This is a genomic window from Klebsiella sp. GW_Kp182, assembly GCF_040062275.1.
Lineage (GTDB): Bacteria > Pseudomonadota > Gammaproteobacteria > Enterobacterales > Enterobacteriaceae > Klebsiella > Klebsiella michiganensis.
This window is the reverse complement of the sequence record NZ_JBEAFQ010000047.1, coordinates 1-57,671: the sequence shown is the minus strand read 5'-3', so window position 1 is coordinate 57,671 and position 57,671 is coordinate 1. Positions and strand designations below refer to the sequence as shown.

Annotated in this window: 46 protein-coding genes (1 of these 46 running past the window's edge); 29 read left to right on the top strand and 17 right to left on the bottom strand. The window is 56.1% G+C overall.

Annotated features, from left to right (window positions below; translation table 11 throughout):
• Window positions 1-1,085, bottom strand: the 5' portion of a protein-coding gene (locus ABLU88_RS20465; RefSeq protein WP_009654147.1) for an ABC transporter substrate-binding protein. Its footprint begins 34 nt before the window's first position; the window shows 1,085 of its 1,119 coding nt (coding positions 1-1,085); its start codon is at window positions 1,083-1,085; the stop codon falls past the left edge of the window.
• Window positions 1,086-1,359: 274 nt separating this feature from the next.
• Here ABLU88_RS20465 and ABLU88_RS20460 point away from each other — a divergent pair, with 274 nt between their 5' ends.
• The 10 genes from ABLU88_RS20460 (at window position 1,360) to ABLU88_RS20415 (ending at window position 13,688) form a co-directional block, all read left to right on the top strand.
• Window positions 1,360-1,752, top strand: a complete 393-nt coding sequence (locus ABLU88_RS20460; RefSeq protein WP_004130158.1) for a hypothetical protein — start codon at window positions 1,360-1,362, stop codon at window positions 1,750-1,752.
• Between the two features lie 307 nt (window positions 1,753-2,059).
• On the top strand, window positions 2,060-2,542 hold the full coding sequence (locus ABLU88_RS20455) for an RcnB family protein (RefSeq protein WP_025107092.1): 483 nt from the start codon (window positions 2,060-2,062) through the stop codon (window positions 2,540-2,542).
• Between the two features lie 439 nt (window positions 2,543-2,981).
• The gene (locus tag ABLU88_RS20450; protein ID WP_004848538.1) at window positions 2,982-4,160 is read left to right on the top strand and encodes a M20 aminoacylase family protein; all 1,179 of its coding nucleotides are present in this window, start codon (window positions 2,982-2,984) and stop codon (window positions 4,158-4,160) included.
• A 19-nt stretch (window positions 4,161-4,179) separates the two neighbouring features.
• A complete protein-coding gene (locus tag ABLU88_RS20445) occupies window positions 4,180-4,956 on the top strand; it encodes an ABC transporter substrate-binding protein (protein WP_004848539.1) in 777 nt (258 codons plus the stop codon).
• Window positions 4,957-5,087: 131 nt separating this feature from the next.
• Window positions 5,088-6,041 (top strand): aldo/keto reductase, encoded by a 954-nt coding sequence (locus tag ABLU88_RS20440; RefSeq protein WP_014228266.1) that lies wholly within the window; start codon window positions 5,088-5,090, stop codon window positions 6,039-6,041.
• 342 nt (window positions 6,042-6,383) lie between these two features.
• Entirely contained in the window at window positions 6,384-8,621 is a 2,238-nt protein-coding gene (locus ABLU88_RS20435; RefSeq protein ID WP_348837773.1) for a TonB-dependent siderophore receptor, read from the top strand.
• A 105-nt stretch (window positions 8,622-8,726) separates the two neighbouring features.
• Window positions 8,727-10,103 (top strand): phenylalanine transporter, encoded by a 1,377-nt coding sequence (gene pheP / locus ABLU88_RS20430; protein ID WP_048261542.1) that lies wholly within the window; start codon window positions 8,727-8,729, stop codon window positions 10,101-10,103.
• A gap of 150 nt (window positions 10,104-10,253) precedes the next feature.
• On the top strand, window positions 10,254-11,495 hold the full coding sequence (locus ABLU88_RS20425; RefSeq protein WP_014228269.1) for an MFS transporter: 1,242 nt from the start codon (window positions 10,254-10,256) through the stop codon (window positions 11,493-11,495).
• Window positions 11,496-11,511: 16 nt separating this feature from the next.
• Complete coding sequence (locus tag ABLU88_RS20420) at window positions 11,512-12,537, top strand: sugar phosphate isomerase/epimerase (protein WP_348837770.1); 1,026 nt, start codon at window positions 11,512-11,514, stop codon at window positions 12,535-12,537.
• Window positions 12,537-13,688 (top strand): Gfo/Idh/MocA family oxidoreductase, encoded by a 1,152-nt coding sequence (locus ABLU88_RS20415; protein ID WP_064358055.1) that lies wholly within the window; start codon window positions 12,537-12,539, stop codon window positions 13,686-13,688. The genes ABLU88_RS20420 and ABLU88_RS20415 overlap by 1 nt, the downstream gene beginning before the upstream one ends.
• Window positions 13,689-13,725: 37 nt before the next feature.
• Here ABLU88_RS20415 and ABLU88_RS20410 read toward each other — a convergent pair whose 3' ends face one another.
• A complete protein-coding gene (locus ABLU88_RS20410; RefSeq protein WP_032748557.1) occupies window positions 13,726-14,142 on the bottom strand; it encodes an Exc2 family lipoprotein in 417 nt (138 codons plus the stop codon).
• A 601-nt stretch (window positions 14,143-14,743) separates the two neighbouring features.
• On the opposite strand from ABLU88_RS20410, the gene ABLU88_RS20405 reads away from it, so the two are divergent.
• A complete protein-coding gene (locus ABLU88_RS20405) occupies window positions 14,744-15,385 on the top strand; it encodes a LuxR C-terminal-related transcriptional regulator (RefSeq protein WP_348837767.1) in 642 nt (213 codons plus the stop codon).
• Here the strand turns inward: ABLU88_RS20405 and ABLU88_RS20400 are convergent, their stop codons facing one another.
• From ABLU88_RS20400 to ABLU88_RS20370, 7 genes are all read right to left on the bottom strand, one after another.
• Window positions 15,386-16,069 carry a fimbria/pilus periplasmic chaperone gene (locus ABLU88_RS20400; RefSeq protein WP_064358058.1) on the bottom strand — a complete coding sequence of 228 codons (684 nt, stop codon included), beginning with the start codon at window positions 16,067-16,069 and terminating at the stop codon, window positions 15,386-15,388.
• Window positions 16,066-17,700 carry a fimbrial protein gene (locus tag ABLU88_RS20395; protein WP_109241139.1) on the bottom strand — a complete coding sequence of 545 codons (1,635 nt, stop codon included), beginning with the start codon at window positions 17,698-17,700 and terminating at the stop codon, window positions 16,066-16,068. The genes ABLU88_RS20400 and ABLU88_RS20395 overlap by 4 nt, the downstream gene beginning before the upstream one ends.
• Window positions 17,690-20,227 carry a TcfC E-set like domain-containing protein gene (locus ABLU88_RS20390; protein WP_170911960.1) on the bottom strand — a complete coding sequence of 846 codons (2,538 nt, stop codon included), beginning with the start codon at window positions 20,225-20,227 and terminating at the stop codon, window positions 17,690-17,692. The genes ABLU88_RS20395 and ABLU88_RS20390 overlap by 11 nt, the downstream gene beginning before the upstream one ends.
• 8 nt (window positions 20,228-20,235) lie before the next feature.
• Window positions 20,236-20,913 (bottom strand): hypothetical protein, encoded by a 678-nt coding sequence (locus ABLU88_RS20385; protein WP_348837764.1) that lies wholly within the window; start codon window positions 20,911-20,913, stop codon window positions 20,236-20,238.
• Between the two features lie 64 nt (window positions 20,914-20,977).
• On the bottom strand, window positions 20,978-21,556 hold the full coding sequence (locus tag ABLU88_RS20380) for a common pilus major fimbrillin subunit EcpA (protein ID WP_004111140.1): 579 nt from the start codon (window positions 21,554-21,556) through the stop codon (window positions 20,978-20,980).
• 70 nt (window positions 21,557-21,626) lie between these two features.
• The gene (locus ABLU88_RS20375) at window positions 21,627-22,244 is read right to left on the bottom strand and encodes a LuxR C-terminal-related transcriptional regulator (protein ID WP_348837762.1); all 618 of its coding nucleotides are present in this window, start codon (window positions 22,242-22,244) and stop codon (window positions 21,627-21,629) included.
• A 675-nt stretch (window positions 22,245-22,919) separates the two neighbouring features.
• Window positions 22,920-23,318 carry an NUDIX domain-containing protein gene (locus tag ABLU88_RS20370; RefSeq protein ID WP_025107080.1) on the bottom strand — a complete coding sequence of 133 codons (399 nt, stop codon included), beginning with the start codon at window positions 23,316-23,318 and terminating at the stop codon, window positions 22,920-22,922.
• A gap of 211 nt (window positions 23,319-23,529) precedes the next feature.
• Here ABLU88_RS20370 and ABLU88_RS20365 point away from each other — a divergent pair, with 211 nt between their 5' ends.
• Window positions 23,530-24,510, top strand: a complete 981-nt coding sequence (locus ABLU88_RS20365) for a LacI family DNA-binding transcriptional regulator (RefSeq protein WP_014228283.1) — start codon at window positions 23,530-23,532, stop codon at window positions 24,508-24,510.
• A gap of 5 nt (window positions 24,511-24,515) precedes the next feature.
• Here the strand turns inward: ABLU88_RS20365 and ABLU88_RS20360 are convergent, their stop codons facing one another.
• Window positions 24,516-25,760 carry a mechanosensitive ion channel family protein gene (locus tag ABLU88_RS20360; protein ID WP_014837733.1) on the bottom strand — a complete coding sequence of 415 codons (1,245 nt, stop codon included), beginning with the start codon at window positions 25,758-25,760 and terminating at the stop codon, window positions 24,516-24,518.
• Between the two features lie 77 nt (window positions 25,761-25,837).
• Complete coding sequence (locus ABLU88_RS20355) at window positions 25,838-27,265, bottom strand: MFS transporter (protein ID WP_014228284.1); 1,428 nt, start codon at window positions 27,263-27,265, stop codon at window positions 25,838-25,840.
• A gap of 109 nt (window positions 27,266-27,374) precedes the next feature.
• Between ABLU88_RS20355 and ABLU88_RS20350 the strand changes: the two genes are divergently transcribed.
• Window positions 27,375-28,241 (top strand): helix-turn-helix transcriptional regulator, encoded by an 867-nt coding sequence (locus ABLU88_RS20350; RefSeq protein WP_109241138.1) that lies wholly within the window; start codon window positions 27,375-27,377, stop codon window positions 28,239-28,241.
• Window positions 28,242-28,501: 260 nt separating this feature from the next.
• On the opposite strand, the gene nfsB is transcribed toward ABLU88_RS20350, so the two are convergent.
• The 3 genes from nfsB to ABLU88_RS20335 all read right to left on the bottom strand — a co-directional run bounded on the left by nfsB (window position 28,502) and on the right by ABLU88_RS20335 (window position 30,223).
• On the bottom strand, window positions 28,502-29,155 hold the full coding sequence (gene nfsB / locus ABLU88_RS20345; RefSeq protein WP_014228307.1) for an oxygen-insensitive NAD(P)H nitroreductase: 654 nt from the start codon (window positions 29,153-29,155) through the stop codon (window positions 28,502-28,504).
• A gap of 118 nt (window positions 29,156-29,273) precedes the next feature.
• The gene (locus ABLU88_RS20340; protein WP_014228308.1) at window positions 29,274-29,642 is read right to left on the bottom strand and encodes an MmcQ/YjbR family DNA-binding protein; all 369 of its coding nucleotides are present in this window, start codon (window positions 29,640-29,642) and stop codon (window positions 29,274-29,276) included.
• Window positions 29,642-30,223, bottom strand: coding sequence for a TetR/AcrR family transcriptional regulator (locus ABLU88_RS20335; RefSeq protein ID WP_004848568.1), 582 nt, complete (start codon window positions 30,221-30,223; stop codon window positions 29,642-29,644). The genes ABLU88_RS20340 and ABLU88_RS20335 overlap by 1 nt, the downstream gene beginning before the upstream one ends.
• Before the next feature lie 190 nt (window positions 30,224-30,413).
• Here ABLU88_RS20335 and ABLU88_RS20330 point away from each other — a divergent pair, with 190 nt between their 5' ends.
• The 6 genes from ABLU88_RS20330 to ABLU88_RS20305 all read left to right on the top strand — a co-directional run bounded on the left by ABLU88_RS20330 (window position 30,414) and on the right by ABLU88_RS20305 (window position 38,127).
• Complete coding sequence (locus tag ABLU88_RS20330) at window positions 30,414-31,514, top strand: MBL fold metallo-hydrolase (protein ID WP_348837757.1); 1,101 nt, start codon at window positions 30,414-30,416, stop codon at window positions 31,512-31,514.
• A gap of 32 nt (window positions 31,515-31,546) precedes the next feature.
• Complete coding sequence (locus tag ABLU88_RS20325) at window positions 31,547-31,888, top strand: RamA family antibiotic efflux transcriptional regulator (RefSeq protein WP_004848570.1); 342 nt, start codon at window positions 31,547-31,549, stop codon at window positions 31,886-31,888.
• Between the two features lie 426 nt (window positions 31,889-32,314).
• Window positions 32,315-33,664, top strand: coding sequence for a glycoside hydrolase family 172 protein (locus ABLU88_RS20320; RefSeq protein WP_032694572.1), 1,350 nt, complete (start codon window positions 32,315-32,317; stop codon window positions 33,662-33,664).
• Between the two features lie 59 nt (window positions 33,665-33,723).
• Window positions 33,724-35,424, top strand: coding sequence for a glycoside hydrolase family 32 protein (locus tag ABLU88_RS20315; protein ID WP_348837754.1), 1,701 nt, complete (start codon window positions 33,724-33,726; stop codon window positions 35,422-35,424).
• An 18-nt stretch (window positions 35,425-35,442) separates the two neighbouring features.
• A complete protein-coding gene (locus ABLU88_RS20310) occupies window positions 35,443-36,837 on the top strand; it encodes a glycoside-pentoside-hexuronide (GPH):cation symporter (RefSeq protein ID WP_116281068.1) in 1,395 nt (464 codons plus the stop codon).
• A gap of 291 nt (window positions 36,838-37,128) precedes the next feature.
• The gene (locus ABLU88_RS20305; protein ID WP_025107072.1) at window positions 37,129-38,127 is read left to right on the top strand and encodes a LacI family DNA-binding transcriptional regulator; all 999 of its coding nucleotides are present in this window, start codon (window positions 37,129-37,131) and stop codon (window positions 38,125-38,127) included.
• 361 nt (window positions 38,128-38,488) lie between these two features.
• On the opposite strand, the gene ABLU88_RS20300 is transcribed toward ABLU88_RS20305, so the two are convergent.
• Window positions 38,489-38,737 carry a DUF1158 domain-containing protein gene (locus ABLU88_RS20300; protein ID WP_025107071.1) on the bottom strand — a complete coding sequence of 83 codons (249 nt, stop codon included), beginning with the start codon at window positions 38,735-38,737 and terminating at the stop codon, window positions 38,489-38,491.
• Between the two features lie 493 nt (window positions 38,738-39,230).
• Here ABLU88_RS20300 and ABLU88_RS20295 point away from each other — a divergent pair, with 493 nt between their 5' ends.
• The 3 genes from ABLU88_RS20295 to ABLU88_RS20285 all read left to right on the top strand — a co-directional run bounded on the left by ABLU88_RS20295 (window position 39,231) and on the right by ABLU88_RS20285 (window position 46,210).
• Window positions 39,231-41,954 carry a cation-transporting P-type ATPase gene (locus ABLU88_RS20295; protein WP_064405513.1) on the top strand — a complete coding sequence of 908 codons (2,724 nt, stop codon included), beginning with the start codon at window positions 39,231-39,233 and terminating at the stop codon, window positions 41,952-41,954.
• 70 nt (window positions 41,955-42,024) lie between these two features.
• Window positions 42,025-43,107 carry an efflux RND transporter periplasmic adaptor subunit gene (locus ABLU88_RS20290; RefSeq protein WP_064405515.1) on the top strand — a complete coding sequence of 361 codons (1,083 nt, stop codon included), beginning with the start codon at window positions 42,025-42,027 and terminating at the stop codon, window positions 43,105-43,107.
• Window positions 43,108-43,117: 10 nt separating this feature from the next.
• Entirely contained in the window at window positions 43,118-46,210 is a 3,093-nt protein-coding gene (locus ABLU88_RS20285; RefSeq protein WP_348837750.1) for an efflux RND transporter permease subunit, read from the top strand.
• A 735-nt stretch (window positions 46,211-46,945) separates the two neighbouring features.
• Here the strand turns inward: ABLU88_RS20285 and ABLU88_RS20280 are convergent.
• Window positions 46,946-47,665, bottom strand: a complete 720-nt coding sequence (locus tag ABLU88_RS20280) for a phosphodiester glycosidase family protein (RefSeq protein WP_014228316.1) — start codon at window positions 47,663-47,665, stop codon at window positions 46,946-46,948.
• A gap of 51 nt (window positions 47,666-47,716) precedes the next feature.
• A complete protein-coding gene (locus ABLU88_RS20275; protein WP_025107066.1) occupies window positions 47,717-48,832 on the bottom strand; it encodes a YbdK family carboxylate-amine ligase in 1,116 nt (371 codons plus the stop codon).
• A 514-nt stretch (window positions 48,833-49,346) separates the two neighbouring features.
• Here ABLU88_RS20275 and ABLU88_RS20270 point away from each other — a divergent pair.
• Genes ABLU88_RS20270 through ABLU88_RS20240 form a run of 7 tightly spaced genes read left to right on the top strand, consistent with a single transcriptional unit; the run spans window position 49,347 to window position 57,387 of the window.
• The gene (locus tag ABLU88_RS20270) at window positions 49,347-51,011 is read left to right on the top strand and encodes an ABC transporter substrate-binding protein (protein ID WP_014228317.1); all 1,665 of its coding nucleotides are present in this window, start codon (window positions 49,347-49,349) and stop codon (window positions 51,009-51,011) included.
• An 18-nt stretch (window positions 51,012-51,029) separates the two neighbouring features.
• The gene (locus ABLU88_RS20265; RefSeq protein WP_154904431.1) at window positions 51,030-51,983 is read left to right on the top strand and encodes an ABC transporter permease; all 954 of its coding nucleotides are present in this window, start codon (window positions 51,030-51,032) and stop codon (window positions 51,981-51,983) included.
• Between the two features lie 2 nt (window positions 51,984-51,985).
• A complete protein-coding gene (locus ABLU88_RS20260) occupies window positions 51,986-52,879 on the top strand; it encodes an ABC transporter permease (protein WP_014228319.1) in 894 nt (297 codons plus the stop codon).
• Window positions 52,880-52,882: 3 nt separating this feature from the next.
• Window positions 52,883-53,926 carry an ABC transporter ATP-binding protein gene (locus ABLU88_RS20255; protein WP_004848592.1) on the top strand — a complete coding sequence of 348 codons (1,044 nt, stop codon included), beginning with the start codon at window positions 52,883-52,885 and terminating at the stop codon, window positions 53,924-53,926.
• Complete coding sequence (locus ABLU88_RS20250; protein WP_025107064.1) at window positions 53,916-54,926, top strand: ABC transporter ATP-binding protein; 1,011 nt, start codon at window positions 53,916-53,918, stop codon at window positions 54,924-54,926. Before ABLU88_RS20255 ends, ABLU88_RS20250 begins: the two co-directional genes overlap by 11 nt.
• 18 nt (window positions 54,927-54,944) lie before the next feature.
• A complete protein-coding gene (locus tag ABLU88_RS20245; RefSeq protein ID WP_154919348.1) occupies window positions 54,945-56,129 on the top strand; it encodes an amidase in 1,185 nt (394 codons plus the stop codon).
• On the top strand, window positions 56,119-57,387 hold the full coding sequence (locus tag ABLU88_RS20240) for a Zn-dependent hydrolase (RefSeq protein WP_049083487.1): 1,269 nt from the start codon (window positions 56,119-56,121) through the stop codon (window positions 57,385-57,387). Before ABLU88_RS20245 ends, ABLU88_RS20240 begins: the two co-directional genes overlap by 11 nt.
• Window positions 57,388-57,671: the final 284 nt, after the last annotated feature.

Genomic DNA, 57,671 nt, shown 5'->3' with positions numbered 1-57,671 from the left:
AGATCGGGAAGGGTGGTGAAATGACGGACAATGTAGTGCCAGCTATCGTCAGGGTTGAGGTCGCTGAAGGTCTGGGGATAGATATCCTTCGCCAGATACGCCATACCGACGATATTCCACGGATGGTTGTAGAAGTGGTGGTAAATGCCGTAAGCGCGTTTTGCTTCAATCGTCGGGATGTTGCTCACGCCGGTGCGCGACAGCAGCCGCTCCGCCTGACGATTGACCTCCTGGGGATCGGCCTGTAAACCGAGCGGCAGCACCTGGCTATTCCCGCGTTTTGAACCGGTCATAATATAGGCATCCGGCTTCATGCTAATCACTTTTTCCAGCGACACAAAGCCGGAAGCGCCCGGCAGCAGCTGCGAGCCGATATTGTTCGCGCCGACGGCTTCGACCAGACCACCCCAGCCGTTGTGGCCGTGGGTAAAGCAGCAGGCATCGCTATTACCCGCCAGCGCCTCGACAAAAACGTTAGCCTTCGGCGTGATGTTCGCGGTTTTCTGGCGGATGGCGTCCAGCTGCTGACGGTAATAGTCGGTATAGGCTTTGGCGTTTTCTTCACGGTTAAGAACTTTCCCCAGGAGGTCGATACTCGGGGCGGTGTCTTTGCCGGGGTTGATTTCATAATCGACGAACAGCACGGGAATATTCAGCGCGCTGAGCTTGCTGATGACACCGCTCTCCTCCAGCGCGGGCTTCGCGCGAAGCTGGGCGATCATCAGGTCCGGCTGGCGGGAAATGACGCTCTCAAGGTCAACGTTGCCCTTATCGCTAAAGCCCATATCGAGGATCTGAGCGGATTGCGGCCACTTCTCTTGCAGCATTTTCCAGGTATTGATGTCCTGTTTTCTGGCCAGGTTATTCCATGCCACGACGCGCCTGAAGGGGTTGTCGCGGTCGAGCAGAGCCATGGCCATAATATCGCGACCATCCTGCAGGATAATGCGCTGTGGCTCATGCTGGAGCGTAATCGCGCGGCCGTCGAGATCGGTGACGGTGAGCGGATATTGCGCGGCAAAGCTACAGAGAGGAGTGGAAATCAGGGCAGTAAGGATGAACGAACCTACTGATTTTCTTGCCATAATATGCGTTCCGTTTGCTAATTTATAAATATAATGATTCTGAGAATTATTCTCGTGTAAACATAAACGGCAAGTATATCAACGGCAAATGACTTAAAATGTAACAAATTTGTTGGAATTTATTCGCGCATTCAGAAGTGGGACGCGGCAGACCAAAAGTCGATAGAAAAGTCCGAAATCAGTTTTAAGAACAATCCCTAAAGCCAGACGGTAAAATCTTGTGCCATGCTAAATGCGACTCATAACATTAAGTTCGTTAGCGAGAGAGGACATTATGAAAAAAGCAATGATTGCGTTATCTGCGATTCTGGTAGCAGCTCCTGTTTTTGCTGCAACAACGACACACGCAACCGACGATACCGTCGCGGCGGCCCATGAAGGGGCGAACACCGCGAAAGAAAAACTGCACGAGGCCCAGCACCAGGGTGAAGAGCAGCAGCTGAAAGCCAAACACGCGGCAGAAGGCAAAAGCGACAGCGTAGGCAGCGAAGTCAGCGAAGGCGCGCAGAAAACCTGGAATAAGACCAAAGAAGGTACTGAGAAGGGCTGGAACGCGACTAAAGAAGGCACCGAAAAAGGCTGGAATAAGACCAAAGAGGTCAGCAAAGAAGGCTGGGATAAAACCAAGCAGGGTGCCGAAGAGCTAAAAACCAAAGTCACTGAGTAATCTCTGGCTATTTTCTAAAAAAGGTCGCGAAAGCGGCCTTTTTTGTTATTTGGTGCGCTTTGTTCAGCGTCGGGATAATATTTTAAAAACGTTATCATGCTCTCTCCCTGGATTTTTAGCCGCACTGCGGCGGCGAATTTATAAGTCCCCGGGAGCACCGGTCGCCAGGTGAACGGGGGAATGCATCCAGCCAGGACATGCGCCTTAAAAGATGAAAGGTATAAGCCAGGAATTGTCCTGGTTATATTGTTACTCACTATTCCTCCACATTTTCCCGGTACAAAGGAAATATATCAGGAGGTGTATTATGAAAAAGATTCTTTCACTGGCGATTATTCTATCTTGTGCTTTGACTTCCGTCTCCTGGGCGGATGGCCCTGGCGGCAACAACCGCGGTCAGCAGCAGGTCTGGCAGCAAGACGCCGGCCGCGGCGGCCCGGACGGCAACCGTCAGCAGGGGCCGGGCAAGGGGCCGCAGGCCAACAATCATCAGGGTAACGACGATAACCGTGGCCCGTCGCGCGGTGATAAGGGGCCGCAGGGTAACCCTCATCAGGAGCGCCATGAGCGGGACCATTTCGCGTGGAACGGCCATGATTTTCGCAAAGGTCAGCCGGCTCCGGAACGTTATCGCGGCAATGATTACCGGATAAACGACTGGAACGATCGCGGATTACCGGCACCGCCGCACGGGCAGCACTGGTCCTATATTGACGGTAACTATGTGCTGATTGCCGCCGCGACCGGGATTATTACGTCGATCCTGATTAACGGCGCGCTGAGTCACTAACCTTTTCTGCTTTAACCTCGCAACCGCCTCCCCCGGAGGCGGTGCTGTGCACCTGTCCGCGCTACCGATTTCCGCGTCTGAGGGACGGTCGTCCGGCCAGCCTGGCGCTATCGGGCGATGCCCACCCGCTCCTGTTCTCACATCAAATCCGCTTAAAAACCGCAAAGTTGAAAATATCATCCTTGCGCCTCTTCTTTGATGTTTTATCTGCTTATTTAGGCTTTATAAATGAGTATTGTGCTTCATGGTTAATAAAAGGCAGAGAATGTAAGACGTTTCCTGGTTCAGGTGATAGTAAAACTCGTCCGCTTCGCCGTTAAATCGCTATGAATAAATCAGATGAAAACCCCGCGCGGAATAAGAAATCCTGCTTGCAATAAACCCTTAGCACGTTAAGTTATTAAAGCTTAGCACTTGATTCTATATCCCGGAGACCGGCATGACCGACTGTGTAATTCCTGAAATTAAAGCCACCGAAGATGAAATGATTGCGATCCGTCATTATTTGCACGCCCATCCGGAATTAAGCCTGGAAGAGTTTAATACCAGCGAGCTGGTGGCCGGAAAACTGACCGAGTGGGGCTATACGGTGACCCGCGGGCTGGCGAAAACCGGGGTGGTAGGAACGTTAAGCAAGGGCGATTCGCCGCGTACTATCGGCCTGCGCGCCGACATGGACGCGCTGCCGATTTTCGAAGCGACCGATCTCCCCTGGGCCAGCACCGTGGCCGGAAAAATGCACGCCTGCGGCCACGACGGCCACACCACCATTCTGCTGGCGGCGGCGAAATATATCGCCTCGCCGGCCTGCCAGTTCAACGGCACGGTACACCTGATTTTCCAGCCCGCGGAAGAAGCGATCGGCGGCGCGGATTTAATGATCAAAGACGGCCTGTTTGAGCGCTTTCCCTGCGAGCGCATCTTCGGCCTGCATAATATGCCGGGCCTGCCGGTGGGGAAAATCGGCTTTTACGCCGGGAATTTTATGGCCTCGGCGGATACGGTAAAAATCACCATTACCGGCTACGGCGGCCACGGCGCGCATCCCGAGCGCACCGTCGATCCCATTGTTACCGGCGCGGCGCTGGTGATGAATCTGCAAAGCATCGTTGCGCGTAACGTACCGCCGGGCGAAACCGCGGTGGTGAGCGTCGGCACCTTCCAGGCGGGTATCGCCTCCAACGTCATCCCTGAGAACGTGGTGATGGAGCTGAGCGTGCGGGCGATGAAGCCGGAAATTCGCGACCTGCTGATTAAGCGGATCAAGGAGCTCGCTGATTTTACCGCCAAAAGCTACGGCGCCAGCAGCGAGGTAGCGGTTTTTGACTCCTATCCGGTACTGACCAACAGCGTCGAAGAGACCGAATTCGCCAAAGCGCTGGCGCTGGACGTCTTTGGCGAGGAGGGCGTGCTGGAATCCATTTCGCCGATGAACGCCAGCGAAGATTTCGCCTTTATGCTCCAGCAGCGCCCCGGCTGCTACTTCCTGCTGGGCAATGGCGAGAAAGGCGGGAAGGGCAGCTGTATGGTGCACAACCCCGGCTATGACTTTAATGATGACATTATTTCTACCGGCGCGACGCTGTTCGCCCGGTTAGTTGAAACACACTGCCGTTGATCTCTGGAGTCCGTAAATAATGAAAAAATCTCTTCTGCTGTGGGTCGCGCTGATGGCCTCAACTTCAGCCCTGGCCGCAGAAAATAAGGAAATTCGCTTTGGCGTCGATCCGACTTTCGCGCCGTTTGAATGGAAAGATCCGCAGGGTAAGCTGGCGGGTTTTGATATTGACCTCGGCAACGCGATTTGCGCCCAGCTGCAGGCGAAGTGCGTGTGGGTGGAAAGCAACTTCGACGGCATTATTCCGGCGCTGAAGGCGCGTAAGTTCGACGCGATCCTCTCCGGCATGTATATGACCGAGAAGCGCAAAGAGCAGATCGGCTTTAGCGACAAGCTGTACAACGGCCCGGTGTTCCTCGTGGCGCGTAAAAACACCCTGGCCGGGAATACCGTCGAGCAGCTGAAGGGCAAAACCATCGGCGTAGAGCAGGGCTCGGCGCAGGAGACTTACGTTAACCAGCACTGGCGCACGGCGGGGATCAATATCGTCGCCTATCAGGGGGCGGATCGCGTGGTTCAGGATCTGGAGTCCGGGCGTATTGACGGCGCGGTGCTTTCCGGGATGATGGCCGACTACAGCTTCCTGCAGCAGCCGCAGGGTAAAGATTTTGCCTTCGTTGGCGGCCACCTGAAGGACGACAAGCTGTTCGGCGCCGGCGCGGCGATTGGCCTGCGCAAAGAGGACGATGCTCTGCGCCAGGAGATAAACGGCGCGATTGCCACTATTCTCGCCGACGGCACCTATAAAAAGTTAGCCGGGAAATATTTTAGCTTTGACGTCTATTCCGGGACATAATGTTGTTATGCATTCAGCGGGCACGGATAGCCCGCTTCAAGCTTCCTTTTCTTACTATCCCGTAATTGTCCTTTTCTGGCCCTCACGGCGTTCCGAAGGATACTGAATATAAGCGATAAGGAGTGAACGGCATGATGACACGTCCCTTGGGCAAAACCGGATTTTCCATCGCCCCGCTGGTGTTTGGCGGTAACGTTTTTGGCTGGACCATCGATGAAAAAACCAGTTTTGCCATTCTTGATGCGTTTATAGACCACGGCTTCGATGCTATCGACACGGCGGATGTCTACTCCCGCTGGGCGGATGGCAACCAGGGCGGCGAGTCTGAAACCATTATCGGCCGCTGGCTACAGGCGCGGCCAGGCATGCGCGATAAGGTAAAGCTCTTCACCAAAGTGGGTTCCGATTTAGGCCTTCCCGGTCATAAAGGGTTGAAAAAAGCCTGGATCCAGCAGGCGGTGGACGACTCCCTGCGACGCCTGAATACCGATTATATTGACCTCTATTTCGCCCACTGGCCGGACCCGGAAACGCCGGTCGCCGAAACCCTCGACGCCTTCCACGCCCTACAGCAGGCGGGGAAAATCCGCGCCATGGGCGCCTCGAACCTCGATGCGCAGCAGCTTTCAGGCGCGCTGGAGGTGTCGCGTAAAAGCGGCCTGCCGGCCTGGCAGGTGCTGCAGCCGGAATACAATCTTTATCATCGCTCGGCTTTTGAGGGCGCGCTCTGCGACCTGTGCATCAGCCGCGATATCGGCGTGGTGACCTACTACAGCCTGGCGTCCGGCTTCCTGACCGGCAAATACCGCCAGCAGTCCGACCTGGCGCAAAGCCAGCGCGGGGGCGGTATCGGCAAATATCTCAATCCTCGCGGGCTGCGTATTGTCGATACCCTGGTTGAAGTGGCGGAGCAAAGCGGCGCTAAACCTGCCGAAGTCGCGCTGGCCTGGCTGATGAGCCGCGACGGCGTGACGGCGCCCATCGCCAGCGCCACCAGCCTCGCTCAGGTGGAGAGCTTTGCTCGCGCCGCCGCGCTGAGCCTGAGCGCCGGGCAGCTGGCGCGTCTGGATACCGCCAGCGCGTAGTGATTGAGGCCGGAGCCTGTCGGGTTCCGGCCTTTTGTCTCTCCGCGTTTTGCTGCGCGCGCTTCCTCACCTTTCGCCCAAACCTCTGCGGCGAATCCCTTTCAGCGAAAAATGAAACGTTTTTCCAGACGGCAAAAGCCAGGCTTGATTACGATAAGATAATGCGTATAGTTCTCATTCTTCTTCTTGTTTGCGGTTTTATCAGGAGATAACCTGCGTACGTCGCGGGCTCACAGGGAAACGGCGAAGGCACTGGATGGGGCTCACAGGCGCAAGACCGGAAATGCGAATTTCGGCGGCGGAGTCACTATCGGATCGTTGATTTTGTTCAGGACTGATCTTATGAAACGCACTCTCCCGGCGCTGGCCGTCTCTGCCAACTTAAGCGGCTGCGCCGCACCGGCTTTCCCGCTGCGGAAAACGCTGCTGGCGTTAACCATTGGCGCAATCTCCCATTCGGCAACGGCGGCGGAAAACGTCGCCGAACGCCAGAAAAGCGAAGAAACGATGGTCGTTCAGGCCGCATCCGCCAGCGATTTTAAAGCCGGCGGCGATTTGATAGTGCCCGCCTATCTCGATGGTCAGATAGCCAACGGCGGCCGTCTAGGGATGCTCGGCGAACAAAACGCGATGGACGTTCCGTTTAGCATCATCGGCTATACCTCGAAGCTTATCGAGGATCAGCAGGCGAAAACCATCGCCGATGTGGTCAGCAACGATGCCGGGGTTCAGCCGGTGCAGGGCTACGGTAACTACGCCGAGACCTACCGCATTCGCGGCCTTAAATTTGACGGCGATGATATGACCCTGAGCGGGCTGGCGGGCGTGGTGCCGCGTCAGGTGGTGGATACCGCCATGCTTGAGCGGGTCGAAATTTTTAAAGGCGCCAACGCTCTGCTTAACGGTGCGGCCAGCTCCGGCGTCGGCGGGATGATCAACCTGGAGCCTAAGCGCGCGGAAGATACCCCGACCGCCCGCGTGGGCGTCGACTATACCTCGGATTCTCAGGTCGGCGGCACGCTGGATTTGGGCCGCCGCTTTGGCGACGACAACCAGTTCGGCGCGCGGGTGAATCTGGTGCACCGCGAAGGCGAGGCGGCGGTGGAGAGTGATAAGCGCAGAACCACGCTGGCCTCCATAGGGCTCGATTATCGCGGCGAACGGGTGCGCAGCTCGTTTGACTTTGGCTATCAGAAAAAAACCTTCCACGGTAGCCCGATGGGCATCAACATTTCGGGCGTCGATTTTATTCCGCGCCTGCCGGATAACACCCACAACTACACGCAAAAATGGGCTTACAGCGATATCGAAAATGAGTTCGGTATGCTGAGAATGGAATACGACATTGTCGATAAATGGACCGCCTACGCCGCTTTGGGGGCGCAGCATGCCCATGAAATCGGTCTCTATAGCGCCTCGAAGCTGATTGACCGGGCGGGCAACGCCACGGCGGGGCGCCTGGACACCAACCGCTATATGGATACCGCCAGCGGCATGGCCGGGATACGCGGCGAATTCGCCACCGGTTTTGTGTCGCACAAGGTCAACGTCGGCTATTCGGCGAAAACCCAGAACGACAAAACCGCGTGGCGGATGTCGAAGGCGGCGGATAATCCGCTGGTGAATATCTACGATACCCGTCCGGTTGCGCCCCCGGCGAACGCTTCATTTGGCGGCGACTATGACGATCCGCTCACCAGCGGCCGCACCCGTTCCCAGGGCTGGCTGCTGAGCGACACCCTCGGCGTGGTGGACGATACGCTGCTGTTCACCGTCGGCGCCCGTCATCAAAAAGTGGTGGTGCGCAACTACGATAAAGTCACCGGCCTGCAAAGCGATGCGTATGACGACAGCCGCTGGATGCCGACCTATGGCGTGGTCTATAAGCCGTGGCAGGTTCTCTCTTTATACGCTAACCATACCGAAGCCCTGCAGCCGGGCAGCAATGCGCCAACCTCCGCCGCTAACTATGGGGAAAGCGTCGGAATTATTCACTCAAAACAAAACGAAGTCGGGATGAAGGCGGATTTTGGCCGCATTGGCGGCTCGCTGGCGCTGTTTGAAATTAAAATGCCTTCCGCCTTCCTGGATAGCCAGAAACGCTATGGCCTTAACGGCGAGCAGCGCAATCGCGGCGTGGAATTTAACGTTTTCGGCGAACCGCTGTACGGCCTGCGCCTTAACGCCAGCGCGACCTGGCTGAAAGCCGAACTGTCGAAAACCAAGGATGGCGTCAATGATGGTAAAACGGCCATCGGCGTACCGGGCTTCTACGCGGTGCTTGGCGCAGAGTATGACATCAAACCTATCGACGGCCTGACCGCCACCGCACGCCTCAATCACTCGGGTTCGCAGTATGCCGACCAGGCGAACAGCAAGAAGATTGATAGCTTCACGACCCTGGATCTCGGCGTGCGCTATCGTCTGGCGCTTAACGAGAACCAGAATCAGATGACGGTACGCGCGGGCGTCGATAACGTGACGGATGAGAACTACTGGTCCGGCGCGGACGACAGCGGAACCTATCTGTTCCGCGGCGAACCGCGCACGTTCAAGGTTTCGGTCGGCTACGAATTTTAAGGCAAAACCGCAGGAGCGGGCAGGGCGGCTCGTTTCCTGCGGGTTGCGACCGGCCCGGCTTAGTGTTAAAAGGTGCCCCTTCATATAAACACACAGGGGATCGACGTGAAAGACGCGTCAACATCGTCGGATGCCGTAGAGGAAAGCGGCCCGACGCTTCATCGCGGTTTACAGAACCGACATATTCAACTTATCGCCCTTGGCGGCGCCATCGGTACCGGCCTGTTTCTCGGCATCGGGCCAGCGATTCAAATGGCGGGACCGGCCGTACTGCTCGGCTATGCCGTCGCCGGGATCGTTGCCTTTCTGATCATGCGCCAGCTGGGCGAAATGGTCGTCGAAGAACCGGTTTCAGGCTCCTTTGCCCACTTTGCTTATAAATACTGGGGCCCGTTCGCCGGTTTTCTTTCCGGCTGGAACTACTGGGTGATGTTCGTGCTGGTCGGGATGGCGGAGCTGACCGCCGCCGGGATCTATATGCAGTACTGGCTGCCGGATGTGCCGACGTGGATCTGGGCCGCCGCGTTCTTCATCATTATCAACGCCGTAAACCTGGTGAACGTGCGCCTGTACGGCGAAGCGGAGTTCTGGTTCGCGCTGATTAAGGTGCTGGCGATTATCGGCATGATCGGCTTTGGCCTGTGGATGCTGTTCGGCGGCCACGGCGGCAGCAAGGCGGGAATCGATAACCTGTGGAAACACGGCGGTTTCTTCGCCACCGGCTGGCACGGCCTGATCGTGTCGCTGGCGGTGATTATGTTCTCCTTCGGCGGACTGGAGCTTATCGGCATTACCGCCGCGGAAGCGCAGAACCCGGAAAAGAGCATCCCGAAAGCGGTTAACCAGGTGGTATACCGTATTCTGCTGTTTTATATCGGTTCGCTGGTGGTTCTGCTGGCGCTCTATCCGTGGGTGGAAATCAAATCCGACAGCAGCCCGTTCGTGATGATCTTTCATAATCTCGACAGCAACGTGGTGGCTTCCGCGCTGAACTTCGTGATTCTGGTAGCGTCGCTGTCGGTTTATAACAGCGGCGTTTACTCAAATAGCCGGATGCTGTTCGGTCTGTCGGTGCAGGGCAATGCGCCGAAGTTTCTCGCCCGCGTCAGCAAGCGCGGCGTGCCGGTTAACTCCCTGCTGCTCTCGGGGATTATCACCTCGCTGGTGGTGCTGCTTAACTATCTGCTGCCGCAGAAAGCCCTCGGCCTGCTGATGGCGCTGGTGGTAGCGACGCTGCTGCTGAACTGGATTATGATCTGCCTGGCGCACCTCAAGTTTCGCGCCGCCCAGCGGCGCAAGGGGCGCGAGTCGAAGTTTAAAGCGCTGCTGTCGCCCGCCGGAAACTATATCTGTATCGCCTTTCTGGGGCTGATCCTGGTGCTGATGTGCACGATTGACGGGATGCGCCTGTCGGCGATTCTGCTGCCGGTGTGGATCCTGTTCCTGTTTGTGGCCTTTAAAACCCTGCGCCGTTCGGCGTAGCGCGATCGCCCCGTCGTCCGGCGGGGCATTATCTCTTTTTATTGTGATCTTCTTCGCGCTTAGCGTATTTTGCCCGCGACCTTCTTTTTGTAATCGATTACTTTTTATTTGAGCGTATTTGTAATCGATTACTTTTTGAGGGCGGTCGAAATGGTCACAACAACCGAAGGTCGTGAAAGTCCCCGCGTAGCCCACCGTTTTCTGGTGCCGCGGCTGTCGTTAATGATGTTTATGCAGTTCTTTATCTGGGGTAGCTGGTCGGTGACGCTGGGGCTGGTGATGACCCGCTATGAGATGTCGCTGCTGATCGGCGATGCTTTCTCCGCCGGGCCGATTGCGTCTATTCTCTCGCCGTTTGTGCTGGGAATGCTGGTCGATCGCTTTTTCGCTTCGCAGAAGGTGATGGCGGTGATGCATCTGGCCGGAGCGGTTATTCTGTGGTTTGTCCCGCAGGCGCTGGTGGCGCAAAACGGCGCGCTGCTGATTGGCCTGCTGTTCGGCTACACCCTGTGCTATATGCCGACGCTGGCGCTGACCAACAACATCGCTTTCCACAGCCTGGCGAACGTCGATAAAACCTTTCCGGTGGTGCGCGTCTTCGGCACCATCGGCTGGATTATCGCCGGTATCTTCATCGGCGTCACCGGTATCTCCGATACCACCGGCATTTTTACCCTGGCGGCGCTCTGCTCGGCGGCGTTGGCCGTTTATAGCCTGACGCTACCGCACACGCCGGCGCCGGCGAAAGGGACGCCAGTCCAGTTTCGCGATCTGCTGTGCGCCGACGCTTTCGCGCTGCTGAAAACGCGCCACTTCCTGATTTTCTCCCTCTGCGCGACGCTGATTTCGATTCCGCTGGGGACCTACTACGCCTATACCGCCTCTTATCTGGCGGATGCCGGCATCGCGGACGTCAGCACCGCGATGTCGTTCGGTCAGATGTCAGAAATTTTCTTTATGCTGGTGATCCCGCTGCTGTTCCGCCGCCTCGGGGTGAAATACATGCTGCTGATCGGCATGGCGGCGTGGTTCGTGCGCTACGCCTTCTTTGCGCTGGGGGTCAGCGAAGAGGGGCGCTTCCTGCTCTATCTCGGCATCCTGCTGCACGGCGTGTGCTATGACTTTTTCTTTGTTGTGGGCTTTATCTATACCGACCGCGTGGCCGGTGAAAAAGTGAAGGGCCAGGCGCAAAGCATGATCGTGATGTTCACCTACGGTATCGGCATGCTGCTGGGGTCGCAGATCTCCGGCGCGCTGTACAACCATCTGGTGGCAGGCCAGAGCGTACCGCAGGCGTGGGTGACCTTCTGGTGGATCCCGGCGGTGGCCGCTGCGGTTATCGCGCTGATTTTCCTTTTCTCTTTCCAGTACAACGAGAAAGAGCAGCGTTAATTTTTCAGGAGGTGGTATGAAAACAATCAAAGGACCGGGCATTTTCCTGGCGCAGTTTATCGGCGCGCAGGCGCCGTTTAATACCCTGGAGGGCCTGGCGCAGTGGGCCGCCGGTTTGGGCTATCAGGCACTGCAGATCCCCTGTAACCATCCGGCGATTTTCGACGTTGAACGCGCCGCCGCGAGCCAGACCTACTGCGATGAGGTGAGCGGCATCCTGGCGGAACAGGGCCTGGCGATCGGCGAGCTGTCCACCCATCTTGAGGGGCAGCTGGTGGCCGTTCATCCGGCTTATGATACGGCCTTTGACGCGTTTGCGCCCGCCGCGCTGCGCGGTAACCCGCAGGCGCGCCAGCAGTGGGCGGTAGAGAAAGTACGCCAGGCGGCGGTGGCCTCGGCGCGTCTGGGGCTGAAGGCGCATGCCACCTTTTCCGGGGCGCTGGCGTGGCCTTATTTTTATCCGTGGCCGCCGCATAATCAGCCGCTTCTCGATGAGGCCTTCGATGAACTGGCCCGGCGCTGGCGACCGCTGCTGGACGTTTTTGACGAACAGGGCGTGGATGTCTGCTACGAAATCCATCCCGGCGAAGACCTGCATGACGGCGTGACCTTCGAGCGTTTCTTGCAGCGGGTCGATAACCATCCGCGCTGCAATATGCTCTATGACCCCAGCCACCTTCATCTTCAGCAGATGGACTACCTGGCGTATATCGATATCTATCATTCGCGAATCAAAGCGTTTCACGTCAAAGATGCCGAATTCCGCCGCGACGGGCGCAGCGGGGTCTACGGCGGCTATCAGAACTGGCAGCAGCGGGCGGGGCGTTTTCGTTCGCTGGGCGATGGGCAGATCGATTTCAAAACGATTTTCAGCAAGCTCACCGAGTATGATTTTGACGGCTGGGCGGTGCTGGAGTGGGAGTGCTGCCTGAAGGACGCGGAGGTCGGCGCGCGCGAAGGCAGCGAGTTTATCCGCCGCCATATCATCCCGGTCTCCGGGCGGGCGTTTGATGATTTCGCCGCAGGCAAGGAGGTGGAATAATGATTCAGGTCGGCATTATTGGCTCCGGATTTATCGGGCCGGCGCATCTGGAAGCGCTGCGCCGGGTGGGCGACATCGAGGTGGTGGCGCTGTGCGACGGTTCGCTGGAGATGGCGCAGCAGAAGGCGCGCCAGCTCAACGTGGCGCACGCCTACGGTAGCGTTGAGGCGCTGCTGGCGCATCCCGGGCTACAGGTGGTGCATAACTGTACGCCGAACCATCTGCATGCGCGGATTAACCGACAGATCCTCTCCGCCGGACTGCACGTCTTTTCAGAAAAGCCTCTCTGCATGACCGCGGAGGAGGCCTGTGAGCTGGTGGCGCTGGCGGAAAGCGCCGGGGTGATTCATGGCGTCAGCTTTGTTTATCGCCAGTTTGCCATGGTGCAGCAGGCGGCGGCGATGATGCGCAACGGCGATGTCGGGAGGCTGTTTGCGGTGCACGGCAGCTATTTGCAGGACTGGATGCTGCTGGAGACCGACTATAACTGGCGGGTGGATTCGGCGCAGGGCGGGGCCTCGCGGGCGATGGCCGACATTGGTTCCCACTGGTGCGATACGGTGCAGTTTATGACCGGCCGACGCATTGTGGAGGTGATGGCGGACCTCTCCATCGTCTGGCCGACGCGCCAGGCGCCCGTGGCCGGCGACGCGACGTTCAGCCAGCATCGCGATGATATCGCGTATGAAGCGCGGCCCGTCGATACCGAAGATTTGGGGTCGGTCCTGTTTCGCTTCGACGATGGCAGCAAGGGGAGCTTTATCGTTTCGCAGGTCAGCGCCGGGAGAAAAAACGGCCTGACGGTGGAGATCGGCGGCAGCCGCTGTTCGCTGGCCTGGGATCAGGAAGTGCCGCAGCGGCTGTGGATTGGCCATCGCCAGGGGCCAAACCAGCTGCTGAGCGACGATCCGAGCCTGATGCTCGGCGAGGCCGCCGCCAGCGCCCACTTCCCCGGCGGGCATAATGAAGGCTGGCCCGATGCGTTTAAAAATATGATGCTGAGCTTTTATCAGGCGGTGCGCGCCGGTGAGATGCCGCCGGCATCGTCACGGCGTTTCGCTTCGTTCTACGAGGGGGCGGACGTGATGTACATCATTGCGGCGATAGTGAAAAGCCATCAGCAGCAGCGCTGGGTGAAGGTGGAAAGGTAAGCCGAAGGCGCGGTGCGCATTTCGCGCACCCGCTGGGTTATTTCACGCCAAAATAGCCGTCGAGATACGTTCCGGCCAGTTCATTACCGAACAGCACGGCGTCTTTATTTTCCATTTCGTTATCCCATTTATCGCTGACGTTGCCGGTAAATGCGTGCTGGGTTTTTGTGCCCTCTGCCACCTGCTGCCTGATTGCGTCGGCGGTACGGCGGGCGTCGCTTTCGCTCATCCCCGACTTTCTGTCCTGCTGGCCGCGGGCATAGATGTCGGTAAAGTTCGGCAGATTTAAGCGGTAGTTTTCCTGACGGTTACTAACGAAGTTACCGCCGACGAAATCGCTGCGGTGTGAGACAAAATAGTAAGCGTGGCGTTCCGGGGAAGATTTTGAGGAGGTACAGCCGGAAAGGGCGGCAAGCGAACAGCCGAGCGCGATAAGCGCTATTTTTAGTTTCATTGATATCATCATCCATAATTATTAGAACAGGTACACCGATCATTCGGCTACAGAACAAAACGGCTAATTATGTCTGTACGGTAGCACCTGAAGACCCATGAATCCAAGGGTCTTCAGGCAGCATTTTTTAGATCTGCGCCAGCCCGCCATCAACGTAGTCTGGTGGTTGCTGACAGCCCCTCGGACCTTATCAGCGGCAATATCGACTGCGCGTATTTATCGACTGGCTGGCGGAGGCATTTCCGGCGGCGGCGAGTGGGCCACTGCCCACCGGAGCCAGAGAATGACGATTGCCGGCGAATATTATGCATCGCGTGATGATAAATTAAGTCACAAAATTGTATGCTCGCTTCGAGTAAGGGAATCAGGGCAGTGATGTTTTGCTATATATGATATAGTTAAATTATATGAGGGTTCTATTAAAATATTTAATAAAAGGTGTTAACGTTATTTTTCCGAAGGTCTGGAATTATAAATTAGTCTTTTGTTTTCTATGGTTATAGTAAATATAATAGCGGCAATAATTTTTGTTTATAGTATGTTTGATATTCCATATGTATCTTTTTGAAAATATTTTTTAGCCACTCAAGAGGTAAGCGTAATGCCGGCAGGTAACCATGAGATTAAATGTATGGCGTGTGGTTTAAACTGCCCTATTGAAGCGGAAGATAAAATAGAGCGATCCCTTTGCGGAGAGAGGAAGTTTTCTGTATGGCCAGATAAAAACTATTTTTTTAAGCGAGCGGTGAATGATTTGGTTTTTCGTGAAATTACCTGTTTTTTGCCTGAAGGAATGGTGGTGGTGGATTTCTCCCTCGACAATATTTTGTATTTTCTGCATGAGGAGTGGGCTGAAAAACTGCAGGAGACCGGGCTGAAAGTTATTTTACTCGCGGATAAGAGCATGCTGCCCATGGCTAATTTTTGGATGCTGCGCTCCGGATTATTATGGTCGGTGGTGGAAGTCAACGATAGCTTAAGCAGCTTAATCAAGAAAATAAAACGCATCATGCTGGGGCGAAATCTTCGCTGCCGGCGCACACCGTCGCTGACGGAGCATGAAATGAAGACGCTGCGCCTGCTGGCGGACGGGCATTCCAGCCAGGATATCGCCCGCATCATGGCGTGCGATACCCGCAGCGTCTACCGCTTTCAATACTCTTTATGCAAGAAGTTCGGCGGACTCAATCGCCTGCGCGAGCTGCGCTTCAGGCATAACATACCCGCTCTGGATCGGCAGTGATTAGTCAGAGGCATCGGTAAAGCAGCTGCTTCCTAAGCGATGGTATTTACCCAGTGCGACAATAAATTTTTTATTACCGTATTGAGCCTTAGGATCTTTCCAGCTTTCCCCTGGCAGCATGTAAAATTGCGTTGAACTTTCATCATCACCATTGCATCCTTTCTGGATAACAACTCTAAAAAAGGTGTTACCGGTATTTTTAATAGTGCCTGTTTCTTCGTTTATCTCATACTTGAACTGCGTTTTACGCGGGCGCACGATGAGAATGGTGCTCATAGACACTGAGGGAACGACATCCATTTGTTTCTGATCCTGACGCCAGGGGAAAATCGTAACCGGGGTTTCCTTAAAAATTACCCGATAATATCTCTCAACGGCATCTTTAGGCCCACGGTAATAGAGTTTAAAATATTCCTGGCCATTCGCCTGTACCGTGAACTTCAGCGGCGACCAGACCAGATCTTTATCCTGGCCGGGAACGGGTCTTTCATCTCCATTGCCCGGTCGGGAGATTTTATAAGCCGATATGGTATACAAATTGTTGTTTTTTGTATCATTGACTATTGGCCGGGAGATAAAATCTTTACTGGCATCCATATCATAGATAATAGAGTCAAAGTACACCGCAGACGCGGGCGGCATCCACAGCCCGCATAATCCGATGACAAGGATTTTTTTCATCATACCCCCCGATCGACGCCAATCCAGGTGGCGGTCACTTTCACATCTCCGGTAGCGTTGACGACACCCATCCAGTCATGGCCATTGGTGGTGAACTGTGAATGCGGGTCATCCATCGGAAACAGCAGTTTCAGCGTGGTGGTAAAAAAGAAACCATCGTTAACGTTGGCGTTCCAGGCCGTCTGAACCCAGGCGGCATTGGTCATATCGACAGGATCTTCGCCGCAGCTGTTGCGGACTTTTACCGCTTTACCGGTAGCGGACGTCCATTCGAGGTAGGCCGGGACGGGCACTTTTAGCGTCTCGTCCGCTGAGGTAAACAGGCAGTACGGCAGACCATACATGTTGATGGAGTCGCCGATGACCTGGGCGGTGATGCTATCGGCCTGACGCGATGCGGAGGTGGTGACTTTATACTCAAAGGTGATGGGCTCTTCGCTACCGATCTTGCCGGATGCTTGTGGATGCGAACGTCCGTCGCTGGCGACAATGCTGATGCCGTATTCCCGCGGGATGAGGTTAATTAATGTTGATGGCGTGAACTGATAATAACCCGATTGTGTGGTGACGGCGTTATCAAAATAGAAGGTAAACAGAGAATCCTTGTTGGTTAAATCCGTTCCCGCCTTGAGGACTTTTTGGAAAAAGGCGTTGGACAGGAACACGTAGACGTAGTTACCTGACGGTGTGAAAACCTGGTTATAGTCGACGGTAGTGCTACTGTAGTTGTACCAGGTTGCCCCATCACCGCTGAACCTTACTTCCGATGCGGAAGGAGAGAATCCCAACATTGCCGTATCAATGAGCATCCGGATATCAAGGCTGGAGGTGAGTACTTTGGTCTCCTGTAAATTATAAGACACCATTTTACAGATGATTCCCGAAGCTCTCGACGAACCGCTTCCGGCCTCGCCCATCTGGCATAATTCAGAGCCGAGGTTAACGCTTGGCGTACCGTCGCTGGCAATCCACACTTCAGCCATAGCACCGGTACTGTTTAACTTCAGATGCGAGACCTTTTCGAGGTTGAACGTGTAGTAGCGCCATGTTCCCCCGCTGGGGAGATCTTTACAGCGAACGCCGGAGGCAAAGTCATAATCGGTATTGGAATTCATGTAGCAAAGATTAAGCTGCAAAGAATCGATGGTCCCCACCGGCCGATCGCGAAAATACTCATAGGCCGACTGGCTCAGCGCTCCTGCGCCGTAATAACCGTTTGCTACGGTGTTGCCGGACATCGCGTGATAGTAGCCGTCTTTATCGATGACATCGGGAGAAATATAGCCAGACGCCGGGCAGCTTGAGCCCGTAGACATGCAGCGGATCCCGAGAAACGGCTGGTTAATGGGCGAATTCTCGATCCACAGGTCGAAGTAGCGGTTGGCGTAAGCCCAGCCTACGTAGGTTATATACCCCAGGCTACGCTGGTTAGTCGGATATTTTGTCCAGACGTTGGCTCCGGTGAAGCGCGGGTCGAGGGAGCTGGTGGTGATGAAATATTCGTCATCGACATCATTGTCGATAAACATATAGGAGTTGCTGCCGCTTCCGCTGTTGCTGGGGGTGAGCGCCATAGCCGGCGCGGCCAGCAGCCAGCCGGCCAGCAGCATGATGCTCTGGGGTTTAATAGACATTCTTAACATCTCCAGTCACTGATGCCGTTTGTTGTTGGATCTCACAAGGAATCTCCCCGACCCACACGGCGCCTTTCGCTTCATTCAGATCCAGATCCACTTCGCAAATGCCGCCGAATTTATCGACCAGGGTAATCACTGGATAACGCTTATCGACGTCCATGGCGAACTCACCGAGTTCGTCGGTTCGGGTTTTACCAATGTGGTTATGAATATCGGCGTTGGCGTAGTAACCGCCGCGACGGTCTTTCACCCGGCCAAATACGGTGACCAGCTGTTTGACTTCCGGATTAATCACGCTGACGTTGCCCGGATAGAGCACGACTTTGCTGCGGCGGTCGGTAACGATGTCGACGCTGTCTTCTGAGTTTTTGTCGTTCATCAGCTCCACCTTATATTCCGCGTAAGGCGGAAGGCTGATGAAGTTGCTTTTGCCGGTGAGGGGATAGCTTTGACCGTTGATCTGCGCCATCATCCGGCCCTTGCCGCTGAAATTGGTGTTAACCACCAGGCCTGCGGTTTGGGTACCTTTTCCGGCATAGATATTTTTTTGCGTCCAGGCCACGCTGCCCTGTGAGCTCAGGCTGTAGTTTGAGCTGTGCTGCGATGAGCGGCTGACGGAGACGGTGCCGGCGTTATATTTGGTGTCATAGCTGACGTAACCATTGGTTGCGTAATCGTCGGCGCGATAGCTGCTATCGTCATTTTTATTCTGTTTAATTTGTTTCGAAACCGATGCCCCCACCTGGGTAATGGCGCTGTTGTCGAAGCTCTTTCGCAGCGTGGCGTTAGCCAGCATATTACCGTTCTGGCTGGACACCCCGGTGCTAAGCCAGGTAGAGAAGGGGATAGAGATATCAATATTGACGTACTTATCGCGCAGATTTTCGTGGTTGTTGTACTGATAATTCTGAATACCGGCGCGCAGAGAAATCGTCGCATAGCGATTGGCTAACAGCGATTGATCGTAATCGACGTTGGTATAGGTGCTTCCGGTATATTTATTATTGGTTCGGCTGACGCTCAGCGTACCGAGGAACGGCGCTATTTTGCGCAGGTTAGCGTTAGCGCCTACGGTAAAGTAGTCGTTCTGCTGCATGGGCAGCGCGTTACCGATAGAACCATACTGGCGCGACCCCCACAGGCTGCCGTACCCATCCGGTAAACTCATATTGAAGGTGGAGGTACTCTGCCAGCTGCCGTCGGTAGCGAGCAGCCCCTGCTGGTTAAAGCTGAACGAGTTGTTGAAAATAACGTTCGCTTCCGTTTCATTGACGCCGTTATTGTCAAAACCGTAGAGCGTGGTTTTCAGATTCACGCCGGAAAGCCAGGATTGGTTGGTTGCAGCGGCGACCCCGGCAATCCACGTATTCCGTGTGCCATAATTGATGTTGTAGTTGTGGCGATAGTCCATCTTGTTGTATTCGAGGCTGCCCGCGAAGGTTTGCCATGAGAGATCGCCGGTGACGCTCGATTTTCGGGCGAACGTTTTATTGATGTTCGCCGTCCGGCTGCTGACCACGCGCCCGTTAACGACCACCTGTATATCAACGTTGTAGATGCCAAACGGCAGGCGCGACGTATCCAGTTCGTAGCTGCCCATGGAGAAGTTTTGAATGCTGAGCAGTTTACCGTCACGGTAAACGTGCACTTCACCGGCGGCCGGCAGGAACATCGTTACGGGCACCAGAGCAAGCGTGTTATCTTGCGTTTGTGAACTGCTTTTATTGCCATAGCTGATGCCGTAAATGCGGCTGGAGTTCAGGGCGCTCATGCTGGCGATCGATTGCAGATTCCAGGTATCCACCATCCCCATCGCCAGGCGGCGCCCCTGATAGTCACGTTCGTACATCGAGCGATACAGTTTGCTCTGCTGGTTGCTGGTACCAATACCGTACAGAGAACCGTTGAAGTTCAGATGGTGCTCGCGCAGCGACCAGGTATTGTCCAGCGTCAGGTAGCTACTTGCGCTATCGGTATTCTCATATTTGTTGTAATAGCTTCCCATGGAGTAATTCAGTACGCTGGAGAGGTCCTGCGCAGTGGATTCTCCAAGTACGTTGGTACGCGGCAAAATAGCGGCCTGCATGGCCTCCCGGTTAACCGTCAATTCAAGATAAAATGAACGCGTATCGAGTGATAGCGAGGCGTCTTTGTTGATATAAACGCGCTGACCGTCGCCGATGCTTTTGTCCTGCATCTCGTTAATCAGCGATTTTATTTGCGGCGATAGTTCAGTTCGCTCAGGGAGATCGCTGAGGGTGATCTGGTTCAGGCGAAACTCATTATCCTTGATGGTAAGGATGGCATCAGCGATTTTTTGCTGGCTGCGTTGGGTACTATTATCGCCTTCATAACGAATAAAAACAGGGACCGACATGCCCTGATATAACGCGTTAGCAAATACCGAAGGAATAACATAGTTACTGACTTTAACTGGCGCTGTAGCATTAGCTGCCCAACCCTGGTTTACCGTAAGCAATAACCCAGCGAACAACGTCCCTTTGACATAACCAAGATTATCCATAATGTTACTCAGTTTACATTTATATATTGCTCACCGTGCCATATTCCAATTCGCGTTTTTTTGTTGGTGAGATCGGTATGCTTTATTTTTACGCTGACACCAGGCATGGCATAATAGCGTTCACGGCAGCCTTGACCCTCATCCTTCGCTTTATCACGACAGGGCCCGTAGGAGATAACGCGGAATGAAGCGTTGCCGGTATTGGTCACCGTGTCATTATCGCGACGATAGTCAAATCTTTCTTCACGCGGCGCGACCACCAGAATGGTACCAATAATGGCAGAGGTCGTTGCCTCACCCTGTTTTTTCTTTTTACTGGCTTCGAACTCGGTCACAGGCTCATCGGTCCAGGATATGCGGTAATAACGTTCCTGGTTGTCCTGAGGTCCTTTGTAAAAAAAACGAAAGTTCTCTTTGGCATTTCCGGGTAATATCAGGCTGGCTGGCGTTGATAATAATTCCGATCTGCTCGCCATCGGGATAACAGTGCCGCCGGCCATAGGCGATGAAATACGCTCCACGCTGACGCTAATGTAACGCGCCGTATCGGTGGTATTAATGATTTCTTTTGCCAGAGTCGAGGCATCCGGCCCCATTATTGAGGTGACGTCTCCGACATTAATTGCATGGGAGGAGGGCGTCACGGTGAATAAGAAGAGAGAGAGTAATAATGGATTCAGTTTCATGGCGCATCCTTATAAGGAGGCCGAAGCCTCCTTGTCATACCGGACAGGTGTTGGCTACACCTGATTAGATAGTCCAGACCGCGTTGAACTGAACGCGAACGTCGCCGCTCCAGTAACCGTCGGTTAAATCTTTGAACTCAGCGGCGGTGCTGCCGTCAGAAGTCGCGGAGTCGACAGTGAAATCGAAGGAACCCTGAGTGCTGACGCGATCGGCGCCTGCGAAGGCGGTAGCGACAGCCAGCGCATCCAGACCCGCGGAGATGTTGTTGGCGGTATCAATCATCGTTACCGGGGTGGTTTTGTTCAGCGCGTTGCCGTTCCAGCTCACACCGACGGCCAGAGTAGAGGCATCAGTGGTACGGCTCAGGGTGTTGCTGACGATCTGAGAGGTCAGCGTGAAGTCGGTCGCGCCAGACTGGCCCTGGATGGTGATGTCAAAAGCGCCTTTCTGGGCGTTAAACGCTTCAATCCCTTCAGCGTACTGGAAGTTCAGGGATTTCAGCGGAGTGACAACCAGCGCGCTGGTGGTGTCTTTAGTTGCGCTTGCATCCCAGCTTGCAGTGGCGGAAGTGGTCACGTCAGCCATTGCGTTGGAAGAGATAAGAGCCGCAGCCACAACACCCGCTAATACGATTTTTTTCATTTTAAATTTCCTGAGAATAATTAAGTTAGTTCCATTTATGGAGTTATTGCTACAAATACTGATAATGACTTTATCCAGATAGAATAATGTTTAACTTCCCTCTGCCTCCCATCTTATTCTGCAAGCTGAGCTTGATTGCGTAGATCCTTTTTTCTGCCATCTGCAATTCGTTGGCTATTTGCTTAACCGACTTTTCTGCGAGTAAAAGATCGAGAACCAGCACTTCCTGGTCGCTGAGTTTTTGGCGGTAACCTCGACCATCTCTTTGACCGAGAAACGAAAGCTGTATTTTCTTTTCAATCTCGTCTCGGGTATCGCTGGTGTTGATAATCGAAACTATCTGCTGACAGCGGTGTTTCCAGAACAGCGCCAGCGGCTGCGCTAACCTGTCGGCAATCAAAACTATCCGCAACCCTGTTTTGATCAGATATTCAATCCATTTATCATTGGTGAATAATCTGATGTTGTAGCGAGAAAAATCAACAAAAATAAATCCAGAATTAGAGAAGTTGTAGTGCTTGTTAATTAAAAAACAATGCACACCATTTTTTAAATAGACGTTTTTATCGGGCCATACGCAATAGCGAGTTTCAATGCAGTTAATCGATTTTATCGTAGGTCGTGGATAGATTTCGCATTGATACTGACAGCTTATGCAGTATACCTTCTCATATTTCTGTGGAGCCATATGTCGATTTATTTCCCTATATTGTATTACCCTATCGTTCAATGATGTGGCTATATTATGGCTAGTTAATAAATGTGACAACTTTAATTTCTGGAGAGTTATATAGATGAAAAATGTGTAAATTCTTAAGGGCTGAAATTGACTGGGTTGATACTAACCTACTATTCTGAATAAGAAAAATCTTAAGGAGCAGGATTTTATGTCGATAGCCCTTTAAGAATTATCCATGGTGACCAGGAATTTTCTCGCTGAATGGGGGAGAATTGGTTAAAAAAAAACAGCACAATAAGTCAAAAAAAATGCTATCTCATCGCTGTTTGTTAATTTTGTGTTTTTGTTTTGTTTTATTCTGTGGTGTTTATTCTGTAATCGCCTGTTTTTTGTAAGGGAAATTTGCGATATTTTGGATTGTGGGGGAAAGGACTGTCTGGCGAAATATGATCTGGCGTACAAAACAGGGCGTTTTTAAGAACTAAAACGCGTCGGCGCTTGAAAAGGAGCGAATCAGAAGGATGTGCTAAATCTTAACCGGAAGAAGCGGACAAATGCTTCTCGGGGAGACGGGGCGCTGTAGCCTGAACGGGCTCTGCCTGCAGGCCGCCGTAGCGCCACCGGGACGATGGCAGCGTGAATGTGCAGACAAATGAGCCAATACTTTCGATGCGCCCCGGGCGCTTACGCCCCTTTCAGCAGAGGAAGCAGGTGATTCTCGGTAAGAGGAGCAAGCTTAATATGCCGATCCTGGCCCGGCGTATACCAGATAACTTCTTCTATTTCTGCCGTCGGTGTAAAGCTCGCTCTGTTGGTGGCTATCTGAAAGATATCCGCCGAGACCGTATGGCCCGGCTCGTTTGCCGCCGTATCGGTGAAGCGGCCTAACGGGACCAGTTCTTCAGGTGAGACGATGAAGTTGAGCTCCTCTTCGAGCTCGCGGATCAGCGCCGCTTCCGGGGCTTCCCCGATTTCAGGTTTTCCACCGGGCTGCATAAAGTACTCAGTCCCTCGTTTGCGTACTAAAAGACAGCGTCCTTGGCCGTCGGCGATCACTGCCGCCGCGATATGAATATTTTTTATTGTGTTCAAGAGATACCCCAGTTATATGCCGATGATGTTCAACGGCCGGCGTACGTTTCATCTCTCGTGAAACAACGCCGACGCTATCATGATAGCGACCTTAGCGTGCTAATCAATCCCGTCGATTCTCGCAAAACCTGCTGACGGCGCAGGCGGGGCTCATTTATGATAGCCTGCGAAATATAACGTCTATGCGGGAAGTGCAGCCTCTATGTCAATTCAGAAAATCGCTCGCCTGGCGGGCGTCTCGGTGGCGACGGTATCGCGGGTATTGAATAACAGCGATACCGTTAAAGCGAAGAATCGCGAACGTGTGCTGCAGGCGATTAAAGAGAGTAACTACCAGCCTAATCTGCTGGCCCGCCAGCTGCGAACGGCCCGCAGCAATATGATTCTGGTGATGGTCTCTAATATCGCCAACCCCTTTTGCGCCGAGGTGGTCAAGGGCATTGAAGAAGAGGCGGAAAAGAACGGCTACCGGATCCTGCTGTGTAATTCAGGTTCGGATTTAGCCCGTTCAACCTCGGGGCTGCAGCTGCTCTCCGGCAAAATGGTCGACGGCATCATCACCATGAACGCGCTCTCCAGCCTGCCGGAACTCACCACCATGATCGGCGACGCGCCCTGGGTGCAGTGCGCGGAATATGCCGATAACGGCAGCATCTCCTGCGTCGGCATCAACGACGTCGACGCGGCGCAGGGCGCCGTTTCCCGGCTGGTTGACGGCGGGCGTAAACGCATTGCTTTAATCAACCACGATCTCAGCTATCGCTACTCGCGCCTGCGCGAGCGCGGCTATAAAAGCGTTCTGCACGTTCGCGAACTGGCGTATCAACAGGTGATCTACGCCAGCGATCTGAGCGCCGCGGCCGGTAAACAGGCGATGGAGACGCTGCTGGCGCAGGAAGAGCAGCCGGACGCGGTGTTTGCCGTCTCTGATTCGCTGGCGGCGGGCGCGCTGCGGGCTATCGCTCAGGCCGGAATGCGGGTGCCGGAAGATATTGCGGTGGTCGGTTTTGATGGCACCGAACTGGCTGAAGTGGTATCGCCGCAGCTGACCACCGTGGAACAGCCTTCGCGCGAGATTGGCCGTACGGCGGTCACGCTGCTGATGAAAAGAATCGACAATCCCGACGCCGCGGTCGAGCGGGTGATGATGGACTGGCGCGTCATTTCCCGCGCCAGTGCCTGAGGATATTACTGAGACACCGCGCCCGCCAGCGAACGAATGTCGTTACCGGTAGGGGACTGATGGATCCGCAGGCCGAATTCGTCAACCACGGCATAGACGTGATCGAATATATCCGCCTGAATGCTTTCATATTCCGCCCACACCACGGTGTTGGTGAAGCAGTAAATCTCAATCGGCAGGCCGCTGGCGTCCGGCGCCAGCTGGCGCACCATCAGCGTCATATCTTTGCGGATGCGCGGATGATTACGCAAATACTCCTGCAAATAGGCGCGGAAGGTGCCGATATTGGTCATCCTGCGCTGATTCAATATCGATTGATCGGCGGCGTTCTGCTGGTTCCACAGGCTGATTTCCTGATGACGTGAATCCATATACGGCTTCAGCAGCCTGGCCTGAATTAAGCGCTGCTGCTCCTGTTCATCAAGAAAATGAATGCTGGTGGTATCGATATTCAGGCTGCGCTTAATGCGGCGACCGCCGGATGCCGACATACCGCTCCAGTTTTTAAACGAGTCGGAAACCAGCGACCAGGTTGGAATGGTGGTGATGGTGTTATCCCAGTTGCGTACCTTCACCGTGGTCAGGCCGATGTCAATCACCGCGCCATCGGCGCCATATTTTGGCATCTCCAGCCAGTCGCCGAGCTTGAGCATATCGTTGGCGGAGAGCTGAATTCCCGCCACCAGGCCAAGAATAGGATCTTTGAATACCAGCATCAGTACCGCGGCCATCGCGCCGAGTCCGCTAATCAGAATCGCCGGCGACTGGCCAATCAGTAAGGAGATAACCAGAATGCCGACAATAATCGCGCAGACCAGCTTAATACCCTGAAATATCCCTTTAAGCGGCAGCTGAGAAGCGGTGGCGAATTTCTGCGATAAATTGAACACCACGTCCAGCAGCGAAAAGAAGGATAGCATCGCGTAGATCATCACCCACAGCTGCGCGCAGGTGGTGAGTATTTCCGCGGCCTCGCTGCCTTTTTGCAGCCACAACACCGCCTGCACGTTGACGATAATCCCCTGCAGGGTGAAGGCCAGACGATGAAACAGTTTGTTCTGGGTAATAATTTGCAGCCACAGGTGGCTACTGGCCTTCGCCCGCTTTTCGAAGGTGCGCAGCACCACTTTGTGCAGAATAAGATGAACGACAATCGCCGTCAGAAAAATAATGCCGAAGATAATAATGAGTGAGGTGGTGGGGGTAATTTTGATGCCTAATGCGGCGATTTGCGATATGAATTCCTGCATAACGTCTCCTTTACATCCAGCGGTTATGATGACCGCTGGATGTCTATTATGCAAATCGCAGGTTACGCCGTTGTGAATTATGGGGTCGCTACCGCCGGACGGACGTTAAGGTGATGGCGTAGCCACAGCGCGATGGCGCCCAGTACCAGCATCATCACCACTTCCACCGCCAGGAAATCGATCAGCGCCCGCGGATAGTCGCCGCCGCTGCGCTGGGCAAGGGTTAAGAATAGCGACCCGAGAATTGCCGGGCCCAGGCCCAGCGTCGCCTGCTGCAGAGTGCTGAGAATCGCGCTCCCGGCCCCGGCGTCGCAGGCGCTGATATCGCGCATCCCGATACGGTAAAAGCTGTTGACGATCAGCGCCTGCCCGTAGCCGATAAGCGCCGTGGAGGGGACCAGCGCCAGGGTGGTGGTGTGGATACCAAGGCGATAAAAGGTCGCGCTCAGCAGCAGCAGGCCGACAATCTGCACCGACAGGCCGGTCAGCAAAATGCGCCCCATGCTGTAGCGGGCAATCAGCTTCGGCGCGTACAGCGCGGAGATGAAGTAGGCCACGCCGAGCGCGATAAAGCTGTTGCCGGACTGCCACGGCGCCATCCCCAGACCGGCCTGCATGGTCAGCGCCATGCAGAACATAAACCCGGACCAGGCGCTGAAAAAGAGCAGGGCGATGGCCATGCCAAAGCGAATGCTGGTGAGCTTCAGCAGGCGAGGCGGCAACAGCGGCTGCTCGCCGCGCTGCTGTTTGCTCAGCGCGCTGGCCCGCATCCAGACCAGCAGCGGCAGCACCGCAGCTAACATCAGCTGCAGCGTCCACGGCCAGTGCAGCTCCGGCCCCAGCGCCATCGGAAACAGCAGGCAGCAGAGGATTAGCGCAAGGCTGAAGGTGCCCTGCCAGTCGATGCGCGAATGCGCTTCGCGCCGGGTCTCCGGAACGTATCGCGGGCTAAAGGCCAGCACCAGCAGGCAGATCGGCACGTTAATAAAGAAGGCATTTCGCCAGCCTAAACCGGCGATATCCGCCGAGACCAGCCAGCCGCCGCCCATCTGACCGACGATAAAGGCGATTCCGCCAATGCCGCCGTAGAGGCTGATGGCCCGGGCGTGGGCGGTGCCTTTGAGGGTGATATGCAGCGTAGCGAGAATCTGCGGCACGATCAGGGCCGCGCCGGCGCCCTGGACCGCGCGCGCCGCCAGCAGCGTGGAGATGGAGTTCGCCATCCCGCACAGCAGGGAGGCGACGCCAAAAATCGCCACGCCCCACATAAACAGACGGCGGCGGCCATAGTTATCGCCAAGCTTGCTGCCCATCGCCAGGCAAACGGCAAAGGCGACGCCGTACAGCGCGACGATCAGCTCCAGCTGGGTGGCGCTGGCGTTCAGCGACTGGGTGATGGAGTCCAGCGCGACGTTGGCGATCGAGGTGTCGATCAGCGGCAGCATCTGGCCGGTCAACAGAAGGAATAAACCGGCGCGGCCGGGTGAAACAGCAGACGAATTCATCGGATCTCTCCATTGCGTCATTCAGCGGATGGCCGTAGCATCACCGATAAATTAAACGGGTACCAGTTCCTGCTTATACTGGTATTGGCACTACCATGCTGGAGGTTTTATGACGACCATGCCGCAACGTGAATCGACGATCGCCGCGCCCGATGACGGCCGTAAACAGCTGGGGGCGTTTCTGCGCGCCCGGCGTGAGAGCCTCGATCCGCAGCGCCTGGGGTTACCTCGCGTCGGCCGGCGGCGCACGCCGGGCCTGCGGCGGGAAGAGGTGGCGATGCTGGCGGAGGTCGGAGTCACCTGGTACACCTGGCTTGAGCAGGGGCGGGAAGTGAATCCGTCCGAGGCCGTGCTGGTGTCGGTGGCGAACGCGCTGCAGTGCAGCCCGCTGGAGACCCGACATCTGTTTGTCCTGGCCGGACTGACGCCGCCGGAAGCCGCGCAGGTCACGGTATGCGAAGGCATCAGCCCCGGCACCCGGCGGATGCTCGATAGCCTGATGCCGCAGCCCGCCAGTATTCAGAAGCCGAGCTTTGATATTGTGGCGTGGAACGACAGCTTCTGCCGCCTGATGGGCATCGATTTCGCCACCATTCCGGAAGAGGATCGCAACTGCATTTATCTGTATCTGACCAATGAAACCTGGCGCAGCCGCATCGAGAATCGCGACGTGCTGGCGACGTTTGTCTCCTATTTCCGCGCGGCGATGGCGGAGCACCGCGGCGATCCGCTGTGGGAGAATAAGCTGGCGCGCTTTTTCGCCGCGTCGGCGGAGTTCGAGGCGCTCTGGCATCAGCGCTATGAGGTGCGCGGGGTGGAAAATCAGGTGAAACACTTTAACCATCCGCAGCTCGGACGCTTCAGCCTGCAGCAGATGTACTGGTACTCGGCCCCGCGCAACGGTTCGCGCCTGCTGGTCTATTTGCCGATGGATGAAACGGGCGAGCGGGCGCTGGCGTGGCTGCACACACACTAACGGAATGCTTATGAACGTGACCCGAAAAGAGCAGCGCATTATTCAGCGTACGCTCAACGCCTGGCGGTCATTGGCCGCTATGCGGAGCGCATCTGGCACGTGGAGGTATCCTGGCTGCAAAATACTGCGGGCTATCCCCGGGGGCGGCGCTTGACGCGCCTTACCCGGGCTACGGGTTCCCACAGTGTGTAATTTTGTAGCCCGGATAAGGCGACAGCCGCAATCCGGGGATCATCCTGACGTAAAAGAAAAGCAGAGAATTAAATCTCGGTAATGGTCGTCGCCTGCGGCAGGCGTGATTTCGGCAGCGTAGCGTTGAAGTCTTCGACGCTATGATGGCCGACCGGCACCACCACCAGGCTGGTGTAGCCCTGGGCTTTCAGGTCGAATTCGGCATCGAGAATCGCGAAATCGACGCCTTCAATCGGCACGGCGTCCAGGCCCATTGCCGCCACGCCCAGCAGGAAGTTGCCGACGTTGAGATAAACCTGCTTCGCCATCCACTGATCGTCGTCGTGCAGCTCTTTGCGGTGCATATCGGCAAAGAAGGTGCGGCCTTTATGGTTCGCGGCTTTGGCGTCGGCGTTTGCGAAGCGGCCATCGGCCTCTTCCTGGTTCACCACGCGCTCAAGCCAGGCGTCATCCATCGCGGTTTTAGCGCAGAACACCACCACGTGGGAGGCATCGAGAATTTTACGTTCGTTAAACACGTAGGTGCCGCTCGCCGCTTTGGCAACGCGCGCTTTGCCTTCATCGCTGCTGGCAACGATAAAGTGCCACGGCTGGGAGTTGGTGCTTGACGGGCTGTACTGCAGCAGCGTTTTCAGGTTTTCCGCCTGCTCGGCAGTTAGCTTTTTGGTGGCGTCAAATGCCTTGGTGGAGTAGCGCTTTAAGGCAACCGATACGATATCCATACTCTTCCTCACTGTTTACAACCCCTTGCGGGTGCGTTTCGTGAAGGAAGAGTACAGCGATGGCGGGCAAATGATAAGGGGCAAAAATGCGATAACACTTATCGCGCAGCGCTGAAAATCACCCCGGACGTAGGCGCTGCTGCTCTTTTTTGCTGAGTTTATCGACGATCAGATTCCACGAATCATCGATCAGCTCCGCCAGCAGATCCACGCTGATGTCCTCGCCGGGAACTACGGTGATCCAGTGCTTTTTGTTCATGTGATAGCCGGGCTCGATGCTGCGGTAAATGGCCTGATGAAGCAGCGATTTTTGCGGATCGCACTTCAGGTTGACCAGCGCGCGGCCGCGTACCGTTGCGGTGAGCATAAAAATCTTCCCGCCGACTTTAAACACATCGTACTCCGGGCCAAACGGCCAGCAGTGCTCGGTAAAGGGGAGCTCCAGCGCGATACGATGCGCGTTGTCATGCAGCGAGCGGTGATCCATCAGCTATTGTCCTCGGCAAGGGCCTGCCACATGGCTTCAAAGCCCAGCTCGACAAAACGGACGGCGCGCTCCGGCTCGTGGCTGGCGTATTCAATGGTGGTTTCGGCCAGCGAAAGAAACAACGCATCGCCGAAGGTACGGTACTCGTCGGATTGAAAAACGGGTTTGATTGAGCGCTGGCACAGTTCATTGAGCTCGGGAAACATCTCCTGGACGCGGTTGCGGGTTTCGTCGGTGATCCGTTCACTCAGCGCCATCCGGCGAATCGCTTTATGCTCCATGGGGTTACGTACGCCCCAGCCGATATAGCTATTCCAGATATTGCGCGTGTTCTCTTTTGGCCGGGTTTCGTTCGGGTTGAGACCCGCGATCATTGTCTGAACCAGGTCTGCTTTTATGGTCAGATAAAGCTCGTTGAGCAAATCGTCCTTGGTGGCAAAGTAGCGAAACAGCGTACCCTCGGCAACCCCGGCGCTGCGGGCGATGGCGGAGGTTGAGGCGGCGATTCCCGATTGGGCAAAGGCGGCGGTTGCGGCCTCCAGTAACGCTTGCTTTTTATCTTCACTCTTAGGACGAGCCACTACACTTTACCTCACTCATAATAAAACCACGATCTAAGCACGCCCGGTATGGGCGCTGCAACGCTGTCTGTCAAAATTTGAAAATCGTCTTGACGACTTTCAGCTTCTTCCTAATAATGAGTGCTTACTCACTCATAATCAAGCCTTATAACAAAAACCTCCAGGAAGGGGGATTTCGCCAGGTCAGGATATGAACCGTGTCACTTTCAGCGTGGTCGCCATCATGTTATTAGCGTCAGCAACAACTATGCCGTTTGTGTTAAATGCCGGATTTGGTCAGGCGCCGCAGGGCGCGCAGCTCAGCCTGGTGGAGCAGTCGCCGCACTATCATGACGGTCAGTTTCACAATCAGCTTCCGACGCCTGGCTTTACCGGGCAAAAAAATATGCTGGCCGCATGGTGGGAGTTTCTGGTCGCCAAACGTGAAAATGCCAGACCGGCCCAGCCGCTGCCGCTGGTGAACACCGATCTGGCCAGCCTGCCGTCAGGGCAGGACGTGATGGTCTGGCTCGGTCACTCCTCCTGGTATCTGCAGCTGGCGGGCAAACGCATCCTGATCGATCCCGTATTTAGCAACTATGCCGCACCGTTTTCGTTTATTAATAAGGCCTTTGCCGGGGATTACCCGTGGCACGCTGAGGGCATGCCGGATATCGACCTGCTGATTATCTCGCACGATCATTACGACCACCTCGATTACGCCACCATCAAAGCTCTGATGCCGAAGGTCAAGCGCGTGGTGACGCCGCTGGGCGTGGGGTCGCACCTGCGCTACTGGGGAATGGAGAGCGCGATCATCAGCGAGGCGGACTGGAATCAGTCGGTGCAGGTGAGCGATGAGCTAACGGTACACGTCCTGCCCGCGCGCCACTTTTCCGGCCGCGGCCTCAAGCGCAACCAGACCCTGTGGGCCAGCTTTATGTTCGTTACCCCGCAGCAGAAAATTTACTACAGCGGCGACAGCGGCTACGGCCCGCACTTTAAAGCCATCGGCGAACAGTTTGGCGAAGTGGATTTAGCGATCATGGAAAACGGTCAGTATGACCAGGACTGGAAGTACATCCACATGATGCCGGAAGAGACGGCGCAAGCCGCTGACGATGTTCATGCACGCGCGGTGCTGCCGGGTCACGCCGGGCGCTTCGTGCTGGCAAAACACACATGGGACGATCCGTACAAAAGGCTGGCGGAGGCCAGCACAGGGCGACCGTGGCGACTGCTGACGCCAATGTTGGGTGAGCCGGTTTGGGTCGCCGATAAAACGCAATCATTTAACGCCTGGTGGCGCTAACGATGAGAGTGGTTCAGGAGGAGAGAGGACATATGACTATTTCCGCTCAGGTCATTGATACTATCGTCGAGTGGATTGATGATAATTTGCATCAGCCGCTACGTATTGACGATATTGCGCGCCACGCCGGTTATTCGAAGTGGCATTTGCAACGACTGTTTTTACAGTATAAAGGGGAGAGTCTTGGGCGCTATATCCGCGAGCGTAAGCTGCTGCTGGCGGCCCGCGATCTGCGCGATACCGATCAGCGGGTCTACGATATTTGCCTGAAATACGGTTTTGACTCGCAGCAAACCTTTACCCGCATCTTCACCCGCACGTTTAATCAGCCGCCGGGTGCCTACCGTAAAGAAAATCACAGCCGCGCGCACTGAAAAGCGTCCGCCGGGGGAAGACCGGCGGACGCTTTTTTACCAGGCTCACATCGTCAGGCCGATTAATGAGTTCCCAGAAACAATTCTCTTAAATAATGCACTAGCGCGATGTCAGGTTCTCCATGGGCCAGCCGTGATTAGCGACTTTGCTCGCGGGAATATCATTATTTTTCAGGCGGAATAGTTGCCCCCACTTTAAGATTTTTTATCTCTTTAGCCTCAGTATTCCATAATGATTTCATTTTAAACACAAAAAATGTACACGTGTACATTTTTGTGTTATCGATCACATCTCTTTAATTTCCTGCCTTAACGTCGGTCAAACGAGATTTTAATCACATTTATGCCTGAGTTTAGTCACTAACATTCAAACCAACGCAAATGTACACGTGTACATTTAAATTAAACTGACAATCGGAGGGTATCATGGCTCAACAATACGGTGGTTTTTTACAAAGTCTGGCAACGGTTCGGGATGCAAAAACGGGGCGTCTTTCAAGCTGGGATCAAAGCGGTAAGAATCAGGATTATTGGCTAATTGGTCCCGGGGAAAGCGTAACGCTAGCAGATATTCAAGGGGCTGGCTGTATCACCCATATCTGGATGACGCAATTTTGTCGCCGCGTGCTGGGGGCGAGTGTTATTGATCCCAAAATGGGCCAATGGATTGCGCCAGTCAATGAAATTCACAATGCGTTGGGCGTGTGTTGGGAAGTGGCCGATCCCCATTATTACCGCAAAGTGCTAATTAAAATGTACTGGGACAATGCTGAAGAACCGAGTGTGGTTGTGCCCCTGGGGGACTTTTTCTGTATTGGTCACTCCATGCCCGGTAATATTAATACCCTCCCGATTAATATTTCTACCAAGCCTGAGGAACGCTATAAGTTTGGCGGCAGCGCGGCACTGAACTGTTTCTTTCCAATGCCGTTTAACACGCGCGCCGTCATCGAAATTGAAAATCAGAATGATATTCCCTATGGGCAGTATTTTTACATCGATTATGAAATGTATGCTGAAGAACACAAGGATGATATCGCGTATTTTCATGCTAACTGGAAGCGCGCTAACCCATGCAATGGCTGGGGACCCGAGTTGCAAACCAATAGCCCGGAAGTCAATATCTCAACTTTGAGCGCTGAAGGGAACTATGAAGTGCTTAATGTTGAAGGCGAGGGGCATTATGTCGGCTGTAATTTATCGGTCGCTCATTTCCAGGGAAGCTGGTGGGGGGAGGGTGACGACATGATATTTGTCGATGATGATACATGGCCGCCGAGTATACACGGTACCGGCACGGAAGATTACTTTAATCACGCCTGGGGGATGCAGGATAACGCGGGTTTATATAATGGAACAGCATTACACGAAAGCATCGTTCCCGGCTTCCAGACAAGCTATAAATTTCATATTACCGATCCTGTACATTTCAAGAAACGCATTCGCGTAACAATTGAGCATGGTCACGCCAACCATCTTTGTGATGACTGGGCCTCTACGGCTTACTGGTATCAAAAAAAGCCAGGCGCTGTCACTATCCAGCCTTTAGATGAACGTATTCCTACGACCCCTGGCGATATTGAACGTCGGGGTATTGGTAAATCAACGTGCGAATTGACCGCAGAGCAGCAAATGCAGAAGGACACGGCTAAACGGCGCTTCGAAGAGTTTATGAAAACCCGACAAATTGAAATCGAAGCCAAATTAAAAGCCACCCGAGAAAAAGAAGCCGGCAATAAGAAGCACGCGCAATTTATCGCACGCAAGGTGAAGTAATTTATTAATTCGTATCGGCCAGTGGCTGAACTGGCCGAGCTTACCTACAGGTCATCAATATGAAAAGTTTCTCAATACCCTCTGCTGAAGGCATCACGATTGAATTTTGGCTGCGCCAAAAGAAAAATAATGAACCGCTACCTCTATTAGTTATTAAAAGTGATAATCAACTGCTATATAAAATCCAGGAAGGGGCTGGTTTTTTTAATTATTATCATTATACCCACCATCAAAAGGGGGAGTTAACCTTAAGCTATGATGAAGACAGGGCAGAGATATCCCTTTTTTATTACTATGATAAAACTAACGTCTATCATCAAGGCGTTATTTACCTTATTGATAATGGCACCGGTCTGCAATGCTACCCAAAATCAAAACTGAAAGAGTGGTATACGCAAGAAACATTCAGACCTCAACTGCATTTCTCACCTTTTCAGGCCTGGATGAATGATCCAAATGGTTTGTGTAAGATAGATGACACTTATCATATGTTCTACCAGTTCAATCCAAACAGTACCGAGTGGGGCCCGATGCACTGGGGGCATGCCATCAGTAACGATTTGATTTCCTGGACGCATTTGCCGGTATTTAACCATCCCGAACATCCCCTGGCTTCTCTGGGGGCGACCGGTGGGGCTTTCTCCGGTACGACCTTTATCAATAACGAAGGCGAGGCGGAAATTTTCTATACGGAACGTCTCCCGGCCTACGATCTCTATAAGGATTATATTGAAGTACAGAAGAAGGCCGCGATTGATCGCTATGGTATTAAAGCAACGCATATCCAGACTATTCTGGAGAAAAAAATAGAATTAGTTGGCTGTGATATTCGCGATCCTAAAGTTTGGTTTGATAGCGAAACGCAGTGCTATCGAATGATCCTCGGCTCCGTTTATGACGGGAACCCGCCCGTGCTTCAATTTGTCTCACGGGACAGAGAGGAATGGGCGTTTGAAAATGTCCTGTATACGGCGCCGGGATATTTTGCTGAAAATAAAGGCCGTTGCGTTGAATGTCCGGATTTTTTCCAGCTGGGCGCTAAATGGGTACTGACTATCGGTATTGTCGGTTACCAGGAGCCAGAGACAAAGCGTCACAATCTTCTGTACGCCATTATTGGCACATTTGACAACGGCGTTTTCACTGCGGAAAGCGAGATGCAAGTGCTGGACTTCGCGACGGAGTATTATGCATTACAAACGTTCAAGGACGGCCAGCGCCAGGTTGGTATTGCATGGCTATTTAATTGGGCAATGAAAAATCCAATTAAATCATCATATAACGGTGAAATGTCTATTCCAAAAGAAATCTTCATTAACGCCAACAATAAAGTCGCTATGCGCCCCGTTAACGAACTTGAAAAATATGTTGACGAATATTGTGACGTCAAATTGAAAGCCGGTGAGGACCATTGTATCAACAAGGGAAAATCATTAAGGATCCGCTTAGAGCAGGATTTACAGCCGAACGAAGACCTCATATTGGCCGGAGATAAGGGGGAATGGCTGGCGATTTCATACCGCGATGGCTATGTGAGCATAGAAGAAACCGTCGTGAGTGAAGCGCAATACCGGGCTCGCGCAGCAGAGATAAAAAATCTCGAGATTATTTTTGATGCGGGAATTGTCGAGCTGTTTATCAATGATGGTGAAATCTGCGCAACGAAACGCAGCTATAAACTATCACACTGTAAGCAATTAAAAGTGAATACTCTTCGCGAAAAAAACATACGAATCGAAACCTTACATACAAGCTGGTAAAGCCTGGAGGATTGAAAAATGAATACCACAAGCCAAGAACGGATGTCCGTGCGTGAGCACGTGGCATACGGCTCCGGAGATATGGCCTTAAGTGTTTCAATTATTTCCGCCTCTCTCCTTATTTATACTTTTATGATCAGCGTGGTAGGGCTAACGCCGATTGATGCGGGATGGGTACTCCTCGCCGTGCGTTTGATCGATGCCATTACCGATCCTGTGATGGGGTGGTTGTCAGGTAAGGTGAAAACTCGCTGGGGCCGCTATCGTCATTGGATCGCTATCTGTTCAATTCCCTTTGGTATTTCCCTCTTTATGTTGTTCACCGTGGTTGGTGAAAGTTACAGTGCCAGGCTGGGGTGGACAACAGGGGCATATATTTTAAATAGCATTATGTTTACCATGATTGCGATCCCCTATATTTCTCTTGTCGGGGTAATGACCAACGACCCTGCTGAACGCCTGAAGGCGAATACGTTTCGTTTCCCGATGGCGAAAGCCGCCACCATTATTGTGACCACCTTTGTACCATACTATGTGACTTCTAAAGGCGTTGCCGAGGCTGGAAATGCCTATGCCCTGGCCTTTTTGGTCTTAGGGATTGCCAGCATTATTGTTCTTATGTTTTGTGCTTTTTATGTTAAAGAACGGGTTGAAATTAATAGCCCCAAAAATATTTCAACGAAGAAGCAAATTCTATCATTAATGAAAAATGACCAATGGTTGATTCTCTGTATTACTATGGTCCTGCTACTGATTGCTTTCGCCACGCGTGGTAACATTGCCTTCATTTATGGCACTGAATTTGCAAAAGCTGCAGGTGGATGGGAAATCGGTATCTTCATGGGGATGTGGTCTGCCGGCGGTATCGCTGGTGCGTTGATATCTAAATGGTTAACGGATCGCTATAATAAGCTGGCCGTATTCCGCTGGTCTCTTTATTTGTCCGCGTTAATGGCCGTTGCCATGTATTTTATCGTCGGTATCGGTGATTTATATTTGGCAATCCTCTTCTATTTCCTGTGTTGCGCCGTCTCGGAGATTAACTCGCCTATTTTATGGGCCTCTATCGCTGAGGTGGGTTTTTATGGTGAAATTAAAACTGGGGTGAATACCTCAGGCTTATCGATTGGCTTTATCTCGTTTAGCCAAAAGCTGGGAATGAGTATTTCTGGCCCTATTACGGGCTATACCCTGACCTGGATTGGATATGAAGCGGGAGCTAAATTATCTATGGAAACATTGCTGGGGCTATCGATGGCGGTAACATTTATTCCTGCCATTTTCTTTTTGATAGCCAGTTTTGTATTTAAACGCTATTTTATTGATAATGAATATTTCAGGGAGATGATCGTTAGCAATAAATTACCCACTGATAAGCTATCTCGTGAAAAAGATCGGATAGTAGATTGTTAATGACTTTTTGCTTAAGCATTCAGGTACTAGATTTTGCCGTATCTGGTACCCCGATAACAATTGTTCCGATATCTCCGTAGTGGAAAACGAACATCTTAAAGAGTATAGTAATATTAGGATCGCGGTACTCTTCAAGGCTCACCGATTGCTGCTGAGCGGTGGCAAGCAGATAAGGACCCCGTTGATGATTGGACAAATATCGGAGAGAAAGGTGCGGGTTGGTATTTTTGAGAATAGTTGTGACCCATGTCTGATTTATTTAACGACACACGTTATTGATTGAGAGGGTAGATGGAAATGGTCACAATCAAAGATATAGCGTTGGCATTGGGTATTTCACACGTCACCGTATCAAGAGCGCTTAATAACCCTGAAAAAGTTCAAGCCAAAACCAGAGAGAAGATTTTGGCCAAGGCCAAAGAGCTGCACTATGTCCCCAATGCGGCGGCAAGGGACATGAAAAAATCCCGGCTACCGGTTATTGGCGTTATCTCATTAAATATGGGAAGAAGTAGCTATGGTAGTGAAATGCTGGGTTCGATCAGTGAAAAAGCTAAGGAAACCAACTATCAGTTAATTTTTATCCATGTTGAAGATTCCTCTCCCACCGAACTGGACCTTAATTTTCTTAGAGAGAAACGAATATCAGGTCTTATTTACCTTTCGCTTGATCCTTGTGAAATTGAGTATCAGTCAATATTTGATGAGGTCAAGACCGTGTTTGTTAACTGTCATTGTGCGCGCGGTAATTATTCTAGCGTGCAGGCTGATAACGAGCAAGGATTATATAATATTGCTAATCTGGTTTTTCATCGCCCATGGTTTACCCGCAGCCTTTTTATTAATTTTGATGAAAGTTATCACGCCGCGGTTAAGCGCAAGCAGGGATATATAAAGGCGCTTAATGATAATCACATTGCGTTTTCTGCTGATGATTACTTTGTTGTTCCGGTTAGCTATGATTATGATTTCACAGTATTAGATAATGATATTCTTGGCGCTATTCAGCGTGGCGTTAATGTCATCTTTTGCGGTCGTGACGAAATTGCGCTGGAAGTATACTTTTCTTTGCAACGGCTGGGATTTTCTATTCCCCAGGACGTTTCGGTGATCGGTTTTGATAACCAGAGTATTATTTCGCAGAGAGTCTATCCTAAGCTTACTACGGTAGAGTTACCTTACCGAAATATGGTATTAAAAGGTTATGATTTAATCGTTTCGGAAGATTCACACTCCATCTGTAATGTAGCGATTAGTTGTGATCCGATCATTCGGGGTTCGTTAAAGTAGGTGGCGGGTATGAGTACAAATAAAGCGGCTTGCGCAGGCGCTTCAGCTATTTATACCCTAAAAACTTGAAAGTATGACGGGTATATTCCGATCAAAGCAGAGACCGGCTCCGTGGACTCTGCTTGCAGAGCCCATCCTGAATCTCTCTTTGTAAGCCTTGACCTGGTGACTCAGGGAGACCTGAAGCACCGTGCACCTCCATTGCCAGGGGACTGTGAAAACCGCAGGCTTCTTCGGCCAGCGGCTCTTACCCTTAACTGCGCTGCGGCTATTGCGAAAACGCGTGAAGCGATAATTTACCGGCCCCGATGACGTCGCCTGGTGAGAAGGCCAGGTCAACGGCATGCGCGACCTGACCGGCTTAGCGCTCAAGGGAAAACCAGCGACGCCAGACCCAGCGCAGCAGCAGATACTCGATGGCGCCCAGCGCTAAAAACCACAGGCAAAAGATCAGGGTATAAAGCTGGTTGAGATCCATCAGATGGAATGTCGCCACCAGCTTCTGCGCCAGCGTCAGGCCCAGCGAGGGCGCCGGCAGCAGCAGGCAGGAGAGTAAAGCCAGCAGGAGAATGCCGGCGGCGCTCATGAGCGTTTCTAGCGGATGTTTCATTATTTGTTAATCATCAGTTAAAAACATATTGTCCGGTAAAAAGAGAATCAATGCAATATGGTTTCGTACGTTATTAAAATACGCATTAAGTATTATATTTAAACATCCGCTTTCTTTTTATGTTAATTATTTTAGTAATATTTGTGATTAAGTTAATTACATTGCAATGTAAATTAACGTCATTATTAAGCCAGCGCTTTTACAAAAGTATAGGTGCTATATCCCACCAGTGTAGCGATAATAATGGCCAGCAGGATGTACAGCACCAGACGGCGTCCGCGATAGATTCCAAACATAGTAGACCTCGTTTAGTTTTGGTTTATTAATATTCTGCAATAGTTGTTTTATAGAATTAACTTACCATAAATTTTGTATTGGCGAGAGAGTAAATATTGCGCAAGCTCAAATTATCTCCCGCCTGTTTGAAATTTTTCTCATTGGCCCGGAATGATTCCAGGCTTTCCGCCTCACGGAATTTTAAGGGAGATATATTTTGACCAAAACGATCAAAACTAATAATACCACCCCCTCAGGGGATGTCGCGCCACGCCGCGCATATCAGCAGACGGTTGATGCGGTGCTGGCGCAGAAAAAAAGCCACGTCGACGGCCTCAGCGCCGCCGAGGCCGCCGAGCGTTTGAAGACCTTCGGCCCCAACGCCTTGCCGGAGAAAAAAGGCAAGCCGGCCTGGCTGCGCTTCCTTGCCCATTTTAACGACGTCCTGATTTTTGTCCTGCTGGCCGCCGCCGCGCTCACCGCGGTCATGGGCCACTGGGTCGATACGCTCGTCATCCTTGGCGTCACGGTGATCAACGCCCTGATCGGCCATATCCAGGAGAGCAACGCCGAAAAATCGCTGCAGGGCATCCGCAATATGCTCTCCAGCGACGCGCGCGTGCAGCGCAGCGGCAAGCATGAAACCATCCCGACCCGCGACCTGGTGCCGGGCGATATCGTGATACTGCGCGCGGGTGACCGCGTACCTGCCGATATGCGCCTGATTGAGAGCCATAATCTGCGGGTCGAAGAGGCGATTCTCACCGGCGAGTCGACGGTAGTGGATAAAACCACCGACGCGCTGGAAGGCGAACTGCCGCTGGGCGACCGTATCAATATGCTCTTCTCCGGCACCACCATCAGCGCCGGCGGCGGCGTTGGCGTGGTGACCGCAACCGGTCAGGAGACCGAGCTCGGCCACATCAACCAGATGATGGCGGGCATCGAGAAGCACCGCACGCCGCTGCTGGTGCAGATGGATAAGCTCGGTAAGGCGATTTTCGTTATCATCCTGGCGATGATGGCCGCGCTGTTCGTCTTCAGCCTCGCGCTGCGCGACATTCCTCTCGGCGAGCTGCTGCTCTCCCTGATTAGCCTGGCGGTGGCCGCCGTGCCGGAAGGCTTACCGGCGATTATCTCGATTATTCTCTCTCTGGGCGTACAGGCGATGGCGCGCCAGCGGGCGATTATCCGCAAGCTGCCAACGGTGGAAACCCTGGGCGCCATGACCGTGGTGTGCTCGGATAAAACCGGTACCCTGACGATGAACGAGATGACCGTCAAAGCGATCATCACCGCCGACTGCTGCTACCGCGTCGAAGGCGACAGCTACGAGCCTCAGGGTAACATCTGTCTGGAAGGCAGCAACGAGCCGGTGCAGATTAAACCGGGCAGCGTGCTGGAAACCTATCTGCGCACCATCGACCTGTGTAACGACAGCCAGATGATTCAGGACGAGCGCGGCCTGTGGGGCATTACCGGCGGGCCGACCGAAGGGGCGCTGAAGGTACTGGCGGCGAAAGCGCAGCTTGCGCCCGTCGATGCCCGCCTGGTCGCGAAAATCCCGTTCGACTCGCAGTACAAGTACATGGCGACCCACCAGAAAATGGGCGACGTCGAGCAGGTGCTGATTACCGGCGCGCCGGACGTGATTTTTGCCCTGTGCCGCCATCAGTTGAGCAAGCAGGGGGCGGTGCCGTTCGAGCCGCAGTACTGGGAAGAGGAGATGGCGCGCTTTGCCCGCCAGGGCCTGCGTATGGTCGCCGCCGCCTACAAACCGGCGAACGTCGGCAGCACCACGCTGACCCACGACGATCTGCGCGAAGGACTGGTCTTCCTCGGCATTGCCGGAATGATGGACCCGCCGCGTCCGGAAGCGATTGACGCTATCCACGCCTGCCAGAACGCGGGGATCCGCGTGAAGATGATTACCGGCGACCACCCGCAGACGGCGATGAGCATTGGCCAGATGCTGGGGATCACCAACAGCAGCCAGGCGATGACCGGCTATCAGCTGGAGCACATGGACGACGCCGAGCTGGCGAAAGCCGCCGTTGAGTACGATATCTTTGCCCGTACCAGCCCGGAGCACAAGCTGCGCCTGGTGAAAGCGCTGCAGGATAACGGCGAAGTGGTTGGCATGACCGGCGACGGCGTCAACGACGCCCCGGCGCTGCGCCAGGCCGACGTCGGGATCGCCATGGGGATTAAAGGCACCGAGGTGACCAAAGAGGCCGCCGACATGGTCCTGACCGACGACAACTTTGCCACCATCGCCAGTTCGGTCAAAGAGGGGCGTCGGGTCTACGACAACCTGAAGAAGACCATTCTGTTCATCATGCCGACCAACCTGGCGCAGGGGCTGCTGATTATCATCGCCCTGCTGGCGGGGAACATCATTCCGCTGACGCCGGTGCTGATTCTGTGGATGAACATGGCCACCTCCGCGACGCTCTCCTTCGGCCTCGCGTTTGAAGCCGCCGAGCGCAACGCCATGAACCGGCCGCCGCGTAAAACCGGCCAGCACGTTATGGACGCCTTCGCCGTCTGGCGCGTCGCTTTCGTCGGCACCATGATCGCCGTCGCCGCCTTTATGCTTGAAGCCTGGCTGGCGCCGCGCGGCCACAGTCCGGAGTTTATCCGCACCGTCCTGCTGCAGATGCTGGTCACCGCACAGTGGGTCTACATGATTAACTGCCGCAGCAGCGACAGCTTCTCGCTGAACATGGGACTGCTGCGCAACAAAGGCATCTGGCTGGTGAGCGGCGTGCTGCTGCTGATGCAGCTGGTCATCATCTACGTACCGGTGATGCAGACGATGTTTGGCACCGAAGGGCTGCCGCTGCGCTACTGGTTCATCACGCTGGTCATCGGTATCGCGATGTTCCTGGTGGTGGAAGTTGAGAAGCGCCTGACCCGTCGTTTCCGCAAAGCCGCATAGCGTGTCTGACCCGCCCGGCGTCCCTTCTCCTGAGGGGGGAGGGACGCCGCATCGTCGTAAGGAATTCCCCATGAACAAGATTATCCGCTCCGCCCTGCTGGCCTGGGGCCTGGCAGGCTACGCGCTCGCCGCCGCCGCCGCGCCGGCCGTTCCGGTGCGCGTCGCCACCGTGGAACACGCGCCGCATGCCGGTGAACGGCAAATCTCCGGCCGCGTCGAGGCCATTCACTCCGTCGATATTCGCGCCCGCACCGAAGGAAAGATTGTGCAGCGCCACTTCCAGGATGGGCAGTACGTCAACCAGGGCGATCCGCTGTTTACGCTGGATGACGCCCAGCCGAAAGCCGCACTGGCGCTGGCCCAGGCTGAACTGAAAAGCGTGCAGGCTTCGCTACGCCAGGCCCAGCAGCAGCTGAGCCGCTACCAGCAGCTGAAAAATAACCACGCAATCAGCCGCAACGACGTAGACACCGCGCAGATGCAGCGCGATGTCGCCGCCGCCGCCGTCGAGCAGGCCCGGGCGCGCATTGCCGCCCAGCAGATTACGCTCGGCTACACCCGCATTACCTCGCCGGTCACCGGGCGCGTCGGCCATAGTCCTTTTCACGTCGGCGGCCTGGTGAATCCCGCCAGCGGCGTGCTGGTCGATGTGGTCCAGCTTGATCCCATTCGCGTGGCGTTCTCGCTGGATGAGACCGCCTTTTTCGCGAAAGCGGGACAGCACACGGATATCGCCGCGCTGAAGCAGGCGTGGCTGGCGCAGGTGGATGTCGATGGACGGCGTGAAGACGGCGCCCTGACCTCCGTCGATAACCGTATTGATAGCCGCACTGCCAGCGTGGCGCTGCGCGCTGAATTTGCCAATCCGCAGCACCGTCTGCTGCCGGGCGGCAACGTCACGGTTTTCTTCCGGCCGCAGCAGCTTAAGGAGAGCCCGATGATCCCGGCCTCTGCGCTTCAGCAGGATGCGCTGGGCTTTTACTGCTGGGTACTGACGGCGGACAACACCGTGACGATGCGCCGTTTAGCGCCCGGCGGTCAGCATGGCCAGAGCTTCGTGGTGGCCGATGGTCTGAAAGCGGGGGAGCGCGTAGTGACGGAAGGCGCCCAGCGCCTGCGTGACGGCGCGGCCGTTCAGCTGCTGAGTGAATAAGGGAGAGGCGATGCTCACATTTTTTATCCGTCGCCCGCGCTTTGCGATGGTGATTGCGCTGCTGATGACCTTTGTCGGCGCGGTCTCGCTGAAGCTGATCCCGGTCGAGCAGTATCCGCAGATTACGCCGCCGGTCATCAACGTTAGCGCCAGCTGGCCGGGCGCCAGCGCGGCGGACGTGGCGGAAGCTATTGCCGCGCCGCTGGAGACCCAGCTCAACGGCGTCGATCATATGCTCTATATGGAGTCCACCAGTTCCGATGAGGGGACCTACAGCCTGAGCCTGACTTTTGCCGCCGGGACCGATGCCGATTTAGCCGCGATCGATGTGCAGAACCGCGTGTCGCAGGCGGTGGCGCAGCTGCCTGCCGACGTGCAGCAGAACGGCGTGCAGGTGCGTAAGCGGGCGACGAACCTGCTGATGGGCGTGAGTCTCTATTCGCCGCTCGGCACGCTATCTCCGCTGTTTGTCAGCAACTACGCCAGCACTCAGGTGCGCGAGGCGCTGGCGCGTCTACCCGGCGTCGGGGAAGTGCAGATGTTCGGCGCGCGCGACTACAGCATGCGCATCTGGCTGCGCCCCGACCGCATGAACGCGCTGAATATCACAACCGACGATATTGCCCAGGCGCTGCGCGAGCAGAACGTGCAGGGCGCGGCGGGGCAGGTGGGGACGCCGCCGGTATTTAACGGCCAGCAGCAGACGCTGACCATCAACGGTATCGGGCGACTCAGCGACGCCGCCGGCTTCGGGCAAATTGTGGTTCGCAGCGGCGAACGCGGCCAGCTGGTGCGCCTGTCTGACGTGGCGGCCATTGAGCTTGGCGCGCGCAGCTACAGCTCCGGCGCGCAGCTCAACGGCAAAGATTCCGCCTATCTCGGTATCTATCCGACGCCCACCGCCAACGCCCTGCAGGTCGCCACCGCGGTGCGCGCTGAGCTGACCCGGCTGCACGCGCGTTTCCCGGCGGATCTCACTTGGGAAGTGAAGTTTGATACCACCCGCTTTGTGGCGGCGACGATCAAAGAGATCGGCGTGTCGCTGGCGCTGACCCTTATGGCGGTGGTGGTGGTGGTTTCGCTGTTCCTCCAGAGCTGGCGGGCGACGCTGATTGTCGCGCTGGCGATCCCGGTGTCGCTTATTGGCACCTTTGCCGTGCTTTATGCGCTGGGCTACAGCGCCAATACCCTGAGCCTGTTCGCGATTATTCTCGCCCTGACGATGGTGGTGGATGACGCCATCGTGGTGGTGGAGAGCGTGGAAACGAAAATGGCGGAGGGACTGGATCGCGGCGCCGCGACCGCCGAGGCGCTGCGGCAAATCGCCGGGCCGGTGATCGCCACAACTCTGGTGCTGCTGGCGGTGTTTGTGCCGGTAGCGATGCTGCCGGGGATCGTCGGCGAGCTGTATCGCCAGTTTGCGGTGACCTTATCGACGGCGGTGACGCTATCGAGCGTGGTGGCGCTGACCCTGACGCCCGCGCTGTGCGCGCTGCTGCTGCGTCCGCGGCCGCAGCAGCCAGCCGCCATCTGGCGCGGTTTTAACCGCGGTCTGGATACGGTGCGCGATGGCTACGGGCGTCTGGTCGGGAGGATGAATCGTCGCCCCTGGCTGGCGCTGGCGGTGACGATGGCGGCGGCCGGGGTGGTGGTGTTTAGCTTTATCACCATGCCAAAGGGTTTTCTGCCGCAGGAAGATCAGGGCTACTTCTTTGCCAGCGTGCAGCTGCCTGAAGCCGCCTCGCTGGAGCGTACCGAAGCGGTGATGGCCCAGGCGCGCGAGCTGCTGTTGTTGAATCCGGCGGTTGAGGATGTGATTCAGGTCTCCGGTTTTAATATTCTCAACGGTACCAGCGCTTCAAACGGCGGATTTATCTCGGTGATGCTGAAGGACTGGCACCAGCGGCCGCCGCTGGAGGCGGTGATGGAAAAGGTGCAGGGCCAGCTGATGGGGCTACCGGAGGCGACGATCATGACTTTTGCGCCGCCGACGCTGCCGGGGCTGGGCAACGCCTCCGGGTTTAATTTACGCATTCTGGCCCAGGCCGGACAATCGCCGGCGGAGCTGGAGCAGGTGACGCATCAGGTGCTGCGGACGGCTAATCAGTACCCGCAGCTGAGCCGGGTATTTACCACCTGGAGCAGCAACGTGCCGCAGCTGACGCTCACCGTAGATCGCGACCAGGCGGCCCGGCTGAACGTACCGGTGGCGAGGATTTTCAGCAGCCTGCAAACCGCGTTTGGCGGCACCCGCGCCGGCGATTTCAGTATTAACAATCGTGTCTACCACGTGGTGATGCAAAACGAGATGCAGTGGCGCGAGCGGGCAGAGCAGATAAGCGAGCTGTACGTGCGCAGCGACAGCGGCGAGCGGGTTCGCCTGAGTAATCTGGTGACGATTACGCCGACGGTGGGCGCGCCGTTTATTCAGCAGTATAACCAGTTCCCGTCGGTATCGGTGAGCGGGTCGGCGGCCGAAGGCGTCAGCAGCCGGACGGCAATGGCGGTGATGGAGCAGATTTTACAAGCGAACCTGCCGCACGGTTATGATTACGCCTGGAGCGGCATCTCCTGGCAGGAGCAGCAGACCGGTAACCAGGCGGTGTGGATTGTGCTGGCGGCGGTAGCGATGGCGTGGCTGTTCCTCGTCGCCCAGTATGAGAGCTGGACGCTGCCGGCGAGCGTGATGCTGTCGGTGCTGTTCGCCATCGGCGGGTCGCTGCTGTGGCTCTGGTGGGCCGGTTACGCCAACGATGTGTACGTGCAGATAGGCCTGGTGCTGCTGATCGCGCTGGCGGCGAAAAACGCGATTTTGATCGTCGAGTTTGCCCGGGCGAAGCGCGAAGAGGGGATGTCGATCGTCGATGCCGCCCGCGAAGGGGCGACCCGCCGCTTCCGCGCGGTAATGATGACGGCGGTCTCTTTTATCATCGGGATTGTGCCGATGATGCTCGCCACCGGCGCCGGGGCGCAGAGCCGGCGGATTATCGGTACCACGGTGTTCAGCGGCATGCTGGTGGCGACGGTAATCGGCATTTTGTTTATTCCTTCGCTGTACGTGCTGTTCCAGCGGCTGCGCGAGTGGGCCCACCGCCGGATGTAGGTGGCCCGCGCCTGTCCGGGCTACAGTACTGCATATTGCCGATAACCCGTAGCCCGGGTAAGGCGTTTACGCCGCAACCCGGGGAATATGCCGCGACGTGGTATTGCTGTGGCTTCTTCCCGGCTTGCGCTGCGCTTAGCCGGGCTACCGGGCCGCAGATTGCCGGTAATCCGTAGCCAGGACAGGCGCGGCAGCGCCGCCTCCGGGAGATTTTCATGCCGCTGCGGATATGTTTCTGAAACAACGTGTCATGCAGCGATGCCCTGGCCCCCGCTGAAATCGGCGAACCGGAGGACCGAAGACAAGGGCTGGCCGCCAGGGATGGCGGACAGAGGCGAATCGAGACACGACAAAATTGCCTGGAGCAATTTTGAACAGCGCTTGCGCTGGCCCCGTAGGGGCGAGTCCCAGGGATGGGACGAGTAAGGTCGAGTTGAGCCGACCGCAGGCTGAGGTCCGGGAGGTGAGCGCAGTGCGCAGCACCGATTTCTTTGCGGGACCGCGGGGATTGTAAAGGGGGAGACGGTTTTCTCCCCCTTTACCCGTTCACGTACCACGGTGAGATATTTTCTGTGGGATAATAGTGAACGGAATCCCTCAACACCGTCCCGGAGGCGGCGCTGCCACGCCTGTCCGGGTACCCAATCTCCCTCCCTCAGGCACCGGGCCCGGAAATCCCGGGTCACGGCGTAAACGCCTTACCCGGGCTACTCCCCGCAGACGATGTTTTGCCGACTACCTGCTCTCCACCGCGATCATGGTGACGAACGGATGGTACTGCCACGGCACGCTGCCGCCTTTCTGGTACATCTTCGAAATGGTACCGTCGAGATAGAGCATCTGGCGCACGTTGAGCCTGGACTGCGCGTAGCAGGCAAAATCATAGAAATTGGTTTCGCGCGCGCTGAGCATAAAGACCACTTTGCCATCGCCGGTGATGCCCACGCCGTTACGCAGCTTGCGCGAGCTGGCGGACGGCTTCAGCCGCCAGTTGATCTTGCCGTTTTCAATCAGCATCGGCCCGGACTGCACGGCGTAGCGGATGGCCGGCGACGGCCTGAATTTATCAATGCTGACAATCCCCGCGTTTTGCCCGCGCAGATAAAACACCCCGCCGGGACGAATAAAAAAGTTGCCGCCGCCGGAAGCACGGTTAAGCGGGGTCAGCTGCCTGCCTTTCTCGATATACAGCCCCAGCGGCGCATAGGCTTTATCATAAATTCCGCCGTTCATCGCCATCTGCACCTGTCCGTTGTGGTCGATATCCGCCAGCAGGGAGCGCAGCGATCCCCAGGCTTTACCGTCCTCTTTTTGCCAGTACATCACGATGCGTTCGCGCTGCGGATCAACGGTATAGCTTTGCAGCGTCAGCGACGGGTCGGTCAGCGAGCACTTCCCGCTGGCGAAAGCGGGCAGGGATAACAGCAGCAGCGGCAGAAGAGAGAAAAAGCGCACGACAGGTTCCAGACAGACGACGAAAGCGTGAAGTATAGCGTTTTATCGCCGCTACGCCGTCCAGATTTCGCAGTGCTTTTGCACCAGCCCGATCAATGAACCGCCGTTGGCGACAAACTCGCGCATCTGCTGCGGCTCGCTGCGATCCTGCTTCGCCTGGCGCACAATCGCCTCCAGCGCGCTGCCGGCATTCAGCTTGTGGGCGCTGGGGGCCAGCCTATCCGCCAGCTGTAAAATTTCTTCGCGCAATGTTCGTTGTTCGCCGCCGTTAACATCGGTATTGATCCCATCGAGCCCGTAGCGGCAGGCCTGATAGCGGTTGAAGGGGTAGAGCAGATAATCCTCGGGCTGATGCTTAAACGGCCGCTCCGTCAGCAGCCAGCAGGCGATGATCTGAATAAACCCGGCGATATTCACCGCCTGAGCAATCGTCAGCGGCGTATCCATCACCCGGACTTCGACGGTACCAAAGCGCGGGCTGGGGCGGATATCCCAGTGCAGATCCTTCATGCTGTCGATCATGCTGGTATAGCTAAGACGGCGAAACAGACCGGTAAAAGCCTGCCAGTTATTCACCCACGGCATCGGGCCGTTATCGGGATAGGCGGCAAAAAGGTTAAGCCGCGAACAGGCAAAGCCGCTATCGGTCCCGTCGAGCCAGGGCGATGCCGCATTCAGCGCGATAAAATGCGGTACGAAGCGCGACAGGCCGTGCAGAAGATAGATGGCATCATCGCCGTTTTGACACCCCACGTGCACGTGCTGGCCGAAGATCGTCGCCTGCTTCGCCAGGTAACCAAAGTGCTCGACGGTTTTCAGGTAGCGCGGGTTATCGCTGATCTGCTGGCGCTGCCAGCTTTGAAACGGATGCGTTCCGCCGCCGCAGATTTGCACATGATGGCGGGAGGCGGCGCGCAGCACCGCCTGTTGAATCGCGCTCAGCTGCGCGGTGGCCTGGTGGATATCGCGGCAGACGCCGGTGGCGATCTCCAGCATGCTTTCGGTAATGTCATGCTTGGCCTCGCCCGCTTTCAGCGTGCCCTGAACCTCGTCAATCAGCGCGGAAGAGTCCTGGCTCAGATCGAAACCCGGCGGGTTGACGACCTGAAGCTCCAGCTCGATACCGAGGGTAAACGGCTCGGAGCGGTGAAAATCAGGTAACGGCATGGCGACTCCCTCTTTCTCTATATAAAGGAGTATATACCCTAAATAATTCGAGTTGCAGGACAAGGCATTTGTGCCTTGAACAGCGCTTGCGCTGGCCCCGTAGGGGCGAGGCCGCAGGCCGAGTAACGCGGCAAGTGAGCGAATCCCCGGGAGCTTACTTTGGTAAGTGACCGGGGTGAACGAATGCGGCCAACGCACATGCAACTTGAAGTATGACGGGTATAGAAGAGAACGCCTCAAACTGATGATTTGCCGGACATTATGAATTTAATTTATAGAAAATAACGCCACGTGATTATCCCTTTAAAAAGAAAGTAAGGCTGGTGCAATCCTGCAACAGAATTCCCGCCGGTGGTGCAAAAAGATAAGGTTATTCTATTTTTTAAATAAAATCATATAGATGATATAAGTCATTCTTATTTTATAAGCCATTTCACGCTTATTCCCCGCGCGTTCAGAACTGGTATGTATCTTGCCTGTTAAATAGCGACTTTTATTTAACAGGGACAATGTGATGCTGAAGAAAAAAATATTTTCGCGTAAATGCCATCTCGCCGTTGCTGTTAGCGGAGCATTGGCGCTGATCGCCTCTTTGCCGGCCAATGCCTCAACCCTGCGGATCGCCATGACCGCCGCCGATATCCCTTTGACCCTCGGACAGCCCGATCAGGGCTTTGAGGGCAATCGCTTCACCGGCATTCCGCTCTACGACGCCCTCGTTGAATGGGATCTCTCTCAGGGAGAAAAGCCCAGCGGCCTGGTGCCGGGGCTGGCGACCGAGTGGCACGTTGACCCGCAAAATCAAAGCCGCTGGATTTTCACCCTGCGCCCGGGCGTTAAGTTTCACGATGGTTCAACGGTCAACGCCGATGCCATCGTCTGGAACGTGGATAAGGTGCTGAATAAAGCCGCGCCGCAGTATGCCCCGGGCCAGATAGGCAACACCCTCTCACGCATGCCGACCCTGACCGGCGCGGAAAAGATTGACGACCACACCGTGGCGCTGACCACCTCCGAACCGGACGCGCTGCTGCCGTACAACCTTACCAACCTGTTTATCGTTTCGCCGACGGCGTGGCAGAAGCTGTATGACGCGGTGCCGGCAAACGCCGGCGATGCCGCCGCGCGTAGTAAGCAGGCGTGGACCGAGTTCGCCGCCCACGCGGTGGGCAGCGGTCCGTTCAAAATGGAAAAACTGGTTCCTCGCCAGCAACTGATCCTCGATAAGAACCCCGACTACTGGAACAAAGATCGCATTCCGCGAGTGGACAAAGTGGTGCTGATCCCGCTGCCGGAAGCTAACGCCCGCACGGCGGCGCTGCTCTCGAAGCAGGTGGACTGGATCGAAGCCCCGGCCCCGGACGCGGTCGATCAGATAAAAGCCCAGGGCTTTAAAATCTACGCCAACACCCAGCCGCACCTGTGGCCGTGGCAGTTCTCCTTCGAAGAGGGCTCGCCGTGGAAAGATATTCGCGTGCGCAAAGCCGCCAACCTGTGCCTGAACCGCGCGGAGCTCAAAAGCTATCTCGGCGGCTATATGACCGAAGCGACCGGCGTCTACGAGGCCGGCAGCCCGTGGCACGGTAAACCCACCTTCCAGATCAAATATGACCCGGATACCGCCCGTAAGCTGATGACCGAAGCCGGGTATAGCGCCGGGAAACCGCTGCACGTCACGGTCGCCACCTCGGCCTCCGGCTCCGGGCAGATGCAGCCGCTGCCGATGAACGAGTACATCCAGCAGAGCCTGAAAAGCTGCTTCTTTAACGTCGACATTAAGGTCAACGAATGGAACACCCTGTTTACCAACTGGCGTCTCGGGGCGAAAGATCCGTCGGCGAAAGGGATCGACGCGATCAACGTCAGCGCCGCGGTTAACGATCCCTATTTCGGCATGATCCGCTTCTCCACCGCGAAGGCCTTCCCGCCGGTGGCGACCAACTGGGGCTACTTCTCGACCCCGGAAACCGAAAAGCTGGCGGCGGCGGTGAAACATGCGTTTACCCCGGCTGAAATGGATAAAGCCGCGGGTGAACTGCACGCCGCGCTGGTCGATCAGGTGCCGTTCCTGTTCGTCGCACACGATGTCGGGCCAAGGGCGATATCGCCAGCCGTCACCGGTGTGGTACAGCCGCAAAGCTGGTTTATCGACCTCAGCCTGGTGAGCAAAAAAGAGTAATCGACACGGGAGCAAGAGATGATCAATACGCTGCTATATCGCATCCTGCTGGCCGTCCCCACCATGCTCGGGGTGGCGGTGATCTGTTTTATGCTGGTGCAGATAGCGCCGGGCGACCCGCTGGTATCGGTGATGCCGCCGGACGCTTCGGAATCGCTGCGTCAGACCTTAATGCAGGCCTACGGCTTTGATAAACCGCTGCCGCTGCAGTTTGTGCACTGGCTATGGCGGGCGCTGCACGGCGATCTGGGCATGTCGGTCGCCACCGGGCGCCCGGTCATCGATGAAGTGATGACGGCGGTCACCTACTCTCTGCGTCTGGCGCTGCTGGCGACGGCGATCGGGTTTGCGCTGGGCAGCCTGTTCGGTTTTGTCGCCGGCTACTTTCGTAACAGCATTATTGACCGTCTGGCCTCGGTGCTATCCGTGTTTGGCGTCAGCGTACCGCACTACTGGCTGGGGATGCTGCTGGTCATCGTTTTTAGCGTCAAACTCGCGCTGCTGCCGGCGACCGGCGGCGGGCCAATCGGCGAGGTGGGCTGGCAGTGGAACTGGGAACACCTGCAGTTTATGCTGCTGCCGGCCTTCACGCTGTCGGTGATCCCGACCGGCATTATCGCCCGCACCGTTCGCTCGCAGGTGGCGGACATTCTCAGCCAGGAGTTTATCGTCGGCCTGCGCGCCCGGGGGCTCAACGAGTCGCGGATCTTTCTGCACGTGGTGAAAAACGCCGCCCCGACCGCGCTGGCGGTGATGGGGCTGCAGGTCGGCTATCTGATGGGCGGCTCGATTCTGGTGGAAACCGTCTTCTCCTGGCCCGGCACCGGTCTGCTGCTGAACACCGCTATCTTCCAGCGCGATCTGCCGCTATTGCAGGGCACCATCTGGGTACTGGCGCTGTTCTTTGTCCTGCTCAATCTGCTGGTGGATATTCTGCAAACCAGTCTCGATCCGCGAATTAAGAGGAGCTGACGATGGTGGATACCGTGACGACCAAAGGCATTACCGTCTCTGCCGCGACGGTTGCCAGACAAGGCTACTGGCGCGGCGTGTTTCGCCGCCTGCTGCGCGACCCGGGCGGCGTATTCGTCGGCGCGATCATTCTCATCCTGCTGGCGCTGGCGCTGTTCGGACCCTGGCTAATCGTGAAAGATCCGTATCAAACATCGATGTTTTTACGCCTCAAACCGATTGGCGCCGACGGCTTTCCGCTGGGCTCCGATGAGCTCGGGCGCGATATGCTATCAAGGCTGATTCTCGGTACCCGGCTGTCGCTGTTTATGGGGATTGTCCCGGTGGTGTTCGCCTTTTTCATCGGCGGGGCGATCGGCATTATCGCCGGCTATGCGGGCGGTAAAACCAACACCCTGATTATGCGCACCGTGGACGTGTTTTACGCCTTTCCCTCGGTGCTGCTGGCGATCGCGCTCTCCGGCGCGCTGGGGGCGGGCATCGGTAACGCGCTGCTCTCGCTGACCCTGGTGTTCGTGCCGCAGGTGGCGCGTATCGCCGAAAGCGTCACCGCGCAGGTGCGGCATATGGACTATATCGACGCCGCCCGGGCCACCGGGGCCAGCGCGTTCACCATTATTCGCGTCCAGGTGCTGGGCAACGTGCTGGGGCCGATTTTCGTCTTCTCCACCGGCCTGATTTCGGTGTGCATGATCCTCGCCTCCGGGCTCTCTTTTCTCGGTCTCGGGGTTCGCCCGCCGGAGCCGGAATGGGGGCTGATGCTGAACACCCTGCGTACGGCGATTTATACCCAGCCGTGGGTAGCGGCGCTGCCCGGCCTGATGATTTTTATCACCTCCATTTCGTTCAATATCCTCGCGGACCGCCTGCGTGCGGCAATGGCGATTAAGGAGTAAGCGATGCAACCCTTTATCAATATCGACCTCGGCGGACCGGCGCAGCCGCTGCTGAAGGTCAACAATCTGCTGAAACATTTTCCCGCCGGCGGCGGCAAAGCGCGCGAAGTGGTGCAGGCGGTGGACGACGTCAGTTTTTCGGTGATCAAAGGCGAAACCCTCGGCGTGGTGGGGGAGTCGGGCTGCGGTAAATCCACCACCGCGCGGCTGCTGATGCAGCTGCTTAAGCAGGACAGCGGGGAGCTGATCTTCGATGGTCTGGAGGTGGGTTCATCGCGCCTGCCGATGAAAGCGTATCGCCGCCAGGTGCAGATGGTTTTCCAGGATAGCTACGCTTCGCTCAATCCGCGCATGACTATGGAAGAGAGCATTGCGTTCGGCCAGCGGGTACACGGCGTCAGCGCCAAAGAGGCCAGCGAGTACGCCCGCTATCTGCTGGCGCACGTCGGCCTTGAGCCGGAACGTTTTGCCCATCGTTATCCGCACGCGCTTTCCGGCGGCCAGCGCCAGCGGGTGAATATTGCCCGCGCGCTGGCGATGAAGCCCCGGCTGGTGATCCTCGACGAGGCCGTCTCGGCGCTGGATAAGTCGGTGGAAGCTCAGGTGCTGCAGCTGCTGCAGGAGCTGAAGCGGACGCTGGCGCTGACCTATGTGTTTATCAGCCACGATCTGCACGTGGTGCGCTGGCTGTCGGACCGCATTCTGGTGATGTATCTCGGCGAGGTGGTGGAGATTGGCCCGGCGGAGCAGCTGTTTACCGCCTCGGCCCACCCCTATACCCGGGCGCTGTTAAGCTCGATGCCGTCAATGGACCCGCACAATCGCACCTTAACCTCGCCGCTGAGCGGCGATCCGCCCAGCCCGATTTCTCCGCCCTCCGGCTGCCGCTTTCATACCCGCTGCCCGCACGCCAGAGCAGTGTGCGCCGAGGTGAAACCGACGCTCGAAAGCGTCGGCGAGGGGCACCAGAGCGCCTGCCTGATGGCGCAGCCCGCGTCGCCCTGGCATCAAAATATCGCCATTCAGGAGGTCAGCCATGTCGCATGAAGCCTACGTCCATATCCGCGACCTGCGGGTTGAGTTTCGCCGCGACGGTCAGACGGTCAACGCGGTCAACGGCGTCTCCTTTGATGTGCAAAAAGGCGAGGTGATGGCGCTGATCGGCGAGTCTGGCTCCGGGAAAAGCGTCACCCTGCGCGCCCTGATGCGGCTGCACCCGCCGAAAAGCAGCGTGCTTTCCGGTACCCTGAGGGTCGGGGAAGAGGATGTGTTGAACATGAGCGCCGGGCAGCTGCGGCGCTACCGCGGCGCGCGCTGCGCGATGATTTTCCAGGAGCCGCTGCTGGCCTTCGACCCGGTCTATACCGTGGGCCAGCAGATTGTCGAGGGGCTGCGTCGCCATGAAGGCCTGTCGCGGCAGGCGGCGCGGGAAAGGGCGCTGGAGGCGCTGCGTCAGGTGCGCATTCCGAGCCCCGAGCGGCGGCTGGATGCTTACCCGCACGAGATGTCCGGCGGGATGCGCCAGCGGGCGATGATTGCCCTCGCGTTATCCTGCAACCCGCAGCTGCTGCTGGCGGATGAGCCGACCACCGCCCTCGATGCCACGGTGCAAATCCAGATCTTGATTCTGCTGCGTGAGCAGCAAAAGCAGCGCGATCTGTCGATTATATTTGTGACCCACGATATCGGCGCGGCGGTGGAGATCGCCGACCGGGTGGCGGTGATGTACGCCGGGCGCATCGTGGAGGAGGCGTCGATCGAGGAGATTCTGTATCGTCCGCGCCATCCCTATACCCAGGTGCTGCTGGGCAGCCGGCCGAAAGAGGGGTTGAAAAAGGGCGACGCGCTGCACTGTATTCCCGGCTCGCCGCCGGATCTCTCGTGCCTGCCGCCGGGATGCGCGTTTGCCGAGCGCTGTCCGCATGCGCGCCCCGCCTGCGCGCAAAGCCAGCCGACGACCGAACCGGCCGGGCCGCGTCACGTGGTAAGTTGCCATCGCTGGCGTGAGCTGAGCCCGTCCGTTGAAAACCAGGCGCTTTACGCCTGAGGCCAGGAGGAAACCATCATGCAGGACGACATTCGCGCCTTTATGCCCTATCCGCCGCATCCGGTGGCGCATGCGCTCAGCGGGCCGCTGAGCGGCTTAACCTTTGCGGTCAAAGATCTGTTCGACGTGGCGGGCTACCCAACCGGCGGGGGCAATCCGCACCTGCTGGCGCTGTCCGGGATTAAAAACCGCACCGCGCCGGTGGTGCAAAAGCTGTTAGATAACGGCGCGCGCTTTATCGGCAAAACCCATACCAGCGAGCTGGCGTATTCGATGAGCGGGCACAACGTGCATTACGGTACCCCGCGCAACGGCGCCGCGCCGAATCATATACCCGGCGGATCGTCGTCCGGCTCGGCGTCGGCGGTATCGAACGCGGCGTGCGACTTTGCCCTCGGCAGCGATACCGGCGGCTCGGTACGCACGCCGGCGAGCTACTGCGGACTGTTTGGCCTGCGTCCAACCCACGGCCGTCTCTCCCTCGACGGCTGCCAGCCGCTGTGCGCCACCATGGACACCTGCGGCTTCTTTGCCCGCTCGCCGGAGGTCTTTTCCGCCGTCGCCGCTTGTCTGTTCGACGATGAACGCGCGGATTTCGACGGCGTGCGGCTGGCCTGCCACGATGGGCTGTTTTCCCGCCTGCCGCTGCGCAGCCAGCAGGCGCTGCTGCCGGTCCGCCAACGGCTGGCGCGCTTTTTCGGCCCGTTAGCGCCGCTCGATGCGCCGCTGCCCGACGCGGACGATATTTATCTCGCCTTCCGCCAGATTCAGGGCTACGAAGCGTGGCAGGCGCAGGGCGAAACCATTGAGCGCTATGCTCTGCAGCTAGGCCCGGACGTCCGCGAGCGCTTTTTCTGGGGCAAAGCGGTCACTCGCGCGCAGTTTGACGCCGCCTGCCAGCTGCGCGAGCGTTTTACCGCCTGGTGGGACGCGCAGCTGGGCGATGCGGTCCTGGTGATGCCGACCGTTCCCGATGGCGCGCCGCTGCTGACGGCGCAGGCCGAAGAGATAGAAGCGGTCCGGCGCCTGTCTCACGACCTGCTGTTAATTTCCGTGATGACCCAACGTCCGCAGGTGACGCTGCCGGTCGCCCAGACGGGCGGTCTGCCGCTGGGGATGTCATTTTTAGGCCCGCGCGGCAGCGATCGTCTGCTGGTCGAGCTGGCCGCCGCGTTTATGCAAGGAGACCGAAATGAGCAGTGATGTCCTTTTTACCCCGATGACCGAAACCACCGACTGCCGGGTTAACGGCGAGCGTCTGTGGGAGTCGCTGATGGCGCTGGCGGAAATCGGCGCCACGCCGAAGGGCGGCTGCTGTCGTCTGACGCTCACCGATCTCGATCGCAAGGGGCGGGATTTGGTGATTAGCTGGGCGCAGGCGGCGGGGATGCGCGTCACCGTCGATAAAATCGGCAACGTCTTTATGCGCCGGGAAGGGCGTAATCCGGCGCTGCCGCCGATTGTCTCCGGCAGCCATATTGATACCCAGCCCACCGGCGGCAAATTTGATGGCAACTACGGCGTGCTGGCGGCGCTGGAGGTGGTGCGCACCCTGAACGATCGGCATATCGAAACCGAAGCGCCAATTGAAGTGGTGTTCTGGACCAACGAAGAGGGCTCGCGCTTTGTGCCGGTGATGATGGGCTCCGGGGTGTTTGCCGGAGTATTCCCGCTGGAAACTGTCTATGCCGCGCAGGATGCGGACGGTAAAACCGTGGGCGAGGAGCTGGCGCGCATCGGCTATATCGGCAGCCAGACGCCGGGCGATCATCCGATTGGCGCCTACTTCGAAGCGCATATTGAACAGGGGCCGATTCTGGAAGATGAAGCGAAAACTATCGGTATCGTGCAGGGCGTGCTGGGGATCCGCTGGTATGACTGCGTGGTGACCGGCCAGGAGTCCCACGCCGGACCGACGCCGATGCGCCTGCGTCAGGATGCGCTGCAGGCGGCGACCCGCATTATGCAGGAGGTCGTGGCGATCGCCGGGCGCAGCGACGAGGGGCGCGGTACGGTAGGGAGGGTGCAGGTCTATCCGAACAGCCGCAACGTGGTGCCGGGAGAGGTCACTTTTTCGATTGATATGCGTAATCTCAGCGATGCGCTGGTGGATGAGATGGACCGCCAGCTGCGGGCGTTTATCGCCGTGGTTGAGCGGGAGAGCGGCCTGAAGGTGGCGCTGAAAGAGGTGAGCCACTATCCGGCGGCGCCGTTCCACCCGGATTGCCAGGCGGCGATCGCCGACGCCGCGCAGCGGCTGGGCTATCCGGCGCGGGAGATTGTCTCCGGCGCCGGGCACGACGCGGTGTATATGAGCTATCTGGCGCCAACCGGGATGATTTTTATCCCCTGCAGGGACGGGATCAGCCACAACGAAATTGAGTATGCGTCGCCGGAGCACGTTGAGGCCGGCGCGAACGTGCTGCTGCAGGTGATGCTGCAGTACGCGCGGGTGGTATAAACGGCCGCTCTCCCCGGTCGCGCTGCGCTTACCGGGGCTACGGGTTTCCAGCCGCCTGCGGGGGAGTAGCCCGGGTAAGGCGTTTACGCCGCGACCCGGGATTTTCGGGCTCGGTGTTGGAGGGTGGCAGATTGGGTAGCCCGGACAGGCGCGTCAAGCGCCGCCTCCGGGAAGGTGTGGTAGGGGTTCCGTTCACCGCTATTTCGCAGAAAATGTCTCACCGTGGTAGGTGAACGGGTAAAGGGGGAGAAAACCGTCTCCCCCTTTACAATCCCCGCGGTCCC

Excerpts from the sequence above, each read along its gene's own strand:
- ABLU88_RS20460 (WP_004130158.1), top strand. The coding sequence starts at position 1,360 with ATGAAAAAAGCAATGATTGCGTTATCTGCGATTCTGGTAGCAGCTCCT.
- ABLU88_RS20455 (WP_025107092.1), top strand. The coding sequence starts at position 2,060 with ATGAAAAAGATTCTTTCACTGGCGATTATTCTATCTTGTGCTTTGACT.
- ABLU88_RS20450 (WP_004848538.1), top strand. The coding sequence starts at position 2,982 with ATGACCGACTGTGTAATTCCTGAAATTAAAGCCACCGAAGATGAAATG.
- ABLU88_RS20445 (WP_004848539.1), top strand. The coding sequence starts at position 4,180 with ATGAAAAAATCTCTTCTGCTGTGGGTCGCGCTGATGGCCTCAACTTCA.
- ABLU88_RS20440 (WP_014228266.1), top strand. The coding sequence starts at position 5,088 with ATGATGACACGTCCCTTGGGCAAAACCGGATTTTCCATCGCCCCGCTG.
- ABLU88_RS20435 (WP_348837773.1), top strand. The coding sequence starts at position 6,384 with ATGAAACGCACTCTCCCGGCGCTGGCCGTCTCTGCCAACTTAAGCGGC.
- ABLU88_RS20425 (WP_014228269.1), top strand. The coding sequence starts at position 10,254 with ATGGTCACAACAACCGAAGGTCGTGAAAGTCCCCGCGTAGCCCACCGT.
- ABLU88_RS20420 (WP_348837770.1), top strand. The coding sequence starts at position 11,512 with ATGAAAACAATCAAAGGACCGGGCATTTTCCTGGCGCAGTTTATCGGC.
- ABLU88_RS20415 (WP_064358055.1), top strand. The coding sequence starts at position 12,537 with ATGATTCAGGTCGGCATTATTGGCTCCGGATTTATCGGGCCGGCGCAT.
- ABLU88_RS20410 (WP_032748557.1), bottom strand. The coding sequence starts at position 14,142 with ATGAAACTAAAAATAGCGCTTATCGCGCTCGGCTGTTCGCTTGCCGCC.
- ABLU88_RS20405 (WP_348837767.1), top strand. The coding sequence starts at position 14,744 with ATGCCGGCAGGTAACCATGAGATTAAATGTATGGCGTGTGGTTTAAAC.
- ABLU88_RS20400 (WP_064358058.1), bottom strand. The coding sequence starts at position 16,069 with ATGATGAAAAAAATCCTTGTCATCGGATTATGCGGGCTGTGGATGCCG.
- ABLU88_RS20395 (WP_109241139.1), bottom strand. The coding sequence starts at position 17,700 with ATGTCTATTAAACCCCAGAGCATCATGCTGCTGGCCGGCTGGCTGCTG.
- ABLU88_RS20390 (WP_170911960.1), bottom strand. The coding sequence starts at position 20,227 with ATGGATAATCTTGGTTATGTCAAAGGGACGTTGTTCGCTGGGTTATTG.
- ABLU88_RS20385 (WP_348837764.1), bottom strand. The coding sequence starts at position 20,913 with ATGAAACTGAATCCATTATTACTCTCTCTCTTCTTATTCACCGTGACG.
- ABLU88_RS20380 (WP_004111140.1), bottom strand. The coding sequence starts at position 21,556 with ATGAAAAAAATCGTATTAGCGGGTGTTGTGGCTGCGGCTCTTATCTCT.
- ABLU88_RS20375 (WP_348837762.1), bottom strand. The coding sequence starts at position 22,244 with ATGGCTCCACAGAAATATGAGAAGGTATACTGCATAAGCTGTCAGTAT.
- ABLU88_RS20365 (WP_014228283.1), top strand. The coding sequence starts at position 23,530 with ATGTCAATTCAGAAAATCGCTCGCCTGGCGGGCGTCTCGGTGGCGACG.
- ABLU88_RS20360 (WP_014837733.1), bottom strand. The coding sequence starts at position 25,760 with ATGCAGGAATTCATATCGCAAATCGCCGCATTAGGCATCAAAATTACC.
- ABLU88_RS20355 (WP_014228284.1), bottom strand. The coding sequence starts at position 27,265 with ATGAATTCGTCTGCTGTTTCACCCGGCCGCGCCGGTTTATTCCTTCTG.
- ABLU88_RS20350 (WP_109241138.1), top strand. The coding sequence starts at position 27,375 with ATGACGACCATGCCGCAACGTGAATCGACGATCGCCGCGCCCGATGAC.
- nfsB (WP_014228307.1), bottom strand. The coding sequence starts at position 29,155 with ATGGATATCGTATCGGTTGCCTTAAAGCGCTACTCCACCAAGGCATTT.
- ABLU88_RS20340 (WP_014228308.1), bottom strand. The coding sequence starts at position 29,642 with ATGGATCACCGCTCGCTGCATGACAACGCGCATCGTATCGCGCTGGAG.
- ABLU88_RS20330 (WP_348837757.1), top strand. The coding sequence starts at position 30,414 with ATGAACCGTGTCACTTTCAGCGTGGTCGCCATCATGTTATTAGCGTCA.
- ABLU88_RS20325 (WP_004848570.1), top strand. The coding sequence starts at position 31,547 with ATGACTATTTCCGCTCAGGTCATTGATACTATCGTCGAGTGGATTGAT.
- ABLU88_RS20320 (WP_032694572.1), top strand. The coding sequence starts at position 32,315 with ATGGCTCAACAATACGGTGGTTTTTTACAAAGTCTGGCAACGGTTCGG.
- ABLU88_RS20315 (WP_348837754.1), top strand. The coding sequence starts at position 33,724 with ATGAAAAGTTTCTCAATACCCTCTGCTGAAGGCATCACGATTGAATTT.
- ABLU88_RS20310 (WP_116281068.1), top strand. The coding sequence starts at position 35,443 with ATGAATACCACAAGCCAAGAACGGATGTCCGTGCGTGAGCACGTGGCA.
- ABLU88_RS20305 (WP_025107072.1), top strand. The coding sequence starts at position 37,129 with ATGGAAATGGTCACAATCAAAGATATAGCGTTGGCATTGGGTATTTCA.
- ABLU88_RS20300 (WP_025107071.1), bottom strand. The coding sequence starts at position 38,737 with ATGAAACATCCGCTAGAAACGCTCATGAGCGCCGCCGGCATTCTCCTG.
- ABLU88_RS20290 (WP_064405515.1), top strand. The coding sequence starts at position 42,025 with ATGAACAAGATTATCCGCTCCGCCCTGCTGGCCTGGGGCCTGGCAGGC.
- ABLU88_RS20285 (WP_348837750.1), top strand. The coding sequence starts at position 43,118 with ATGCTCACATTTTTTATCCGTCGCCCGCGCTTTGCGATGGTGATTGCG.
- ABLU88_RS20275 (WP_025107066.1), bottom strand. The coding sequence starts at position 48,832 with ATGCCGTTACCTGATTTTCACCGCTCCGAGCCGTTTACCCTCGGTATC.
- ABLU88_RS20270 (WP_014228317.1), top strand. The coding sequence starts at position 49,347 with ATGCTGAAGAAAAAAATATTTTCGCGTAAATGCCATCTCGCCGTTGCT.
- ABLU88_RS20265 (WP_154904431.1), top strand. The coding sequence starts at position 51,030 with ATGATCAATACGCTGCTATATCGCATCCTGCTGGCCGTCCCCACCATG.
- ABLU88_RS20260 (WP_014228319.1), top strand. The coding sequence starts at position 51,986 with ATGGTGGATACCGTGACGACCAAAGGCATTACCGTCTCTGCCGCGACG.
- ABLU88_RS20255 (WP_004848592.1), top strand. The coding sequence starts at position 52,883 with ATGCAACCCTTTATCAATATCGACCTCGGCGGACCGGCGCAGCCGCTG.
- ABLU88_RS20250 (WP_025107064.1), top strand. The coding sequence starts at position 53,916 with ATGTCGCATGAAGCCTACGTCCATATCCGCGACCTGCGGGTTGAGTTT.
- ABLU88_RS20245 (WP_154919348.1), top strand. The coding sequence starts at position 54,945 with ATGCAGGACGACATTCGCGCCTTTATGCCCTATCCGCCGCATCCGGTG.
- ABLU88_RS20240 (WP_049083487.1), top strand. The coding sequence starts at position 56,119 with ATGAGCAGTGATGTCCTTTTTACCCCGATGACCGAAACCACCGACTGC.